The organism is Companilactobacillus bobalius (assembly GCF_009764355.1).
The window spans coordinates 1-57,671 of sequence record NZ_LNUA01000061.1 but is presented as its reverse complement, the minus strand read 5'-3'; the positions used below and the strand labels follow the sequence as shown (position 1 = coordinate 57,671).

The following is a 57,671-nucleotide window of genomic DNA, read 5'->3' as shown; positions in this document are numbered from 1 at the left end:
GTCAGTAGTTGTAATCTCAATGCCTACAGGGTTCTTCATCATTGACAAGCGAGAATAGAAAATACTATAAGCATTAGAAAATGGCACCATTGAAGGAAGTTCTGTTTGATTCTGAACATTTCCCATCAATTTAACTGACTTTATCTGATTCTTTTTAATTGTATCCATTTTAGTAAAACTCGGAAAAAGCATCATACCTAATCTCTTCTTGGGACTAGTCATATTATTGTATCTAAGAGTTTCGCCATCGAATTGCCAGTAACTGAACAATTCAGGTAATTCTGGGTAATAATGAGCAAAAAATATAATACTGAAGAAACAAAGTCCAATGAAAAAACCTACCCATCCATTTTGAGAAAATACATAAGCAACATTGCCGGGTATAAAACCAATAATCAGACTAATCAATAATGGTCTGAGACTAACTTTTTTTCCAAATTGCATCATAATAATCGCCTCTATTATTTTTCAGGATCATTATAGCACCAACATTTGTAGCTATTTACAATTAAGTTCTAATTTATTTTTACGTGCCAAAAGTTCATTTTAAGGACAAAAAAATGGGCAAACCCGCCTACTGATTTGCCCATACTTTATTACTTATATTCGTCTAATTTTTAGTGTATTTCTTATATTTAAGTAGTTTTTATATTTATTGGTTTAACAATTTCTTTTGGAGGAGCTTTTAATCTTGGAGTAGAATGGTTACTTTTTTAATAACCATGGTTCTATGGTTTGTAGTGAAAACGAGTTATGCAAGCCAGATTCCTGTGCTTTGCCTGACTTCACAAACTGGCTGCTGCGCAGTCATTTCGCAAAGTCCTGCAAATTGCTCAGAATCTAACCAGGCTTGCTTCGCTCTCTGTTTTAAATGAGCTGCGCAGGGGCAACCCATTGCGGTTTGCTACAGAATTGAAATCATCCGCAAGTTCAGCGGCTAATTCCAATTCTTAGGCAAATCCTCGTGGGCTGACCGCCCCTGCTCCGCTCTCTACATATATTTCTCTAGTTCTAAACGGAACTTCTCTTCTGGTTGATATCCAACCATACGTCCTACTACGTTACCATCTTTCTTGATGATAAATGTAGGAATTCCTTGGATTCCAAAGTTATTTGGTGTATCTGGATTATGATCTACATTCATTGATGTAAACTTGATCTTATCGCCTAACTCATCTGTTGATGATAACTTCTCAAGAATTGGGTTCATCATTTTACATGGAGGACACCAGTCTGCATTAAAATCTGTAATAACTAGACCTTTGCTTGTCTCGTCATTGAATGTCTTATCTGATAATTCTGTAATATTAGCCATCATTCAATCTCCTTCTCATATCTATGTAAAATAATATACCCCCTAGGGTAATTTTTGGCAACTATTTTGTTTTATCAATGATTAAGGAAAAAATAAAGTAATTATTTGCTACCCGGTACCCGCATAGGTATAATTATGACATGAAATCAATTTGGGAGGTTAATTATGACACAAACGCCCGAAGAAGTTGCTAGTAAAAAAATTACTAGTCGTCTTAAACGTTCTCGTGGTCAACTTGATGCTGTGCTTAGAATGATGGATGAAGGTAAGGCTTGTAATGAGGTCCTTATGCAATTATCCGCTGTTAAGTCTAGTGTCGATAAGGCCATGAAATTAGTTATCGCACAAAATATTCGTCGCAACTCTAATTGTACTGACGAAAAACAATTGGCCGAATTACAAAAATCTTTGGATCTTATGTTGAAGACAAAATAATAGGATGCTACCCTTTCTTCTTTTGATTGGGTACATCCTATTTTTTCTTCTATTTTATTTAATGTTGTAGTTCTTTCATTCCGTAATGTGTTTTCCTTCTATTTTAGAATAACCAATGTACTTGGCAATATAGTGGAAACGAGCTGCGCAAGCCAATTTCTTCCGGTTTGCTACAGTACTGGAATTGCCCGCATAGTTCGCGGGCGATTTCAGTACTTAGGCAAATCCTCGGAAATTCCCGGGCTTGCTTCGCTCTCTGCTTTATAGCATTAATCCGACTGAATAGTGTATTGCCATGGTAATTATTCCTACAATAACATTTCTAATAATGGCGGTTTTAACTAATCCGTCTCCTAACTTGGCACTTAAATATCCGGTTAGAGCAACTGATAATGTTACGGCTAATATTGTTCCTGGCCATTTTATTGCTGCTGGTAACAATGTCATTGCTACTAATGGGAAAATACCACCTGACGCAGCTGACACTAATGATGAGAAGGCTGCATCCCATGGGCTCATGTAATGTCCTAATTGTAGGTCATACTTAACTCTTACTACTGTTCCTAAAGCATCTTTTTCCATCAATTCTTTGGCAATGCTGTTAGCAGTATCTTTTTTAACGCCACGTTCTACATAGTAATTAGCTACTACGTCTAGTTCGTCTTGATAATTAGTTTTGATCAATTCACGTTCTTTTTCAATTGCAGCTCTTTCAGTATCCTTTTGAGAGCTAACTGAGGCGTATTCCCCAGAAGCCATTGAAAAAGCACATGCTAAAAGATCTGACAAACCGGCAATAAAAATTGTAAAGGTATTGGTTGTAGCAACAGCAACGGAAAATAGTACTCCGACAACGGTTAAAATCCCATCATTAGATCCTAATACACCAGCACGAAGGGTATTCGAACGTTCCGCCATTGTTTTCTTTTGCTTCTTTGGTTTTGAAACTGACATAGTTTTCATTCTTCTTCCTCCTTACTAATGTGCAAATAGTGATCCAATTGCATAAGTTACAAACATTGTTAACAATCCTGAAACAACATTTCTAATAACAGCCTTGCTACGTTTAGCTCCACCAAGAGTTGCAGCAGCGTATCCTGTAATCATTAAAGCGATAATAACGGCAATCACAGTCGCAAATAATTTAATATTTTGAGGAAACATCGTAATTGATACCAAAGGTAAAATTGATCCTGTTGGGAACGAAATCATCGAAGCCAATGCCGCCGCGATGGCACTTGTTTGTTCCTTGGGATTGAAGCCATATCTTTCACGAACTGCCACATCTAAAGGATCATCGCTCAACATTTCCGTTGTGGCTTGAGTAGCTAATTCTTTTGAAATACCAGTAGCTTGATATTTGTCGCGGATATAGCCAAATTCTTCATCATAATGACCATCTAATTGAGCAGATTCCTTTTCAATCGCACGTTTTTCAGTATCACGTTGCGTACTTACAGAAACCCACTCACCCATTGCCATTGAAATGGTTCCGGCTAACATACCGGCAATTCCAGATAGAAAAATAGCATGATTATTACTTTGTGCACTAGCAACACCGATAACGATTCCGGCAACAGAAATAATTCCATCATTAGCGCCCATTACACTGGCACGCATTACGTTGATCTTCTCGGCTAAGCTCTGTTTCTTCTTTGTCTTAGGCATGGTGCTCACTCCTTAATTTTTCATTACATTGGAATGGTTCTCATCTATTAACGAATACATAATAACGCTTATTTTCTGAAAAGTAAACTATTCACGTCATTAAAATGGTTTCACAATTAAACTCAAATTATTGCCATTCTTCAAACTTTAGTAATATAATTACCTTGTAATGATTCTCAAGTAGAAAGGAAGATTGCTCATGGCTAGTAATGCCGTAATGGAAGAAACGTTACAAATCCTAAAGGATCACAAGCTTCGGGTTACTCCCCAACGTCACATTATCTTGGCCTACTTAGTTAGTCATCATAATCATCCTACTGTTGAAATAATTCGTGATGCCTTAGGTAAAGAACTACCTAATATGGGGGCATCTACGATTTATAATACCCTCAATACCTTTGTTGACCACCATTTAGTCGTGGAGCTTCAAAATGGTGACGGAAGTACTCACTATGATTACTTCGGAACACCCCATTACCACGCTATTTGTACTAATTGTGGACGTATTGTAGACGTTACGTATCCAGGTTTCAGTGATACCGAAAAAGGGCTCGAAGAAAAGACCGCTGAAATTTCTGGATACATGATTTCTGGTAATCACATGGAAGTTTATGGTCTCTGCCCTGAATGTCAAATCAAACTAGGAATAAAAAATAATGAATAAAAAATTATATTTTCTTTGTTCCGGAAACTCCTGTCGGAGTCAAATAGCTGAAGGTTATGCTAAGAAATATTTACCAACATGGGACGTTAGAAGTGCTGGTATCCGCATTGGTGGTCTCAATCCATTAGCTGTTAAAGTTATGGCTGAGGATGGTGTTGATATTTCACAACAAACATCCAAATTAATCGACAATGACTTTATGAATCAAGCCGATCTTGTCGTGACTCTTTGTGGTGAAGCACGCGATAAATGTATTATTCCCCAGTCAACTCGTTGGCTACATTGGCCTATCAATGATCCCGCTGAAAGTACTGGTGATGAAACGGAAGTTATGGAAGATTTTCGTGACGCTCGTGATGACATTAAAAGTAGAATAATTAAATTGGCTAAAAATATTCAAAAATATTCTGAATAAGTAAACGTGGCCTGTCAATTCAATCACGAATTGGCAGGCTTTTTTGGTGCACAATGTTGGGATTTTAGTTTTTTCTGTGCTATAAGGAGTTATAATTATTTTTTGGTAACAGAGTAAATGATAAATATTATCATTTACATTTAAAGACACTTAATTTATGATTGAATAGTAATATTTATCATTAAGGAGTTTTAATATGCATTTAAAAAAATACCGTCTACTAGGTTTCTCTCTTCTAATTTTTCTATTTGTTTTAACTGGCTGTTCAAATAAATCAGCCACTAAGTCTAATGATTCTAAAATTAAAATCGTTACTACTACTGATTTTTACGCTGAAGTCGCTAAAGCCGTTGTAGGTAACAAGGGTTCTGTTACTTCTATTATTAATAATCCCGCTATTGATCCCCATGACTACGAACCAACCACTAATGTGGCCAAGCAAGTTAGCAATGCAGATATCACCGTTGCTAACGGTTTAGGTTATGACTCTTGGATGAACAAATTGAATCAAGATGACAATAGTACTTACATCAAAATTGGTGAAAATGTCATGAATAAAAAGGTCGGTGACAATCCTCATATTTGGTACGAGCCACAGACTATGCCTAAGTATGCTAAATATTTAGCCAAAGAATTAGCTAAAAAATATCCCGACGACAAAACTTATTTCGAAAACAATGCTCAAAAATATATCAGTTCTCTTCAACCTATTCAAAATGAATTAACTAAGTTACGTCAAAAATCACAAAATTCCAAAAACAAAAATGTTTATGTCAGTGAACCAGTTTTCGATTACTCACTGAAATCGACCGGCTTTAAGGTTGCTAACAAATCCTTCGAAAAAGCTATTGAGAATGGTACAGATCCAACTCCAGCCAACATTAAACAGATGAACCAAGGTATCAAGAATAAGAAAATTGCTTTCTTCGTCCTTAACACACAGACTGACAGCAAGATCATCAATAATTTTGTCAAAAAGGCTCAAGCCAATAACATCCCGATTCTAAAGGTTACAGAGACTCTCCCTAAGGGTAAAACTTATAAACAATGGATGTTATCACAATATAAGGACCTCAACAAAATTTTACAAAGTGAGAAATAACATATGATTAAAGCAGAAAATTTATCAAAAAGATTTGGCAATCAATTAGTCTTTGAGAACCTTAATTTTCAAATTAATGATGGTGACTTCATCAGTCTTGTCGGTCCCAATGGTTCAGGTAAAACCACTTTAGTTAAAATAATTATTGGCTTAGAAAAATCGTCTAGCGGAACCATCAAGACTTCCGGACAAACGATTGGTTACGTTCCACAGTTCCGAAATATCGATTCTGATTATCCGCTCAGTATTGAACAATTCATTCGTTTGAATCTAAAAGTAACGTTAAATCCTGAAAAGCGTCGTCAAAATAATAATTTGATCAATACAATTCTTCAAAGAACTGGGCTAACGGAAATCAAGGATCGACCATTAGGTTTGGTCTCTGGTGGTGAAAAACAAAAAGCTTATCTGGCTCAAGCACTACTGAATGACCCTAAAACTTTAATTTTGGATGAATCAACGGCCAGTTTAGATGTAGAAGTCAAAACCCAACTAATGGATTTAGTTCAAGAATTGAATCAAAAATATCATCTAACTGTCATTTTCATCACTCATGATTATGATTTAACCAAAAAATACACCAAACGAGCTCTTCTCTTTAAAAATAAGACCATTGAGCCCATCGATGTACAAAAAGTTTCTAAAGATATGTTCGAGATGGAGGGGTAATTTTATGTTTGGATATGAATTTATGCGTGAGGCCTTTATTGCCAGTACTTTCATTGCAATAACAGCTGGATTAGTGGGAGTTTTCGTAGTTTCAAGAAATATGTCATTTCTTTCTCACACACTATCAGAAATTGGATTTGCTGGAGCTTCATTTGGTATCTTAATTGGAATTTCTCCTTTAGCTGGAATGATTCTCTTCACCCTAATTAGTTCAATTGCTGTCGGTAGTTTAAGTACTGAATCATCACGACGTGAAGCTTCAATCAGTGCCATTTCTTCATTATTCATAGGTCTAGGAATTCTGTTCTTATCGTTATCCTCTGAATCAAGTAGTTATGCCACAAATATTTTATTCGGAAGTATCGTCGGTATCAGTGCTAAAGAAGTTCATCAACTAATGATTTTGGCTATCTTTGTCATCTTGATTTTCATCATTTTTTACAAACCTCTATCCTTTGATTCCTTCGACCACATTGGTGCCCAAGCAGCTGGGCTTAAAACCAGACTACTCTCAATTACTTTCTTAGTTACTCTCGCTTTGAGTGTCAGTATCGGTGCTCAAATTGTTGGTTCATTACTAGTTTTCGTACTATTAACATTACCAGCCGCTACCGCTAAATATATCGTTCACTCCGTTCCAAAGATGATCATCGTTTCAGTGGGACTTTCGTTGATCGGAGTTTGGTTAGGATTATACTTAGCCTTTATAACAAATTGGCCCGTAACCTTCTTTATTTCAACTTTTGAAGTAATTGCTTACTTCCTAGGGTTAAGTTATAAAAACTGGCGCTTAAATCACTAAAAAATCAAACTATCAATCAAAAAAGAACGGCCTCCATTAAGCATTCAAGACATATCCTGTACTTGAATCACTTAATAGAGACCGTTCTTATTTATTATTTAGATTTTATGATATTACTTAGCAAAATAGGATTTAATCCGGAGCAACAAGAGAATTGGCTCTACGCTTCTTTCTTCTCCAACTTCTTAGTACAGTCAGCACACAATCCATAAACTTCTATCGCATGCCCTTCAACTGTATACCCTGGTAATTGATCGGTGAAAAACTCAATTGGACAGGCTTTTAACTCTGTCACTCGACCGCAGTTTTTACAGACAAAGTGATGATGATGACGATGTTCAAAATCACATTGATACTTTACCAGTGTTTTATTTTTTTCCTGATATTCAACTAACCCAATATCTGCAAACTCTTTTAGATTACGATAAATTGTATTATTGCTCATTCCGGGATAAAGATTGCGCATGTAGTTGACAATATCGTTGATGGCAACGTAGTGAATTGTAAAATTTTTGAGATAACTAATTAAATCTGTTCTCTGTTTAGTTACCTTGTAATTATTTTTTTTGAGAATCTCAATTGCTTTTTCCATTTAAGTCATCCTTTTTAACTGATCAATTGGTAGTGTAACATAAACCGATTCAAAAAAATGATATATTCTCTTACCCACAGTTTTCTCGGAAACAAATATCATACGCAATGGAATTTTTAGCTTTCTTTAATAAAAGATGTTTATAATGAACTAAATAATTATTGGGAGATTTATTGATGAAAAACACAATTTTAATCGTTGAGGATGAACGCAGTCTTTCAAGTTACGTTAGTAAGGAATTACAGTTTGAGGATTTTAAAACAGTTATCGCCAATGATGGTGCTGAAGCTATGGACTTATATGAAAAACATCAAAATGATTTGTTACTGATTCTATTAGATTGGATGTTGCCTAAACTCGACGGTATGGAAGTTCTACGTCGGATCAGAAAACACGATCAAGTTCCCGTTATCGTTATGACAGCTCGTGATTACATTGGTGACAAGGTTGCCGGATTAGATAATGGTGCTGACGATTACATTACCAAACCGTTTGAAATCGAAGAATTATTGGCAAGGGTTCGTGTTATTCAAAGACGCGCTGAACATTTATCAGAACCTGACCAAACCTATCAAATTGCTGATTTAATTTTGAATACTAAATCACATCAAGTAACAAGAAATAACGAAATCGTTCAATTAACTAGACGAGAATACGATCTTTTGCTATTCTTCCTTCAACATATTGGCAAAGTTTTCACTCGTGACGAATTATTAGACAATGTTTGGGGCGAAGATTTCTTAGGTCAACAAAATGTCGTTGATGTCTACGTCGGTTACTTACGAAGTAAAATTGATGGCAAAAAAAATAAGCCTCTTATTCAAACTATCAGAGGCGTTGGTTACTCACTCGAGGACGTGACAGAATGAATGACAAGCAACTTACTTATCAAGAATTAATTAACAATGGTATCAAAAAATTAGTCATCATCATTACTTTATCAATCAGTGCCTTAATTTTAATTATTGTTGGTGTGCAGCAATCTTTGCTGACAGTCCACGAAGCTCAAGGACAAATGATGAGTTTGAATCGAGCTAATATTGACGATATCCCCAGTTTTATCCACTGGAACAACCAGAACAATCGTCATTCCAAGCAAAATACTGTTATTAGAGTTAAAACTAATCAATCCTCCATTACGGCAACATCTGGTCGTGAAGGACAGATTATCATGACTTCTTCAGCTTCCAAAAAATTTATTGCTCAAAAGAAATTCAGTATTTTTGGTAAAAACGTTGTTTACGTTGACGGTTTTGGATTTTTTTTATTCTTTTCACAAAAGGATTCCAACACAACTTATCAAATATGGGTCAGTTTGAACCGTCTGATCAATAGTATGATTCTACTAATCATCATTATCAGTATCGTTGTCTTCATTACGTTGGGTTTTGGAACGTGGTGGGCTCAGCAATTAGCTGCCAAATTAAGTGCCCCTACTATTCAATTAGTTAATGAAACTAGAAGTACCATTAAAGATTCCGAAGTCGATCAACCAACTCTAACTGTTCCCAAGAGTCCTCAAGAGATCAATGAATTGGGTAATGCTTTCAACGAATTGCTGACTGCTCAGAATCAAAGATTACAACGTGAAAAAGATTTCGTTTCTAACGCTTCACATGAACTGCGTACACCGATAGCGGCAGTTCGAGGCAATATTAATCTAATCAAGCGTCATGGTGACAAACATCCCGAAGTCATTCCTGAATCACTTGATTTTATCGACGAAGAATCTTTGAGAATGCAGAATTTAATTGAAAATCTCCTACATTTGTCTCGAGCCGACCGAGCTAAAGTCATTTTGCAGGATGAAAATCTATCAGAGATCACTGAACAAATCGGTCAGCACTATGAACCATCTATTCCCCATGAAATGAAATTAGACATTGATCCCGACTTACATATTTCAGGTAATTGTGACACCTTGAAACAGATTATTGTGGCTCTTTTGGATAATGCTAATAAATATTCTGATGACAATACCCCTATTAGTTTAAGTTTGAAAAATATCGCTGATAAGGTTGAATTATCAGTTGCTGACTTAGGCATGGGTATTCCCGATGATCAGAAAAAACTTATTTTCCAAAGATTCTACCGAGTTGATACTTCTCACTCTACCGAAATTAAGGGTAGCGGTCTGGGACTATCTATCGTGGCTCAACTGGTTAAATTGAATAACGGTACTATCGAGGTTTTGGATAATCAACCTCGTGGTAGTATTTTTAAAATTACTTTTGATAAAATCTAATCCTTCCTTAGGATTGGATTTTTTTATTGGTTTGAATTTTACAATAACTGATAAACAAAGCTGGATTTAGTCCGAAGCAACAAGAAAATTGGCTCAGCCCATGGCGTTCCAGACAAATTTTCTTTTTGCGGAGGACGGCAGTTCTTTTATTGATTTAAATCTTCTCGGTCTGGCTATGTTTCTCAAGTATGCTGCTTAAACGGGTTCCACAGACCAATTTCTTCCGGTTTGCTACAGTCCTGAAATTGCTCGCACAATTCGCGGGCGATTCCAGGACTTAGGCAAATCCTCGGAAATTCCCGGGTCTGTGGAACCCTCTCCTCTTTCTAAGATTTTCTTATAAAAACCTTATCGAACCTAAGTAGTTACTTCGCCATCTTCCTTGTAAACTATGTTTATTCAATCGAACAATTAAACAAGTGAAAGGACTTGGTATTACTTATGTCAGAACTTACAGAAAGATTAAAACAACAATTGATTGCTGGCTCTTCTCGTCCTTTGATGCAAGATGCCGGTCAACACTGGTACACGGGTAGTCAACTTAACTTAGAAGAAAATGTTTGGAAAAACTATTGGCAAAACAAGGGTATTGGTCATAACGATATCGTCTTAGTCGCCTTATCTAATTCAGTTTCTTACTCTATCGTTATTCAAAGTCTCTGGGATATTGGTGCTATTGTACAACCTATTAATCCCGTTTCTACTGAAATTCAAATCAGTGAACTGGAAGATCAATATCATTATTCAGCAATTATTCTAAATGAAAACATTAAAGAACTTTCCATCTTAAAAGATACTTTTACTAATCAACCTCGTTTAACTACTTTACATGAATCTGAGGTTCAAATCTTTATCCGTAACAAACACATTGCTCATCTTAATGAAACTCCTGATGATGATCAATTGGCGGTTATCATGCATACTTCTGGTACAACGGGAAAACCTAAACGGGTCGGTTTAACACATTATCAACTCTTAGCTGGTGCCTTCCACGTTATTGATAGTGAGTTACTCACCAGTCACGATAGTACTTTTATCTTGATGCCAATGTTTCACATCAATGCCTTGGTAATCTCTAATTTAGCTACCTGCTTATCTCATGGACAATTACTATTCCGTCCAAAATTCAGTGCCCATTTATTCTGGAAGGAAGTCAGTAGTGAAAAGATAACTTGGGTCTCACTCACACCGGCTATTATCGCCATTTTGTTACAACGTGACGAACAACCCACTGACAACAATTTAAGATTTCTCAGAACTGCTTCGGCACCTTTATTACCAAGTACTCACGAAGAATTCAATCGTCGTTTCAACGTTCCTTTAATTGAAAGTTACGGTATGACGGAAGCAGCTAGTCAAATTGCTCAGAATCCGTTGAACAAACCTCTTCAAAATAGTGTCGGTTTGCCAGTTGGTACTGAATTAAAGATTCTTGGCGCCAATTATGAAGAGATGGCTGTCGGTCAAGTAGGTGAAATTGCCATTAAAGGTGAAAGTATTATTACACACTATCTCGATCCACAACCGGAGGCTTTCCATGATGGTTGGCTTTTAACTGGAGATTTAGGTTCCCTAGATGAAAATGGTTATCTTCAAATTTCTGGACGTAGTAAAGAAATGATCATCCGTGGTGGCGAAAACGTTAATCCACTTGCTGTTGAAGATTGTCTTAACGTTTTGAAATTTGTCCGTGAAATGGCTGTAATTGGTGTTCCTGACAAAATTTATGGTGAAACCGTTACTGCTGTTATTGTTCCAAATGAAATCAGTCAAGATCATCGACACCAACTCGCATTGTTGAATGAATTAGCAAATGAGCAGTTATTACCTGTTGAACGTCCTACAAAGTATATCTTTAGTAGTCAATTACCAAAGAATGCTACTGGAAAAATTCAACGTACACTTCTAGCTCAAGAAGTGACTCAATAATTAAAGGAGGCTTAGTCGATGCAAGATTCTTTGACTATAGCACGCAAAAAAAGGAAATTTGTTCTTCCTGTAACCAAACTATTGCCATTTCTCTTGCCGATTATTCTGATTCTCTTTTGGCAGGTCAGTTCTACCCTTGGTTGGCTATCGAGTTCCGTTTTACCATCACCTCTAGCGGTGTTTCAAGACGGAATCAAGTTAACCCAAAGTGGCGAACTGCCTAAAAACTTAAGTATCAGTCTTTATCGTGCTACCGTCGGTCTTTTGATTGGTGGTGGTGTTGGTTTTATCCTCGGATTTATCAACGGAATGTCAAAGACTTGTCGTTTACTATTCGACTCCTCTATTCAGATGTTTCGTAATATTCCTCATTTGGCACTTATCCCATTAATTATTTTATGGCTTGGTATCAATGAATCAGCCAAGATCTCTCTAGTGGCTATCGGAACAATGTTCCCAGTCTATATCAATACATTCCACGGTATCAGTTCCGTCGACCCTGATTTGATTGAAATGGGAAAATCTTATGAACTTTCCAAAGGCCAAATGTTCTTCAAAATTATTTTTCCAGCTGCCTTACCACAAATTCTCGTTGGTATCCGTTATGCCTTAGGTGTGATGTGGACCACATTAATCGTCGCTGAAACTATTTCAGCCAGTTCTGGTATTGGTTATATGGCTAATAATGCTGAAGACTTTATGGATATGGAAACTGTTATTTTATGTATCGTCGTCTACGCTGTCTTAGGTAAAATTTCTGACTTAGTTGCAAAGAGTTTTGAAAGTTTACTGCTTGAATGGCAAAAGACCGGAAGGAGCAACGTTTAATGATTAAAAATTCAATGATTGAAATTAAAAATGTTAATAAAATGTATCAAGACCTAACTGCCTTGAAAAATGTGAATCTCAATATTAATCAAGGCGAATTCATTGCCTTAGTTGGTATGAGTGGTGGCGGTAAAAGTACCCTCTTGAGATTGATTGCCGGATTGGAAAAACCAACTAGCGGATCGATCACTGTTGGTGAAGACAACTCTCGTTCCGTTATGAGAATGATGTTCCAAGAAGATCGTTTACTTCCCTGGATGAATGTTTTAGACAATTTATCATTTGGTTCTAAAGATAAAAATACTAAAGCACATGCCAAAGAACTATTAAATCTTGTTGAACTAGGCGACTATGCCGACCACTTTCCCAATCAATTGTCAGGTGGTCAAAAACAACGAATCGCTCTAGCTAGAGCTTTAATGACTAATCCTAAAGTCTTATTGTTGGATGAACCGCTTGGTGCCTTAGATGCTTTGACTAGAAGAAAAATGCAAGATTTGATCCTTGATGTTTGTCAAAAGCAACATCTCACCACTATCCTTGTAACCCATGATGTCGATGAAGCTGCTCGTATGGCAGACCGTATCGTCGTTATGAAAGAATCCACTAATTATTATGAGGAAACTTGTCCTAAAAATCGCAATGCCGGTCAAATTGGTATCGTGGCCGATCGAGTCCTCAATGAGATTCTGGGTGAAAAGGAAATTCAAAAACAGACTGCCTAAAAAAATCGACTCTCAAAGTCGATTTTTTTATTGGAATAGCAAATAAATATCTCTTTTTTCGGCAACATGCTAAACTTACGAAAAATATATGGAGGAAAAATCATGAATAAAATTGATCGATATTTACAATTTGATGATCCCACTGTTTCAGAATTCGATCTCAAAGTTAATGAACAGTTCGATATTGTCGACGGTCTCGAACAATTAGACATTAAAACGATGATCGAAATGCCTCCGGAATTAGAAATCGACTGGAGTTCGGCTGTTCCAGTTTACTTGAGCCTCTTTGTTAACCTAGACCGGGATCAAGTACCGTATAAAATATCTAGCAAAATATCTTCATATTTCAAAGTCGATGATGAAATATCCAATGTAGATGCCTTACAAATTTTACAAACAGATGCTGCAACAATTTTATTATCTTATTTACGCCCATTAGTCTCAATGATGACTGCAGCAAGTGGTTTCCCAGCTATGACACTTCCCATGATTGACTTTAATTCTGAAGATTAACGATAATAGACCCAATAACTCGATTTTGAGCTATTAGGTCTATTTTTTTAAACATTTTTCTGTAATCTAATCGATTCCTGTAAGAAACCACTAAAAATTCCTATGATAAATGGCACCAAAATTGTAACTAATAATAATATTCCAAAAATCACGGTCTTCTTATTAAGACTTTCATTAAACTTCTTTCGATTAATGCTATTAGCAAAGAGAATAAAAAATATTAAAGAGAATCCTGACATCCAATCACTCACATCATCCATGGATATTCCCGTTCCATAAATAATTGCCAGAGCAATAGCTACGAATACGAGTCCCGTAATGACAATCGTTTCCAGCTTGGTCAATCTAATCTTTCCATCATCTTTAAGTTTATCCATTAGAGCAGCATCTCCTTTGATTAACTCATCCAAAGAGACACCAAATATTTCACTAATGGCAATTACGTTAGCAAAGCTAGGCAACGTCGTTCCATTTTCCCACTTTGAAATCGATTGTCTGGTTAAATGAAGTTTCTCTGCCAATTCGTTCTGTGACATATGATGTAATTTTCGCTGTTTTTGTAACTGATCACCAATCTTCATTTTGGTGCCCCCTTTATTTAGTTACAATTCTAGATGTAATTATCTAATTGGACGAGAACCTAGAGGTTGCTTTTACTTTGTCACTTAAATATACAAAAAGAATCGACCTAAAGTCGACTCCTTTATAAAAAATATATCGTTATGCATTCGTTATTAACTACCGTAAGAAATACCTTGATCTATTCCTTTAATAATTTCAGGAATAGCATTCATAATCTGGGGTATCAGGAATAAAGCCAATAGCAATATTCCAAAAATAACTGCTCTTTTATTGAGTGATTTGTTGAATAATTTCCATTTAATATTAGTTAAAAAACCAATACCAGTAACTAATTCAAATAACGAAATCCAATCCATCATCTCATGTGAAGTAACTCCATAAAAATAACAAACTCCTAAGACTATAAATGCCAACACAAATCCGACCGTAATAATTGTTTCTACTTTAGTTAATCCTATTTTTTCATGCTCAAATTTTTTGATCAATGCCGGATCCTCTTTGATAAGCTCGTCCAAAGAAATATCAAACAAATTACTTATAGCGATCACATTGGTGAAACTAGGTAAAGAAGTTCCATTTTCCCATTTAGAAATTGCTTGACGAGAAATATTTAATTTAGCTGCTAAATCCTCTTGTGACATATTATGTTGCTTACGTTGATCCTGTAATTGTTTGCCTATTTTCATTAAGTCCACCTCATTTAATATTTAAAAGCTTATCTTAAGTGGATCTCATTGAACAGAAACCCCCGGTTGCAATTACAATAAAGTTTATTTTTGACGTTATAGTATAGTTATAAGAACATTAAAATAACAGCAATCAAATTATTAAGCACATGTAGTGAAATATCGTACCTAATATCATCTAATAACACATACGATATAGAAAAAATAACTCCCATTACAAGATAAGGAACCATCTGTGAATTAAATGGTGTTCCGTGAATCCATACAAAAAGTGCTGTCGAAGCAATAACATACAATATCATTTGCCACTTAGTTTTAATTTGATTAAAGAATAATTTTTGCAGGGCTCCACGAAAAATCAATTCCTCAATTACCGGTCCTAAAATCACAACAGAAATTGTCATACTCCATTTATCTTTTCCAAACATACTATTAATCTCTGTCTGATTATCAGAAGTCGGAACGACGCTTGAACTCCAGCCTACTAGTCCAATAAGTAATATCATTAAGATTATATAAATGATAATTTTCTGTTTTCTATTAAAAGAAGGTAGAAATTTAATTTCTGGATGAAAATCACCTGCAAAGTAATTCCAGAGGTGCCTTATCAGTAATATGGATAAGACAAATCCTAAAATAAATAATACTAACCTAAGCCATAATTCCTTTACAGTTTTAACAGATGGAATTGCCATTAGAACTGACGATACCTGATATAAAAAGTAAAACCAAATCATTAATAGTATCTTTTTCCCAGTTGAATAGTTTCGTTCTTTAATGTTCATAAACAACACCTCGTTTTTTGATAATCAAATCTTATCGATAATGTGCTGTTTACAATAGAAGCCTATGGTTGCATCAATCAATGTAAATCTAAAAATTCATCGATTGGGCGTTTTAATATCGTTATGCTCTTATCAAAACTATAGATTTAATTAAATCCATATCTTAACCATTGTATCCGACAATGAAGCCAGCAATAAAATCATTTATTATAGGAATCAAATACAACCCTAACCAAATAATTCCCCAAAAGATAAGTTTCTTACTTATTCCCTTATTAAATTTTTTCCAATTAATGTTATACATTAAAAAACCGAAAGCAATAATTTCAGGAACACTAAATAAGGTATCAATTCGATCATCTGATATACGAAAGGCCCTAAGAATTCCCATTATAATTATGGCAATCGTGAAACTGATGATTACAATCGTCCAAGTTTTACTAATTTTAGGCTCATTGGTTTCAAATTGATCCATCAACTCGCTATCACCTTTAATCAACTCATCTAATGAAATATCAAATAGATCACTTATAGCCACAACATTACTGAAACTTGGCAAAGATTTTCCATTCTCCCATTTAGAGATCGATTGTCTCGATATATGCAACTCATCCGCCAATTCATCTTGTGACATACCATTTAATTTACGTTGGTTTTGAAGTTGTTCACCTATTCTCATACAATACTCCCCCTTATATCTTTAACATCATAACAAAAAAGCCGACTATTTAGTCGACTTCCTTAATTCAATATTATTTTTACTTATAATCACCTGAATCGCTAACAGTTACTTTATTATCGATCAGTCCTGCATCATAGAAGGTATCTGCAATCTTTTGTTCTTCCTTAGCATAACTGGCATTCATAGTGTAAATACCATAAGTCCGACGTTCCACCATTCTTTTAACTACTGTTTTAGAAACTTTCAAGGACTTACTCATCATCGTTATGAGCTCGTTATGGTTATTATTAGCCCATTGCATATCTTCTTCAAGGTATTTAATTAAGTACTTAGATACCTCTTTATTTTCTTTAGCATAACTTTGTGTTGATAGAACAAAATCACGATTATTAGTAATTCCAGAGCCATCAACTATCACTTTAGCATTCTGATTAGTTTCAGCTTGTGAAGTGTAAGGATCCCAAGTGGCCCAAGCATCTACCTTACCTTTAGAAAAGGCTACACTGGCACTTGATTGGTCCATATTGACCCAAGTAACGTCGCTAGCACTCATTCCAGCCTTCTTCAAAGCTGCCAATAACATGTACTGTGAACTAGTTCCTTTGGTATAAGCAACCTTCTTACCTTTAAGGTCTTTTACTGAAGAAATACTTGAAGATTTCTTAACCAAGATTCCTGAACCTTTGGCTTTAGAAGATCCAGCCGCTACATAGGTCAACTTAGTTCCTGTTGATAGGGCAGAAACGGGAGGTGTATCACCAGTTCTAGCGTAATCGACACTCCCTGCTTTCAAAGCTTGCATTAGAGAATTACCGTCTTGGAACTCTTTGAAGACCACTTTATAGCCTTTAGCCTTCATCTTCTTAACAAACTCACCACGTTGTTTGGCAATATCGAAAGGATCACCTTTTTGATAACCAATTGTCACCGTTTGTAAGCCTGAACTGGAACTACTTGTATCAGTCTGTTTAAAACCATACAAAGCAACTACAGCCCAGAAAAGTAGAACGACACTGATTAAAATCTTTTTTAGAGTCCGTTTTCTTTTGCTCATGCACGCTTACCTACTAACGCTGACATTACTTGTTCACGTAACTTCAAGCGAATTACTTTGCCAGTAGCATTACGAGGATAATCCTTTACAAAGAAGATCCGAGTTGGTTGTTCGTAGTTAGCCAAACTAGCTTTAGCATGTGCCATAATCTTTCGACGTTCCAATTCTTCATCTTGGTCTCCACGAGTGATAACAACTGCCGTAACAGCTTCACCATATAGAGTATCAGGAGTTCCAATAACTGAAACTTCTCTGACAAAATTTAATTGACTCAGGATATTCTCAACCTGGGCAGGCGCAACTTTTTCCCCACCATGATTGATAATATCTTTCTTACGACCTTTAACAAAAAGATAACCGTCATTATCCAGATAACCTAAATCACCAGTTAAGAACCAACCATCCTTAAATGAATCTGGATGTGGATCTAAGTAATCGCTGATAACATGATCACCTTTAACCACGATTTCACCTAATTGATTACTTTCAGATACCACTTTTCCATCAATCATAATAGCGACATCAGTCTTAAATGCCTTACCGGCTGAACCAACCTTAGGTGCATCGAAAGGATTAATTGTACATTGACTGGCAGTCTCCGTCATACCGTATCCCTCAAGGATTCTCGTATGGAATTTAGTTTGAAATTCAGTTAGTTTATCAAGTGGTAAAGCAAATGATGAGCATCTCACAAAGCGTAATTTAATATTTTGATCATAGGCAGCTAGCGCATTTTTATTTATCAATAAGATATTTACAATTGTCGGAACCACTGAAACCCACGTAACGCCGTTATCACGGATTTGATTCCAAAATTTAGAAGCGCTAAACTTCTCAGTTATAACAATCTTGCCACCGGACAATCTGGTTGAAAGAATCGAAATAGCTTGAGCATTAATATGAAACATTGGCATTACTATCATTGTCGTATCTTGAGCATTCATATTATGACTTTCAATATCATGTTCAGCGGCATTCTTCAAAATACGATGTGTTAACCCTACTCGTTTAGGCTTTCCCGTAGTACCGGAAGTATTAAGAATCAAGGCCAAATCATCTTCTTTTGGTAATGCCGGCTCGTGTCCCATCAATTGACGGTCACGAATGACGTGCAGAATTGAATAAGTTTGTAAATGTAACACCGTTACAATTGCCATTCTTTCATCTAAAACGGCATTAACTAAATTTTCACCTACGATTGAGGCCACATAATCGTGATCACTCAGTTCTTGTTGTAGTTCTCTTTCAGGTGTTGTGGCAGAAACAGGATGCATAATTGCTCCCACTTCCCAAAGAGCTTGCGTTAAGACTGGGTAAGCGGCTGTATTGGGTAAACATACCAAGACAACATCACCTAAACCAATGTGCAGATCAATCAATGTCTTTTTCAAGTCATTAACATCCTCCGCAAATTCAAGTCCTGTAAACCACTTATTTGTAGTTTCATCTTTAATGATTTTTTCATTTTTATTATTCTTTAACTGTTTGTTTAATAGATTCGTTATTTCTGACATATTTTTTAACTCCTTTTGTTAGATGCCATTGTGGACGTCCAATTAAGATTCCAAATGGAGGAACTTTGTAGCAGAACCATGAGATAAGAAAGGCTCCACCTAATACAAATGCGTATCCTAATGGTAATAGTAACAACATGACGATTGATGGAAGCTTAATCATGCTGAGAATTCCATATAACAATGTAATCGGAATTGTCTGAACTAGATAAATTCCAAAGGACACTTTAGCCATATTACTTACCATACGATCAATTATCTTTGGCAAGCCGTTGTTTCTAGCATGAGCATATTGCCGCCCAATCCAGAAAACAAAAGCAATCATGAATGTATCGTAAATGAAGATAAATGGTTGATGAATCGATTCAGTTGCACTCATACTTAGCTTTAAAATGTTCTGGTTACCAAAGAATAAGAACACCGTTCCGATTGCCATAACCAAAGTCGACCAGCCGATTACACGATGATTCTTTTCAATGAATTTATCTACCTGATCATAGTGAATTGCCACGAAGGCTCCAGCTATAAAGTAGAATTGGTAAACCAAAACGTTCATTCCGTAGGCTCTAAATAGGTACCACCAACTGTCACGATCGACACCAGGCAACCAATACTTAATTCCTATCACTAGTAACAATTGAATAATGGCACTCACCGCTAAAATAGCCGTGTGATGTTTGGGTAATTTCTTAAACATATAAACTATCAATGGAAAAATTAGATACAACTGGAACGTCACCAAGATGTAGTACATGTAATACTTGTTACCATGAATGATGGCATCAATTAAATTTTTATAATAATCCGGCCAATTTATCGCTACACCAGCTGTAACGGTGGCAAACCACATTAAGATTGCATTCCACCCAATGTACGGTATACCTACGCTGATATAACGTTTCTTCCAAAAGTGCAGCCAATGATTATCTCGATTGTAATAATTTAAAACCAAAACGAGTCCGGTCATGAACATAAAACCCATTCTGGTAAAGTGAAGCATCAAGTGAGTCGCTTCAATAAATAATTGACTACCTGAACCATTACCAACATTATTCTTAAAAGCGGTTGTTGTATGGTTAAGTAGAACTCCGCCGATAAAGAGAACTCGCATTAAATCGACTTCATATAAGTATTTCTTTTTTTTCTTCGTTGCCAAGAGTTCACCTCTATTGCGATTATTTACTTGCTGTTAAAAAGCATAGTTAAGTTATAGCATCGCAACAGTAGTATGGTCTTGATGATTCATTAAGGTTAAAATAAGAAATTCTTAGATGCGTGCCGTCCTCCACAAAAAGCCGATTGGTCTGGACTAATGAGTTGTTCTATTATTTGTTACCAAAAATAAAAAAAGAGTGTTCATATCAACCAATATTTACATTGGAAATGATATGAACACTCTTTTATTTTTATTAAAAATCACTTTTATGTGAAAGAAATACCCTATAACCACCAGTGTCATAAGATCTATCCGTCGAAGACTTTTCAAATGGAGTTCCATCGTCTAAATAAACTACTTGGCTTACATTCAAAATAGGATCTGTTTTATCTATCTTCAGATACTTAATATCTTCACTATTAGGCTTTTTTGCCATAATGGTCCTATCTGCCGCACCGATTGTTAATTTCAGATCTTTTTGAATATATCCATAGATTGATTTATGTAAAACATCATCGTTAACTCCCGGAATGACATTTACTGGCATCTTGGTGAACTCTAATGCATATGGTTCTCCATCTACTATTCGCAATCTTTTTATATCATAAATCGCATCAGTAGCTGAAATCTTCAGATCCTTCTGTTCATCATCACTGGGATATCTCAAATTAAATTCAATTATTTTACTAACCACTTTGTGATCTTTTCCTAAAAGACTAGAAGTACCAACGTACTGATCCACACCAATATCCATGTTAGCGATGCTGTCGGCATTATTCTTCACATAAGTTGCTGAGCCCTGTTGACTATAGACATACCCTTTAGTTTTTAATATCGCCAAAGACTTTTGCAGTGTCATTCGACTCGTTGAATATTCCGTTGCCATCGTTTTTTGATCAGGAAGTGGACTACCAGATTTATAAGCACCGGATCTAATTTTTTCTATGATATCGTTAGCTATTTCCTCATATTTTGACATGGTTCTCTACCTCAATCTTATCTTTAACCTTATAATACCCGTGTTTAACTGGTTTGAAAACGTGATAATTCAATTTAATAATTTGGGTTTACAAGTTAACTGTAAGCGTGTACAATTCGTGTTGTAAAAGGAGGACAATTTTTATGAATGAATTAAGAAAAGACTTTTTATGGGGCAACTCAACATCTAGTATGCAAACAGAGGGTGCCTATAACGAAGGTGGTAAGGGTAAATCAGTTTACGATATTCGAAAAGCCACTGATGACGCTTCAGATTGGAAAGTAGCTATCGATGAATATCATCGTTATCCAGAAGATATCAAATTGATGAAAGACATAGGTATGAACTGCTACAGATTTCAAATTTCTTGGAGTCGTGTAAATCCTGATGGTGATGGCGACTTTAACGAAGAAGGTATCAAATTTTACGACGATTTAATCAATGAATTATTGGCCAATGACATTCAACCAATGATTTGTTTATACCATTTTGATATGCCACTACACTTGGCTGAAAAATATAATGGTTTTGTCAGTCAACACGTAGTCGACGCTTTTATCCGTTATGGAAAAGAAATGCTTAAACGCTTTGGTAACAAAGTTAAATACTGGATCACTTTTAACGAACAAAATCTTTACAGTGTTCCTGAAGCTTTCAAAATTAGTGGTTACAAAGGTGACAATTCAATTAGAGATCTATATCAAATTCAACAACATGTATTCCTTTGCCACGCTGCCGTTGCTAATGAAGTTCATGAAAATTATCCAAATACACAAATTGGTGGCATGCTAGCCTATCAAGAAGTTTATCCTGCAACAGCATTACCTACAGATGTTGCCGCTACACGAAAATTCCTCGAATTTGCAGATAACAACCTAATTCGTCTGTTTACTGAAGGAAAGTACTCCGACGAAGTTGTTCACTATATGAAATTAAATCAACTTGACGATATTTTAGATCCTAAAGAAATGGAAATCATTTCTCATACTAAGAGTGACTTTATCAGTTTCAGCTATTATTCAACTTCAACTATCGACAGTACTTTGATTCCAATAAATACCTGCCCTAACTTCTACAGTATCGAAGGTCATAAACCTAATCCTTATCTCTTGACTAACGAATGGGATTGGCAAATTGATCCATTAGGTTTCAGAACTGTTTTAACTACTATTTCTAATGAAACCCACCTTCCACTCTTCCCAATTGAAAACGGAATTGGTGTTAGTGAAAAATGGGACGGCAAGAATCCTATCAACGATGATTATCGTATTAAATATCACAGAGACCATATTCAAGCTATGAAAGATGCCGTAAGCATTGATGGTGTTGATGTTATGGGTTATCTCGGTTGGGGATTGATTGATATTCCTAGTTCACAAGGAAATATGGAAAAACGTTACGGAATAGTTTATGTAAATCGTGGCAATCATGATCTTAGAGATATGAAACGTGTCCCTAAAAAGAGTTTCAATTGGTTTAAAGAAGTTATCAAATCAAATGGAAATATTCTATAGAATGGAGTGATCAAGATGGATGCTAGTAAAAGCAAAGGTCAAAAATTCTTTGATAAATTTGCCGCTGTATCCGCACGTATTGGATCTGAAGTTCACTTAAGATCATTACGTGATGCTTTCGCCGTTATCATGCCCCTATTCATCCTAGCTGGTGTCGGAGTTCTGATTAATAACGTAGTTTTCCCTAAATTAGCAAGTGGCACTACTTTAACCAATCTACAAGTTTGGGGAAATTTAATTTCTAACGGTACTTTAAACATTGCCGGTCTAATGTTGGCTCCCGCAATCGGATTCTGTTTAGCACGTAACAAAAGCTATAGTAACCCTATCGCAGCTGCAATTATTTCATTAGCCAGTTTAATTATGACAATGCCTATTTCATTAAGCGTAATCCCTACAGGTGCTAAAAAGGCTGTTGACGTGTCTGGCATGCTTTCATTTAGTAATTTAGGAACAACCGGTATGTTTAGTGGTATTATCGTTGGTTTATTAGCTACTGAAGTTTTTATTAAACTATCAAATATTAAACATTTACAAATCAATTTAGGTGATAATATTCCACCTGCTGTATCTGCATCATTCAACTCTTTAATTCCCGCAATTTTAACAGCTAGTCTCTTTGCATTAATTGCTGCACTCCTAGCCGTTTTTGGAAATACTGATCTTGTTACATTGATTACTAATGTAATCCAAGAGCCTCTTAGAAAAGTTAATACCAGTCTATTCGGAATGTTATTTATTTACTCAATTGGTAACTTTCTATTCACACTTGGTATTCACCAAACAGTTATCAATGGTACCTTGCTTGATCCCGTTCTATTAATAAATATGAACAAAAACACAGCCGCTTTTGCTGCTGGACATCAAGCACCATACATCTTAACTAATACTTTCCGTGATACTTTCGGAATGATGGGTGGAACTGGATCAACAATTTGTTTATTGATTGCCATTTTCTTATTCTCCAAACAAAAATCAGGTAGAGAATTAGGCAAACTAGCCATTGCTCCCGGACTATTCAACATTAACGAACCAGTTATCTTTGGATATCCAATCGTCTTCAACATTCCTATGATGATTCCATTCGTATTAACTCCAGTTATTGGTATCCTAATTGCTTACTTCTTTACTGCAATTGGATTTATGAATCGAGTTGTCGTAATGGTTCCTTGGACTACTCCACCATTGTTATCAGCCTATCTAGCAACTGCTGGCGATTGGCGAGCCGTCTTAGTTCAAATACTTACAATTATAATTGGCGTGTTCTTCTACTTACCATTTATGAAGATAAGTGAACGTGTTCAAGCAAAACAAGCTGAACAAGCATTAGATTAAAAAAATCGTATTAGTAGAATCCATCTACTGATACGATTTTTTTGCGTAATAACCTATTAAATATTTTCCAAATTTATAGTTTGAGTAAAATACTTTTTGTTCTCCTTATTAAACTTATGAGCCACCTCTATTACTGTTCTCTTCTGATCATCAAGCAAGTTTCTTTCTACTATTGAAGACGTATCGTAATCTAATGCCGACGTACCTTCATCTAACAATGCAATCGGCGTTCCTTTAATATAATACCTGGCCAAAGCCACTCTTTGTTGTTGCCCTATCGATAGATTCAAGCCATCGTCTTGAACAACTACATCATCGTTATTAAGAAAATCTACTTTTGCCATATTCAGAGATTCTTTGAATAGTTTCTCCTCAATATTTTGTTTCCAGAGAGTCACATTATTCTTAATACTCTCAGCGAAAAGATATGGTTTCTGATCAATATATGTAACATTTTTATTTAATGATTTATAATCAATATCTTTCAAATCTAATCCATCAATTAAAACTTGCCCCTCATAGTTCTTAATCTGTCCACTAATTATCTTTAAGAGAGTGCTTTTACCGACCCCACTATTCCCAGTAATCAGCACTTTTTCACCTTTATTTATTGATAAATTAAGATTTTTTAAAATATCCTTTCCACCAATCGAATAAGATAAATTTTTAATCTGAATATTCTTTTCAAAGTTAGGTAATTCTGACTGAGAATTCGTAATTTCCTTTTGGCGAGTTAAATTAACTTTTAATTTTTCTATGATAGGATTGATTGCCTTAATTTGCGTATATTCACTGCCAATTTGAGATAACGAATTAAATAAAGTCGCTGCCAAATTACCAGTAGAGCTAATAGCTCCCATGGGAATTATTTGCCCAATTGCTAGAATCCCCGTTAATAAATCTATCCCTATCTGACAGAAAATACTTATACTACCAATGGAATTCTCAACGCGCTTAGAAGTCTTTATATAATCAACCTTATTTTTCGAATATTGTCGAGAATATTTATTAACCAATTTAGGCAAAACTGATAAACGATTATAACTATAAAGTACGTCAAAGCCATTCAAAATATTAGAAATTTTACTATTTAATTTTTCATTGGAACTGGACAATTCTTCAGTAACCTTCCCCATTGGCTTGGAAAGTAAATTAGGCAAAGTCATGAGAATTCCTGCTAATACTACAGTTGCCGCCAATAAATAGTAACTATAAAGAGCCAACGCAATCGCCGATGATATGATCGCAAAGATGTTGGATAAAACCAAATAAAGATTGTTCAAGTAATTTTTTTCGATCATCCCAACATCATTTGTATATTGAGAAATATATTGCCCCGTATTCATTTTATGAAAATGTGAATAAGTATCCTCTGACATATCGGTAGCAATCTTCACACGCAAATCTGCACAGATCTTTTGAACAAATTTTTCTTGAAAGAATGCCTGATAGTAATCACTCAATAATAATAGAATCCATACTGCAAGATTGATTAAACACCAGAAAAACAATTTCTTGATATTTCTATCAAAAATGGCATTCGTTGAATATGTTAATAAAACTGCTGTGAATGCTGATAACACTGCATTAATAATGATCCAAATTATATTTAACCAATGATTTTTAGTATTCAAATATTTCCCCATATAATCTCCCCACTTTCAGCACGTTGTTTTCGTGTTTCCTTGGGCATTATATTATTACTATTGGTCATGTAAATCAATATTAATGTTAAAAAATATTATATCATTTTATTTTTTTTAAATGTAATTGGAAAATACACACACAATTTCTTCTTAATTTTATTTTTAGATAAATAAAAAAGTAAACGGGATAAAAAATTCCATTCACTCTTTTATTTATTTTCTATTTCAATTCAAATGAATCATATTGATCAGTATCGCTATTCGGTCCAACAAACACATTGAATTCTCCAGGTTCAAGCGTCAACTTATTATTAGTCCCATAGAATTTAAGCATATCTGAGGTTATATCAAATGAAACATTTTTTTGTTCCTTTGCTTTTAAACTAACTCTCTTGAAACTCTTCAATTCCTTAATTGGTTAAACTACCGAAGCAAATTTATCTTGTAAATAGAGCTGAACTATTTCAGTAGTATCAACATTGCTTTTATTTTGTAAATCTATAGTAGCCACAATTTTATCTGACTCACCATTCATTTCTTTGGATGATAGTCTTAAGTTATCGTAACAAACTTCGCTATAAGAAAGACCATAACCAAATGGATACAATGGATCATTAGGAATATCCAAATATTTAGACATAAATCTACTACTGTGAGTAGATGTTCTTACTGATCTACCTGTACTGAATTGACTATAATAAACTGGCAATTGCCCCACTGCATAAGGGAAACTCATTGATAATCTCCCTGAAGGGTTGGCCTTACCAAAAATAATATCGGAAATGGCATTACCACCCTCTGTTCCTGGGAACCACGCCTGAATAATTGCCTCTAACTTAGGTTCAATATCGGTTAAAATCATAGGACGACCACTAATATTTACTAAAATGATTGGTTTATTCAATTCAAATAATTTATTCAACAAATGCAATTGATTATCAGGTAATGTCAAATTCCCCCTGCTACCAGCTTCACCACTTTCAATAGTATGCTCTCCACCAGCAAATACAATAATGTCAGCCTTTTGGGCAGCTTCTAGTGCTTTATCGTTATTTTCTTTTTCAACTGCATCTGATGAAACTATTTTTTTGATTTGTTCTTCATTCAAACCAATGCCTTTAAACATTGCCTTATCACGTAAAATATCAGTTCCTTTGGCAGTCAACAATTTATCTGAGTTCAAATATGTTTTAAATCCATCCTCAATTGTCACTGTTTCTTTTCTATCACCGTGTACTGCCCATAGTCCAAGTAATTCATGTTCATTTTCGTATGGACCAATGAGCGCAATCTTTTTATTATCCTTAGGATTTAATGGCAAGATGTTATTCTTATTTTTAAGTAGCACCATTGCTTCAGTGGAAACTTTTCGAGCCAATTGTCTCTTCTCTGGAGTTAAAACAGATTTCTTTTCAAGTTCTTCAGATGAACCACGATATGGATCCTCAAATAATCCTAATTCATTCTTGAGTTTTAGTACTCTCCAAACGGCATCGTCAATTTTCTTTTCATCTAATTCTCCTTCACTAACTAATGGCTTCAATTCGTTAGCGTAACAGGGAGACTTCATATCAATATCAACAGTTGCATTCATTGCCAATTTTGAAGCTTGTTTATTATCTTGTGCAAAACCATGTGCTACTAATTCAGAAATAGCCGCATAATCACTGATAATAATTCCATCAAAATTCCATTCTTTACGGAGTATATCTTTTAAAATCCATTTATTTCCTGTTACTGGAACACCATTTAGAGTATTAAATGATGACATGACCATCTTGGCACCCGCATCGACAGCAGCCTTATATGATGGTAAATAATATTGTCTCAATCTATTTTCAGACATATCTGTGGCATTATATTCTCTACCTGATTCAACGGCACCATATGCTGCAAAGTGTTTTATACAAGAGGCTATCCCATACTTAGGTAAATCCTCTTGAAATCCCTTTACCATAGATTCTGCAAATCTAGAATTCAAGTATGGATCTTCTCCAGTAGACTCTAGAACTCTCCCCCATCTGGCATCACGTGCCAAATCTATCATTGGAGCAAATGTTACCTGATTACCACTCGCATAAGCTTCCTCAGCTGTATTACGATATGCCTTTTGAATCAAATCCGGATCCCATGTAGCGCCTAACCCTAATGGAATTGGATAAACAGTCTTTAATCCATAAATAATATCTGACATAAATATCAAAGGAATTGGATGTTTCTTATTTTTCAAATTATCATCTTGAATTCTATGTGTTTCCTTGGCACCAACGACGTTCATAACCGACCCACATAAATCAACCATTTCCTTTGTGATACCTAACTTCTTCTGTGGACCAAGCGAAACATCTTTAGCACTAAAAAATTCACCTGATAATTGAATTAATTGCCCAATCTTTTCATCTAAGCTTAAACTATTTAGTAATTCTCGTAATTTTCTTTCTTCCATGAATCACAAATCCTTTACTAATTATTTACTTTCTTGTTCCAATTTATATGCTTTATTATCTAGATGTTTGAACCATGGATACCATAACAATGGTGAAAGAACTAATTGTAAAAGAACTTGTAAGATGATAATTGAAACATGTCCTTCAACTGCAGCATGGAAACCTAATGGCAATCCAAAGACGGCCTGTGCACCAATAAATCTAGAAACAATTCCTACTTTTGTTAACAGATATGAAATAACTAAAGCAATTGTATTATTTGTAATGAATGGTACGGCTAAATCAAAGTTTAATACTAATGGTGTTCCAAATATAACTGGCTCTGTAATACCGAATAATGCTGGAACTATCGATAGACGTCCCAATTCTTTATATTGTTTACTCTTAGAAGCGAACATCATCAATAGAACCAAACCTAGTGCTAAACCACTCCAAGTAATAACATTAAAGAATGCTAAGCCAATAATATTTGGAGGTGTTTGGCCTTTGGCAACCGCACTCAAATTCTCCATATCCATTGAAAGCCAAATAGGTGTAACTAATGGCAAGATAACATTTGTACCATGGATTCCAAAGAACCATAAGATTTGCATCAACAAACTGACTAAAATCATTGCCCAGATAGAGCCACCCACGTTACGTAATGGTTGCTGAATAAGTGAGAAGATCATCTGATGGACGCTACCCCAACTTGTTAAAGCAAATAGATAACTAATGACACCAAAGACGGCACCAATTACGACTGCGGGAATTAGAGCACTAAAAGCATCTGAAACCATTGGTGGAACACTAGATGGCATTTTAATTGTCCATCCATGTTGTTTAATATAAACGTAAAATCTTCCTACAATTAAACCAACAATCATTGCTGAGAACACACCTTGTGCTGATAACCATGTTGTCGGAATGGCGGCAATATCGCCACCTTTATGAGTTATTTGACCTAATGGAGTCAAAATTAAAAATGACATTATTGAAATAATTCCGGCCATTGAACCATCATCATTTTTTAAGAAATGTGGTACTAAAAACTTAGCCATTAAAAAGGCAATATATAAGGCTAAAGATCCAATTGTAAATGTGTTAATTGCTGTCAAAACATTTGTTAACGGAGCAATTTTTAATTTACCGGTGAAAATAGATAATAATACCGCTATAGAACCTAAAATTACTGGACCAAGGGTTGCCATCATTGCACCCATTATGGTCTGTAAATATTTATTAGTACTAAACTTATCAAGCGCCGGAGTTATCTTATTGAAAAACGCTTGTATTTTATCTTTCATTATTTTGTCCCCCTAAATAATATTTCTTTATTACATTCCTTATATTAAGCGCTTTCATATACTGAATCTTGCTCTATATTTACCAAAAACATGTAATATATCTACTTTTTTTGATATAAGTTTCGATATTCTCTAGGAGACACTTGGTACGTTTTTTTAAATAGATTATAAAAATTTCTGTAATTAACGAACCCGACATCTAAAGAAATTTCTAACAAATTTTGATCTGAGTTTATCAACCTTTTAAAGGCATCATCTAATCTAATAGCATTGACATAATCAGTGAAATTAATTCCCAAATATTTTTTGAAATAACGTGAAAAATATTCTTTAGAATAATTAAATTTTGCTGATACATCATCTAAACTGATCTCTTGTTTATAATTTTCGTTTATGTATGTAACAACTTTAGATAAATGACTCAAATTTTTATCATTCTTTTTAATAGTTGCATCGTCTACCTCAATTATTGAAGTGACAACCAGTCGTGCTAATAAATTATAAACATTGGCCATTTTTTTCAAATTATTTTCTATATTATTCGATGACTCATAATTAACCTCCTCTACGAGATTATTTAAATATTTAAATATTGATTTGTTCTTTAAAGGACTTTTAAGAGTATTAACGTCAAAAAGCCATAATCGATTATATTCACCCGTCGAAACCGTCTTCATAAAATCCAACGGAAATTGAATAACTAAAACCAAATTCTTTTCTGGACTTTGCGTAGCATGTATTTGATTAGGATTAATCACTATGACGTCATTACTTTTCAATAAATATTCTGAGCTTCCCTCCCATACTCTTAAACTACCTTCGATGCAAAATAATAACTCGGTATTTTGATGCCAATGTTTGGGAATATATCTATCCAAATTTTGAGCAGAAAAAGAAAATATATTAACGGGTAAATTATTTTTATTAGTTATAATTTCATGATTTATAGACATTGCTTTATCCTTTCCCTTAATTTTTCACTTAATCAATATAACGATTAATAAAAGTAATGTATACATACTCTAATAAATTGCAGTAAATAAAAAAACTCATGAGCTTACAATACCCATGAGTCTTTAACAACCTAATATATTAAGCTTTAGCACTAGCCTCAGCTTGTTCTTGTTTATAAAGGATTGCATCTTGTTTGTGTACAAATGGATAGTAAACAAAGAATGATGCGGTAATGATGATAGCTTGCCAAATCATAACTTTCCAACCACCAATCAAGAATCCTGAAATTACTGGTGGTGTAGTCCATGGTACTTGTACACCATTCAGGTATGGTAAGATACCAATCTTAATTAAGAAGTATGTTGAAAGCATTGAAAATGTTGGCATGAACATGAATGGCAACAACATGATTGGATTCAAAACGACTGGTAAACCAAAGAGGATTGGCTCATTGATATTGAATATGGCTGGAACAAATGCCAATTTACCAATACTCTTTAATTGTACTGACTTAGCGAAGAACAAAAGATAGACAGCTAATCCAAACGTCATTCCGGCCCCCGTAACGGTACCAAATTGATCCATTAATGATTGTGTAAAGATATGTCCACCTAAAGCTTGGGTTACAACACCGTGAGCTTTAAAAATTTGAGCATTTTGGAGTGCATTAGCTTGTAGTAGTGGTCCCATAATTCCTCCAACAATGATGGAACCATGAACACCAAAGAACCACAAGAATGGTACCAAAATACCAACTAAGAAGACACCTCCGGCTGTATCAGTTATTCCTTGTAAAGGTGTTTGAATTGTTGTATAGATCCATTGTGTTACAGTTTCATGTACTACTAAATCAAAGAAGATATAAACGAGCAAGAAGCCTGTCACGATTACAAAAGCTGGAATCAAAGCGATGAATGATTCAGCAACTGCGGGTGGTACGGCATCAGGTAATTTAATTGTTATATGATGTTTTAAAAACCAAGAGTAGATCCAACCTGTCAACAATCCAACTAGGATTGCAGCAATCATCCCTTGACCACCTAGCCAAGTTCTATCAATAAATCCACCTAACATTGTAGGTGCTTGTTTTGCAGCAATAACTGTTTTAGTACCATTCATAACTGCTGTAGTTGGACGCATAATCAATAGAAAACTGACTAGAGCTGTCATTCCAGCTGGAAGTGGTTCGAACCCAGCATCCTTTGCCCAATTATAGGCAATACCAACAACAGCAAAGATTGCCATAACACCAAATGAAGCATTATAAGCCTGTGTCCAATATGGCGTTAAACCAACCTTGTTCATCCAATTAGCAACCGCTGGAACTGGAAATGAACTAAGTAGCAAGAAAACAGAACCCACCATGATGAATGGTAAGGAAACTAACATACCATTTTTGATTGCGGTTATGACACGGGTATTAACAAATTTCATCATACCTGGCATAATCCTTTTATTGAACCAATCATTCATATTCTCACCCCCATCAGATAAAAATATTTAATATTTAAAATTATTTTGGTTCGACACAAATCCTATCATCTTTATTTATTATTGATAGTTATTATGACAAGGGGGAAACATACAAATTGGACAAAAAAACTCATAAACCATGAATTGTGGTTTATGAGTTTTCCGTTTTTATTAAGCTTTAATACCTGCAGCTTCATCTTTTTCTTGCTTGTAAAGAATCATATCCTGCTTGTGTACGAATGGATAGTAAACGAAGAATGATAAAGCAATAATAATTGCTTGCCAAACCATAACTTTCCAACCACCAACTAAGAATCCTGAAACAATTGGTGGAGTAGTCCATGGTACCTGCACACCATTTAGATATGGAAGAATACCAATCTTAATTAAGAAGTATGTTGAAAGCATTGAAAATGTTGGCATGAACATAAATGGTACAACCATAATAGGGTTCAAAACAACTGGCATACCAAAGAGAATTGGCTCATTAATATTAAAGATAGCTGGAATAAATGCTAATTTACCAATACCTTTAAGTTGCGCTGATTTGGAGAAGAATAAGATATAAATAGCAAGTCCAAATGTCATTCCGGCACCTGTAACGGTACCAAATTGATCAAGTAATGATTGTGTAAAGATATGGCCACCTAAGGCTTGTGTTACAACTCCATGTGCTTTGAAAATAGTTGCATTTTGTAAAGCATTAGCTTGTAGTAATGGACTCATAATACCACTAACAATAGTTGAACCATGAACACCAAAGAACCATAAGAATGGAATTAAAATACCAACTAAGAAGACACCACCGGCAGAATCAGTCAAACCTTGTAGAGGTGTTTGAATTGTTGTATAAATCCATTGTGTAACAGTTTGATGTGCTACTAAATCAAAGAAGATATAGATAATCAAGAAACCACACACAATTACAAACGCAGGAATCAATGCAATAAATGATTCTGCAACTGCAGGTGGAACTTGTTCAGGCAATTTGATAGTAATGTGATGTTTTAGGAACCATGAATATACCCAACCAGTAATCAAACCAACTAGAATTGCGGCAATCATACCTTGACCACCTAGCCAAGTTCTATCAATGAATCCACCAAGCATTGTTGGTGCTTGATTGGCTGAGATAACAGTCTTTGTTCCGTTTAAAACAGCAGTTGTGGGACGCATAATTAAGAAGAAACTGACCAAAGCAGTCATTCCGGCTGGAAGTGGTTCAAAACCAGCATCCTTAGCCCAATTATATGCAATACCAACAACAGCAAAAATTGCCATAACTCCGAATGAAGCATTATATGCTTGGTTCCAATATGGAGTTAACCCCGTAGCATCCATCCAGTGAGCAACTGCTGGAACTGGAAATGAAGCCAATAGTAAGAAAACAGAACCAATCATAATAAATGGCAATGATACTAACATACCATTTTTAATGGCAGTTATAGCTCGAGTATTGACAAACTTCATCATACCCGGCATAACTTTTTCGTTAAACCATGTTTTCATAAATTTCACCCCTCAGTGTTTTTGCAAACACTTAAATTTTGAATCCTCAAAATGAATGAAATCATTTTATGTTGGAACACAGTCTAAAATACGATTTCCATAGAACAACACACCATTCAATTTGAATAATACAGTAACCAAAATCATTGTTATCAATATCCCCTCATTATCTTCATAATTTTTAGGCGTGAATCAATTGATAAACTGCACCGATCATCCCAGCATCATTCTTTAACTTTGCTGCTTTGACAAGTGGTAAATCTATATCCTTAATACTATTATGTGTAGCTTTAACTTCTTTAATCGTCTTATTTAGATTATCGATGAATTCAGTATTGGCACTAATTCCACCACCAACAATTACTACTGCTGGATCAAAAGAAACTTCCAAATTGATAATTCCCTTTGCCAGACTATGATAGTAACTCTTCAAAACGTTCTGAGCTAAAACTTCCCCATCATCAGCACGTTTAAAGATTAGGCGGGCATCTTCAACTGGTTGACTACTGAACTGATTATATCGTCTGATCAAGCCAATGACAGTTGCACCACGGAAATTTAGACTGCCCATCTCAACATCAATATCATCATCTTCAACAATCATCCAACCGAATTCACCAGAACGAGCATGAGCACCACGATAGATTTGATCATTAATAATCATCGCACCACCGACTCCAGTTCCTAGAACTAAGCCAATATAGTCGTGGACTCCTTGAGCTGAACCAATCCACTTTTCAGCGATTGCTGCAGCATTAGCGTCATTTTCGATTTTAGCAGGCAAGCCTGTTTTTTCCTCTAATAATTGAGCCAAATTGATACCTGTAAAACATTTCACAGCACCAGAAGTTGTTAGGAAGCCATCTACTTGAACGACACCAGGCATACTGACACCGATTCCTAAAACGTCCTTATCAAGTGATTGAATTTCTTTAACAGCGGTCACCAAGTCATTTAATAACCCAGCTTGATCATCGACGTTAGTTTTAAAATGTCCTTTATTGGATACAACTCCATTTTCATCAACTAAACCATACTTGACTGAAGTTCCTCCAATATCTAAACCTACATAATTTTTCATCTTAATCTATCTCCGCACCATTGGTTTTGATGACATCCTGGAACCAATAGAATGAGTCTTTCTTATAACGATTCAAACTACCTGTTCCATCATCATTCTCATCAACGTAGATCATACCATAGCGTTTAGACATTTGACCGGTACTTGCGGCTACCAAATCAATACAGCCCCAAGGGGTATAGCCAATCAAATTAACACCATCTTTCAAAACAGCTTGTTTCATTGCACGGATATGATCAGTCATATAGTCAATTCGATAATCATCGTGAACTTTGTTGTCACTAGCCTTTTTATCGATAGCGCCAAGTCCGTTTTCAACGATAAATAATGGTAAGTGATATCGATCATTAAACCAGTTTAGAGCATATCTCAAGCCAACTGGATCGACTTGCCAACCCCATTCACTAGCTTTGACATAAGGATTTTTAACGCGATCATGACTTTCATTGTATTCAAGCTTGCCAGTATCCTTAACTGCAAAGGACATGTAATAACTGAAACCAATGTAATCAACTTTACCTTGGCTTAACACTTGCAAATCATCGTCGTTCATATCCAAATCAAAATTACGTTCTTGGAAATGATTCAACAACCATTGTGGATAGAATCCATTTACGTGAACATCAGCGAACCAGAACCTTGTTTGCATCGCGCGTTGAGCAAATAGGATATCTTCTGGTTTAGATGTAAGTGGATAAATTGGAGTCATTGCAATCATGCAACCAATTTGAAAATCAGGATTGATCTCGTGACCAATTTTGACAGCTTTGGCACTAGCAACTAACTCGTAATGAGCTGCTTGATACATCAATTTTTCATTATTTTCTTCTGGTTTAGGAACAATTCCTGAATCAGTGAACAAAGCGTGAGTTGATTCATAATCAGTTTGATTATTGATCTCATTGAAAGTCATCCAATATTTAACTTTATTCTTATAACGTTTGAAGACAACTGTAGCAAATTTAACAAAGAAGTCGATTACCTTACGACTGCGCCAACCACCATATTTTTTAACCAAATGATATGGCATTTCAAAATGGGACAACGTAATTACAGGTTCAATGTTGTATTTGTGTAGTTCATCAAACATATCGTCATAAAACTTTAATCCGGCTTCATTAGGTTGTTCATCGTCACCATTGGGAAAAATTCTTGTCCAGGCAATTGATGTTCTAAAACACTTGAAGCCCATTTCAGCAAATAATTTTATATCTTCAGGATAACGATGATAGAAATCAATTGCATTGTGATTAGGATAAAATTCATTAGGATCAATTCCATCAGTAATTTTTCTAGGCACACCGTTGGCTCCAATAGTCATCACATCAGCTGTACTGATACCTTTACCACCTTGATCAAACCCACCTTCTAATTGGTGAGCAGCTACAGCGCCACCCCACAAAAATCCATCTGGAAATGTTTTTCCTTTTAATGTCATAAATTTGTCCTCCTCAAATGCGTTACATCATCGTTATATATTTATAATTAAGCTTCTACAGTACCGTTGATGTCTTCATCTTCGGCACCTTTTTCAATTTTTTCATCTTTGTCTTCATCATCGTCAGGAACAGCCATCTTGTTAGCTGCCAATACGAATGGGAAGTACATAGCTACGGAAATTGCTAAACAAACAAATCCAATTACTAACCCTAACAAATTACCACCAGTTCCTAAGAACGGCATTAAAGGTCCAGGGGTCGTCCACGTCATACCTATGGCCGGCGATGGTATCCAATTAAAGACAACAGTTACAAAGTAACCAACCAAGATATTAACAACAGGTGTTAATACAAATGGAATAGCCATGATTGGGTTTAAAACGATTGGTAGACCAAACATCAAAGGTTCATTGATATTGAATAGTCCTGGAACAAAAGCCAATTTAGCAATAGCACGGTAATCTTTTCTTCTTGATACTAAGAAAATTGCAATGATAAGACCTAAAGTCATACCAGAACCACCCATGTTAGCAAATACATCGTTTAGAATTCCCCATGTAACACGATGTGGAACACCTACAACACCATGAAGGTTGATATATGTTTGATTACTCATATCAGCTTCAGTAAAGATCATTGATCTCAAAGCATTCAAAGTATTTGGACCATGAATACCTACAAGCCATAGTAAGTTTTGAACAATGGCAATAATGATAACACCGTACAAGTTAACTCCGATATGTGTTAATGGTGTTTGAATTGATTTGTAGATAACATCATTAATACCACCGGGTGCAACTAATTGAATAAGATAATTCAAAATTGAAGCAACCATAATAACAAAAACAATTGGAATCAAGCCGTTGAATGAACGAGCAACAGCAGGTGGAACCATTTCAGGCATCTTAATTTGTAGTTTCTTGATCTTTGTTAGTCTTGGTAAGAATTCACCAACTAAACCACCACAGAGCATAGCAACGAACAAACCTTGAGCACCAAGGTATGTTGTTGGTAGATATGTAACTCCACCCTTCATGATTGAAGGTGTGTACATAATCATAAATACTGCGATACCAGTCATACCAACTAGCATATCATCGGCTTTGAAATACTTAGCCAAGTTTCTAGCAACTAGATAGGCAATGAAGATTGAAAGAATATTCATTGTTCCGTTAGTTACAGAAGTAAGAAGCTTTTGTGCTTCTTCCAAATGTGGGAAAAATTTCGGTAAGAATAAAATTTGTGCAATGAAACCTTGTTTTGAAAAAATAAGATTATTAATCAAAATAACCAGTGAAGCAGCCATTGTGATTGGAAATGTGTACATGAAAGCATCACGGATAGCAGCGATGTGACGTTGTTCGTTTAACTTAGTAGCAAACGGAACAATGTGTTTTTCCATGAACGCATTGAAACTGTTCATCATAATATTGAATCCCCCTTTATTTGATTACAAATACTAGTATAGAAAAACGCTTACAAGATGTGAATACTTTGTAAGCGTTTTGAATTGCTGTACCTAGGCTTTGAATGATATTCCAATCGTGGTACAGCATGTTCCTTATTATATTTTTCGACTAATATCTTGATTATGCAGTTCCATCAATAAACCATCAACGATATAAACACACGGTACCTGACTTGTTAAATCATAGTATTTATGAATTCTAGTTTCTGGAATATTATAGCTAAGCGCATAGCGACCAATTCTAGCGATGGGACTCTCAATATTTCCCGTCACGCTGACCAAAATTGTATCCGGACTATTAACAAAATTATTTAAAGTTTCCAAAATCTCACTAGTTCGTCCCGAAACTGACAGGGTAACAATAACATTATTGGAAGTATTGTGTAATTGTTGAATCAAAGGATAAAACGGATCTTTAACCGCATATGAATTGAATCCTAATGACGCCGCTTGTCTGGAGGCATATTCAGCAATTGCACCAGATCCCCCCATTCCAAAGAAGACAATATTATCAGCATCTAACATCAAATGAGCTACCAACTTAATTGTCTTTTCAATATCATTGGGAAAAGCATTTCGATCAATAATATTCAAAACATCACTCTTTGAACGCATTAAATCCTGATTCTCACTTTTAAATGAAACCTTGAACTCAGGAAAACTACTATAGCCAATCTTATGAATAAAGCGCATAACGGAAGAATTTGATACATGTGCTCCCTGAGACAAGTCACGTACTCTCATTAAAGGAACTTGTTCATCGTGATCAACGATATATCGATAAATAGCCATATCGACTTCTGACAATTTATCAATATCTTTAAATCCAAAAAATGCCATATTAAATCCCCTTCATCATCTTGGATAAAACTGCTCGATAAGTATTAGGCATCGTTCTAGCCACTAGGACCATCCCATGATCAACGATTGAATGATAGTATCGACGTTTTGGCTTAATATCAGTTGCAGCTCTATAGAATACTTTTGCCAAATCCTCAGCCGTTGCTTCACTGAAAGTAATCTTTGAAAAGAGTTCCTCTGTTTTATCAAGCATATTCTCATAGGGTGAATTCTCAACTAAATTCTTCTTAGCATTTTCAAAGGCAATCTTGCTCCATTCAGACTTAGTCAAACCCGGTTGGACGATAACTGAACGAATTCCAAATTGTTTGACCTCTTGATCTAAGACATCACTCCACATATTCAAACTAGCTTTAGTTGTGTAATACCAACCACCAAGAGGACTGTAAATATTAGAACCAACTGAAGAAATATTGACGATACGGCCTGAACCTTGTTGTCTCATCTGTGGCAAAACATATTTTGTTATTTGAGCAGCTCCAAAGACATTGACATCAAATTGCTTTTTAGCATTCTCAATTGGCACCTCTTCAATCGGACCAAATTCACCATAACCAGCGTTATTTACTAAGACGTCAATTTGGCCTTGTTCACTAATAGTACGATCGACTAAGGCACGCACTGAAATAGCATCAGTCACATCCAAACTCTGTGTGTGAATACCTTGTTCCTTTAAATCAGTTAATCTCTCAATTCGACGTGCGCCACCATAGACTTCAAAACCTTGTTCCTTAAAGTACAAAGCCGCCGCTTTTCCCATCCCTGAAGAAATACCTGTGATTATCGCTACTTTTTTCATAATTTCCCCTCCTATACTATTACGTCAATTCTATTATAGAAAGCGGTTTAATTATTCAAAAATATAAAATTAATTAGTTAATAACAAAAAAGTCTTATCAACTCCTCAACAGAATTGATAAGACTCTTCTTTAATCCTCTACGTTCACTTCAATCGATATAGGGATTTCTATTTTTGAATTAGCAGCAACGTGATAAATCTCATTGTGGTTAATAAAAGTAATGGCGTCTCCTAAAACAGATACTTGGAAGGTATCCTTGTACACATCAATCTTCAACAGACTGCCATGCCAATTAATTTCAAAATGCAAACTATTCCATTTGCTTGGAAGATGCGGTTCGATTCTCAATTGACCATCAAGAACTCTGATACCACCGAATCCTTCAACAATCATGTTCCAAATACCACCAATTGAGGCCATATGTAACCCTTGAGCTGATTTACCGACGCCTGTCCCTAAATCGACCTCACATGCTCTCTCAAAATAATCATAAGCTTTATCAGCCAAATTTAAATCACTGGCCAAAATACTATGAGTTGAGAAAGATAGTGATGAATCGTGTGTAGTCTTGGGTTCATAGTAATTCCAATTGGCAAGTTTAATATCGTCGCTAAATAAATCTTCAAATAAGAAGACTAACAATAAGACATCAGCCTGCTTAGTAACCTGTAAGTCATTGATTTGTTGCAAATTGTAATCCTTGAAGATCTTTGCATGACCTCCATCGGATTGGTACTGAGTTGTTTCAATTATTTTCTTTTGTAAATATGTATCGTCTTCTGGAATAACATCGAATTCATTAGGCTTTGGTAGAAAAATTAAATCTACCTTAGATATCCAATCCTGATAAGCGTCATCGAGTTTTAATCTCAAATTCAATTCGTTATATATTTCTGGATTAGAGTTCCTCAATAGACCGACCACAGCAATGGCTTTTTGAATACACCAGAAAGCCGTGTAGTTAGTAAACGCACTGTTATCAATATGCTCCTTGTACTCATCAGGTCCAATCACATTATCGATCACAAACTTCTTACGTGCGGGGTCCCATTCTAGACGACTAGCCCAGAACTTAGCAGCATCTAAAATAATTTCATAGCCCATTTCCTCAGCAAATCGCTCATCTTTAGTAATTGATAAGTATTGCATTACGGCAATAACTACATCACTGGTAATGTGCTGTTCCAAAGAACCAGAAAGAATCCGCATTGGTTTCCCAGTTACGATATCAACTGAACCCCAAGGTGGTGTCATTTCACCATCCGTCGACCAAGCAGACTCCCAAGGAAATTGAGCTCCCCAGTAACCGTTGGCTTTAGCTTTCTTTCTAGCACCATCTAGTCCTAAATAACGATATTTCAAAAGATTACGAGCCATCTCCGGCATTGTAAAGGTAAAGTATGGCAACATATAGATCTCTGTATCCCAGAAAGTATGTCCTTTATATCCTTCACCAGTTAAACCTTTAGCCCCAATATTCATCCTTGAATCCTTTGGAGTATTAGCTGCTAACTGGTAACGAGCAAAGTTAATCGCTACTTGTGGTTTGACATCATCTGAATCAATACTGATCAAACTACGTTGCCAAACGTTGATATTCCAAGCATTAGTTGATTTATTCAATAATTCATCATAATTGAGTAAACTGGAACGTTTAATCGCATCCATTGATATGTCTGAGATAGTGTCATGACCCACATCATTATCAATAGTCGTATAAACATTGGCATATTTAACAAAAGTAAATTTCTCACCTTTAGTTAAATCAACATTGTATTCGTCAAAAATTTGGCGGCGATCCATTCTAATATTGGGTTTAACTTTTAACAATACTTCATCTATGTAGGCCTTTTGTGTCACATTAAAAGCAAAACCAATATTCGTCTGTTGCGTCTTTTCCTGCATTTGCAGAATTTTACCATCAAATAAACGTTTATCGCCTTCAACTAAATGTTGAGTTCCACTATTGGAATATTGACCATCAATCCCCGAATTGAGCTTAATACTTAAGTCACTTTGATCAGAGGTGATTTCCAATTTGGAGACAAATAAATGAACATCACTCATTGAAACAAAACGTGAAAACTTAAAACTGATTCTATTACCGTCAATTAGCCAATCAAATGACCGAACTAACTCACCATTCTTTAAATTGAGATGTTTATGATAGTTTTCTATCAATCCCGTGCTTAAAGAAAACGCTCGTTGATTGATTACGATTTCCATATTTAATAGATCAGGTAAATTAGGAAGTTCTGTGACTTCATCGTTGAACGCATCAAACGTTCCGGCCACGAACATATCACGTCTTTCGTTCAAGTTTCTTTCTTCAGCAGTTGCTCTTATACCTAGATAACCGTTGCCTTGAAACATTATTGCTTCGGTTTTATCAGCCTTGAAGAGGTCGAAGTCGTTGGTACCAATATACCAACTGTCATTATTTTTGGTGGTTACACAATATTCCATAAGTCATCATCCGTTCATTAAAGATATTTTGCCCTCAATATCAGTAATGTCGTTCACATAAATCGAATCCTCTGCCTTTATTGTACTTATTTTTTTGTAGATGTGAACTATTTCACTTGTGATTTATCATTCAAACTTTTGGCAACTAAAAAAGCTCACTCGTTATTCAAGATATTCCTACGAGTGAGCCATAATTCAATATTCATTTATTTTGTTTTTGACCATATTTAATATAATTATTAAACAATATAGATTTATTTATATAGAAGTATCTGCTAATACAACTAATTTTTGAAAGTAAATTTTTTATTTAATCTGCAAATTTTTTAGAATTAATCCTTGTAATTCTTTTAAATCAATCTCGTAAAAATCGGATAATACAAATAAGAGTTCACCATCGATGATCTTATTTTTGTCCGTTTCAATTGCACTCAAAACCGAAGTTGATGTCGTGCAACCATACACTGTTTTTGTAGAATCAACCACTTGTTGGAGCGTCAAATCTTTCAAAAGTCTTTTTTTACGCAAATACTTTCCAATCGTTATCATGTGTCAAATACAACCTATACCTTTCATATATGATATTTTAACTTAAAATATGGTTTTTTCAAAAAAAGTTATTGAAAAAAAAGAATTTCTAGTTTACCATGTTCTTGTCCTTGATTAAGGAAAACTTAAAAAAAGGGAATTTATTATGTATAGTAATCAATATTTAAAAGCATATTTTACGTTAAAGAACATCAAACAAAGTGATATTGCCAAACTTCTCGACAAATCAACATCTACTATTCGTAGAAAGAATGATGACTTAGGGTTCACTCAAAAAGAGATATTATTAATTCATAATAAATACAACATCCCCATTCAAGCATTCTTCTATGATGCCGATAACGATAATACGGATAATTCCACATTTCCAGAAAATTCTTAAAATTATTCATTTGAAATATGCCATCACTAGATAGTTTATTTCAAATTACAAAAAAAGTGCAAATTTTGATTTGCACTTTTTTGTTATCTTCATTTCTGATTGATATCTTGTTGCAATTGATTTAACTCTCCATTATTAGAAAGTTTCTGATATTGTTGATATGCTTGATACCAATTTCCATTATTAATCGCAGTTCTCAATCCAGAATACTCATCATTAGAAAAAATTTCCTGCGCAGCCTTTTGGGATTGTTCCTTTGTCAAAGCAGACGAATCCTCAATAAGTGTAGCTGTCTTTTTCTGACTATCCGCAGCTGACATAATTTCAGACATCTTTTTCTTACCCAAAACCGAAGCAGCTCGATTGATTTTCTCGTCATTCTTGGCATCACCGGTTTTACGAGCCTTAACTCTTTTGACCAGCTCGGACTTCACAGCTTTATCGCTAGGAGTATCATTACCTGTCGCACTGCGCAACATATTGTTTAATGGGAAAAAGAAAACAACACATAAAACTATTAAGACTAGTAGTGAAATGATGATTGTTAAAATTAATGGTTTCTTAGTTTTCTTTTGATGACGCATTTGTTGACGCATAAGATCACCCTTCTTCACGGATATATTACCACCATTTTCATTCAGAATTCATTTTTTTAATACCGTGTTTTCATATTCTGACACGTCAATGATAGCGTTTCAACTTATTTTACTAACTAATTTTTCATGAAAATAATAAAAATTTTCTTTAAAGGAGTTTCAGAAACTAATTTTTCTGAAACTCTTTTTTATTTCTAAGATAATTGGTTCAAACCATTGCCGTTATAACGTCAATTAATTAGTCTATTCTATCTTCTCCTATATTCTATGAATCTCTTTGGTATCAATAATTAGACCAGTGACCTGAAAATATACGTATCGTCATTTATAAGTTAACTTTTTTCTAATCTTTCTAATTTAATTGTATAGTCTGTTCATACAGATAAAACAAAGTTTATAGCCCGATTATGAATAAATAATAAAGTTTTTTAATATTATTTTAATATTGGGGGTTGTAAATTAGAAAATGATTAACTATAATCGAACTCAATTATTAAAAAAGTTCAACAGAGCACTGGTACAGACGTATCTTTGCATCTTAGGGTTTAAATAAGAAGATTATTAGAATCAGGAGGGGATATCTTGGAAACTACATCAGATTTTCTAAATATTAAAGATGTTAATACTGCTTTTAAGATTAACGGTAAATATTACGATGCTATTTCTCATATTAATCTCACAGTTCATCATGATGAGATTCTCGCCATTGTTGGTGAGTCTGGATGTGGAAAGAGTACTTTAGCCACAACCATTATGGGATTGCATGATCCATCCGAAACAAAAATTTCAGGTGAAATTGATTTTGAAGGCACTAACCTTTTAAAACTTGATGAAGCTGGATACAACAAATTCCGAGGAGCCAAAATCGGAATGATCTTCCAAGATCCACTATCTGCTTTAAATCCTCTAAAAAGGATTGAAGATCAAATTAGTGAGGTCATGACTTACCATACTAAATTGACTGCCGAGCAAAAGCATGATCGAGTTTTGGAACTATTAAAAGAAGTAGGAATTGTTGATCCTAAAAGAACTGCTCATCAATTTCCACATCAACTCTCCGGTGGTATGCGTCAACGTGTTATTATCGCGATTGCCATTGCTTGCAAACCCGATTTAATCATCGCTGACGAACCAACAACTGCTCTTGATGTAACAATTCAAGCTCAAATCTTGGATGTTCTAAGAAAGATTCAATCCGAAAATCACGCCGGTATCATCTTAATCACTCATGATTTAGGAGTTGTTGCTGAAACAGCGGATCGTGTAGCAGTTATGTACGCCGGACAAATTGTTGAAGAAGGTAGCGTCGAACAAATCTTCAATACTCCAAAGCATCCTTATACACGTTCACTATTAAGATCAATGCCTCAACGTGACAATCAAAACGATGACTTATATGTCATCCAAGGTAATGTTCCCTCATTACAAAAGATGTCTAAGATTGGTGATCGATTTGCACCACGTATTCCTTGGGTCAAACCTGAAGAACACGAAGAAAATCCAACAATGCATGAAATAGAACCTGGACATGAAGTTCGTTGTACTTGTTACAAGAACTTCTCGTTTCCAGATCAGGTTGGGAGTGTGAAAGCATGAGTTTAGTTGAAATCAAAAATTTAAAAGTTCACTACCCTATCCGTTCTGGATTTTGGAATCGAATTACTGATTCTGTAAAGGCTGTCGATGGTATCAGTTTCAATATTGAAGCTGGTGAGACTTACGGATTAGTTGGTGAATCTGGTTCAGGTAAATCAACCACTGGTAAATCAGTCGTTGGCCTAGAAAAAATCACAAGCGGTTCAATCATGTATCAAGGTAAAGATATTACCAAAAAGATCAACCGTAAAGAACTTGATTACAACCATGATGTTCAAATGATTTTCCAAGATTCCCTTTCTAGTTTGAATCCTAGAAAAAGAATTGAAGATATTATCGCAGAACCATTAAGAAATTTCGAGCATTTAAGTAAAGATGAAGAGAAATTAAGAGTTTTACAACTACTAGATATCGTTGGTTTGGATCCTGATGCTTTATACAAGTATCCTCATCAATTCTCTGGTGGTCAAAGACAACGTATCGGAGTCGCTCGTGCCGTTGCCACTAACCCTAAATTGATCATCGCTGATGAACCGGTTTCCGCTTTGGACCTTTCCGTTCAAGCTCAAGTTCTAAATTTCATGAAGAAAATTCAACGTGAATTTGGAATTTCTTACCTATTCATCTCCCATGATTTGGGTGTTGTCAGACATATGTGTAACAACATCGCTATCATGAACCGTGGCCGGCTAGTTGAAATTGGAACTCGTGATGATATTTATAATCATCCCGTTCATATCTACACTAAGCGTTTACTAGCCGCCATTCCTGAAACAAGTGTTAACAACAGACAACAACATCGTGCTAATCGTTTAGCCGTTGAAGAAGTCTATCGTGAACAACAAGACAAGTATTACGACAAAGATGGTAAAGCTTTCCCACTAGTTCCAATTAGTCCAACTCATTCAGTTGCTCTACCAAAAGAAGTTGCCAACAAGATCATCAAACAAGAAGGAGAGGTGAAGGCATAATGTGGAAAACAGTTCTCCGTCGTATCATGATTATGATTCCTGAAGTTATTATTCTTAGTCTTTTAGTTTTCCTATTAGCTAAGGCAATGCCTGGTGATCCTTTCACCGGTTCCATTAATCCTAAATCTGATCCTGCTCAACTTCATCATTTGATGAAAATGAATGGTTTGTACGATCCTTGGTATCAACAATATTGGAATTGGGTTGTCCATCTATTCCACGGTAACTTGGGTAACAGTTATCAATATCAAGAACCAGTTACTCGTTTAATTGGTAGCCGTGCCGTTAATACCATTTGGTTAGCCTTACTTACAACAGTTCTTACTTACTGTTTTGCTCTACCAATGGGTATGTTTGCTGCTAAGCATGAAGGTAAACTTCCTGACAATATCGTCAGAATTTACACATATGTAACTTACAGTATTCCTTTCTTCGTTGTTTTAGTTATTGGTATCTGGATCTTCGGTTACGTTCTAGGCTGGTTCCCAACTACAGGTTCCGTTTCAGCTACCGCTAATCCAGGACTTCCAACCGCTGGATCTCATTTGTACCACATCTTATTACCAAGTATCTTGGGTGCACTATTTGGAACTGTCAACGTTGTTCAATACCTTCGTTCAGAAGTTATCGACGCCAAACGTTCCGATTATGTCAGAACTGCTCGTTCTAAAGGTGTTCCTGAAAAAGATATTTACAAACATCATATTTTTAGAAATTCATTATTACCTATCGCCGCATTTGCCGGTTATTCAATTACTGGATTGTTAAATGGTTCTATCTTTACTGAAACAGTCTTCTCTTATCCAGGTATGGGACTACTATTTATCAATTCAATCAATTATCGTGATTACACCGTTATCACTGCTTTAGTTTTAATTTACGGAATTTTGAATCTATTGGGTACGCTACTTTCAGATATCATCCTAAGTATCGTTGATCCTAGAATCAGAATCGAATAAGGGGGCCGTTAATTTATGGAAGAGAATCTAAATAAACATTCAAATATTTCAGCGGCTGACTTAGACCGTTTAACTAAAGAAGCTAGCGAAGAAGCTACTCCATCATCTGCCAAGATTGTTTGGAACGAGTTCAAGGCTGACCGACCTGCTTTCATCGCCTTGTTTATCGTTGTTGGCTTTATACTTTTCGTTATGATTGCATCACTATTCATTAATACTCCAAAAATGATGGAGACCAACATCATGAACTACAATATCAGTCCAGGAACCAATGGTTATACTCTCGGTGCTGATGCTGGTGGTCGTTCAATCGCTCAACAGCTTATCGTTGGTTCACGTAATTCAATCGGTATTGCTATCGGACTTACAATTATTTCTTCAACCTTTGGTATTTGCTGGGGATTAATTTCAGGTTACTTCAGTGGCTACATTGATTGGGGTATGCAACGTGTGTACGACTTCATGATGATGTTACCAATGACAATGATGATCATTGTTTTAGTTACTATCATTAAAAACTACAATGCTGTTTCATTGACACTTATCTTCTCTATCTTCTATTGGGAAGGTACTTCACGTTTGATTCGTTCACGTACTCTTTCAGAATCTGAAAAAGATTACGTTGCTGCTTCTAAGACTTCTGGTACTAGCAGTCTCAAGATTATTTTCCGAGAGATCATGCCTAACATTTCATCATTGATCATCGTTGATACAACTTTATCATTTGCTGAAAACATTGGTGTTGAAACAGGTCTTTCCTACTTGGGATTTGGTCTTCCAATTCAAACTCCATCACTTGGTACTTTGATTGCTAATGCTAATGATCCTAATAACATCACCGAATATTGGTGGACATGGTTACCAGCTGCCTTGTTGATTATCGTCCTTTGTTTATCAATTAGTTACATTGGTCAAGTTGTTAGACGTTCAGCCGATGCATCTCAACGTCAAGGAGCTGCAGAACAATAATTATTTCGTAATTTTACAAAAAATTAAGGGAGATGGTGCCTTTTCCTAATCACGGGTTTTATAAGTCTTCTGGATACAAATTTTCTTAGCCAATTCTGTAATTGGTGAATATAGGGTTTTTTAACTTAAGGGGGAAACACAATGGTTAAAACTAAAAATAAGGTTATTCTCTCAGCTGTGACACTTTTGGCTGCCGTCACATTAGCTGGTTGTTCTAACGGAAATAGCAGCAGTTCTTCATCTGGTACAACTGCTCAAATTAAATTAAAGTCATCATTTAAGAACAGTGCTGCTACAGATAAAAATGCAACTAAGAATGGTACTTTGAAGTTGGCCGAAGTCGCTGACTCACCATTCCAAGGAATCTCAGATCCAGTCCTTGCTTCAAACGCCGCTGACTCACATGTCTTCTCTCCTGGTGGTTTGAACAACTTGTTCAACGTCGATAAGAACTACAAGATTATCGATGGTGGTCTTGCTAATCAAAAGCTTGATCGTAAAGCTAAGACAGCTACAATTACAATCCGTAGTAATGGTAAATGGTCAAATGGTGACCCTGTAACTGCTAAGGATGTTGAGTACGCATATGAAGTTCTTGGTAATAAAGAATCAACAACAAGTCAATATTCATCTGACTTTGAAAATATTGAAGGTATGGCTGCATATCATAAGGGAACAGCAAGTACTATCTCTGGTATCGAAATGCCAGATGGTGAAAAAGGTAAGAAAGTTGTTATTCACTTCAAGCATATGTCACCAAGTATGAAATTCTCTGGTAACTCATTCATTTGGGGCGCCGCTGAACCTTACGAATACATCAAAAATGTTCCTATTGCTAAACTTGCATCTTCAGAACAAATCCGTAAGAACCCTATCTTCACTGGTCCTTACAAGCTAGATAAGATTGTTACTGGTGAATCAACAAGTTGGGTACCAAACAAGTTCTACTATGGTAAGAAAGCCCAAATCGGACACATTACTATCAACGTTGTTTCATCAAACAACATTGTTAAGGCCATTCAATCTAAGAAGTATGACTCCGTAGTTCCTTCAGCTTCTGGTGAAGTTGGTGGTACTTCATACAAGAAATTGAAGAACCTTAAAGGTTATACAAAAGTTGGTCAACCTGCCCTATCATACAGTTACTTTGCCTTTAACTTAGGCCATTTCGATACTAAGACTGGTAAGAACGTTGCCGATTCTAATAAGAAGATGGCTAACAAGAGTCTACGTCAAGCTATGATGTACGCTCTAAACGTCGATGATGTTGCTAAGAAGTTTGGTAATGGTGTTGCATGGCGTGGTAACACTTTGATTCCACCTGTATTCACTAAGTACTACGATAAGTCAGCTAAAGGTTATTCATTGAATCTTAAGAAAGCCAACAAGTTACTTGATGACGCTGGATACAAGAAGCGTAACGGTAGCAAGTGGCGTTCAGATCCAAAGGGTAAGAAACTTACTATCTACTTCGGTGGTATGAGTGGTAACTCTATTACAGAAGCTACATACCAAGATTATCTACAACAATGGCACAAAGTTGGTTTGAACGTTAAATTATACGGTGGCAAACCAATGGAAATGAATAGCTTCTATGACTTGCTACAAAAACCAAGTCAAAACAAGATTGACCTTTGGACAGCTGCATGGTCATTATCATCTGAACCATCACAATCACAACTTTATGGTGAAACTGCTCCATTCAACATGGGTCACTTCGTAACCAAGAAGAATACTGAATTGATCAACAAGATGAACGATTCATCTGCTTGGAATGACAAGACACGTACTAAGACATTCAAACAATGGCAAGAATACATGAACGATCAAGCTGGTGTTGTACCAGAAGAATTCAACTACGTATGGCAACCAGTTAATAATCGTGTTAAAGGCTTCGACTTCAGTCCTGCCAATAACGAATTATTCAGTGATCTAACATTGACTTCTTCTAAATTGAAGTAGTCAATGCAACTCCATTAATTAACTCTTCTCCCACATTACACACATAATCAGTTAATTAATCGAAGAATCCCGACAAAAAAAGCTTCTCAAGACTAGAAATAGTTTTGAGAAGCTTTTTGATTTGCCTAAAGAATTGGTGCATCACGTTTAATTCCGTCACTAACACCTACATTTTGTTTCGATAAGTATGCTGGATCGTCGATTATTCTTAAAATAAGTTCAGCTACACTCTTACGTGAAATACTATTACCCTGAACCGGCTTATTAGGCTGTGTAACCTGATAACGTACCTCATTAACATTATTCAACCAAGCCAATCTTAAAATCGTGTAATCCAGTCCTGATTGCTCATACAGATGTGCAACCTGCGTTCCAATTTGACTAGTTGTCTTACTATGAGTTCCTAAACCACAGATAGAAATCACTCTCATAACACCATTAGCCTGCATGGCCCTAATAATATTCTGTGTCGGAACAATTGATTTCGTAGCTCCCGTTAAGTCAAAAACAATATCTTGATCCTCCACTGCAGCTTCCACAGCTGAGTTGTCCCTGACATCCCCTTCAATAGCGATTGATCGATTAACTATTAAATCATCAGCCCGAGTTTTATTACGCAAGAGCATCGTTAATTTAACTTCTGAGAAGGCTTTGTCACTCAATAGCTGTTCTTCAACTAGACGTGCGACTTTACCATTAGCTCCTAAAATCAAAATATTCATAGGACTACCTCCTAATCAAGTTGTTCAATAAACTCTTTCAATTGGGTATCGTTATTATTGTATCTAAAACCATCTGTTACCTTACTTGTAGCAGCCAATTCTTGAACGTAAGGCATCGATTCATTAACACTTGAACCAGCAGTCGTTGTAAAAGGAACAATAGTCTTATTTGAAAAATCGTATTTATCAAAAAGACTATAAAAAATCATTGGCACACGACCATTCCAAGTTGGATATCCTAAATAGATTGTATCGTATTTATTCAAATCTGGAAGCGTCGCTTTTATCTCTGGATGAATCTGTTGTTCAAATTCATTTTGAGCCACCGGTACATAATTACTATAACCCTCCGGATAAGGAGTTTTTGGTTCCAAATTGACAATGTCAGCGCCAGTCAACGCTTGAATCTTTTGAGCCACCCTCTTAGTGTTACCTGAGAGTGAAAAATAAATGATTAATTTTGCCATAATTACACCTCTTATTTAGTATCCTATACCCTCAAGTCAGGTTGAGGTCAAGAGATAAGAGAGCGAAGCAGGGGCGTTTAGCCCACGAGAATTTGCCTAAGTACTGAAATCGAACGCGTACTTGGCGGGCAATTTCAGTACTGTAGCAAACCGGAATGGGTTGCCCTTGTGGAGCTCGTTTCCACTATTAAACATAGAACAATGGTTATTTAAAGCAAAAAAGTGAAGCCAGAAAAAAATCCAGCTTCACTTAAAGTCAAACAGTCATTACTTAACAGCAACAGCCCTACGACTAATCTCTACATTCTTATGTGATTCCAACTTACCATTGTTAACTAATCTAACTGCGTAATCGACAACACTATCATAAGAAACATCCTCACTAGTTGGTGCCTCACCCTTATCAACTAGATCATAATTAATATCTTTTCCAGCATCTAAACGAGTTGCTCGAAGGATCGTATAATTCAATTCAGAATCCTCAATCAAACTAACAGCTGTACGATATGGCTGTAAAAGAGCATCTTGTGCTAAATTACCTGAGGCACCATCAGTAACGGGCATCTCATTGTAAAGACCCATTGATGTAATGAAGATCAGACGCTTAATCTTTTTCATCTTCATCCCATCAATAATTCTTTGAACCGACAAGCCCAGATTGCTATCCGTTGCCATTAGAACAATATCATTGCCATCTAAAGCTTCATTCAAAACCTTATCGTCTAAGACATCCCCATGAACCTCACGTTCACGTTTTTCATCGATTGATAAGATACTAGTATTACGAGCCAACAATGTTAAATAATCATCCGTTTTATCTAAAAGTTGTCTTGTAACCTTTTGACCAATTATTCCAGTTGCACCAACTACCAATACGTTTGTCATACCAAATTACCCCCGACTTCCAAATTTTGTTCCAGCTCTATCCTAACTCTTTTAAAGAAATCTAGCTAAATTCCTAATCACTCATTTTCAATTTCTTACATTGGCCGGCCTATTTTCACTCATATTTCAGTGTTTTCAAAAGTTATGCTATGCTTAATGTACACTTTTATTTAAAAGAGGAGAGATTTGAGAATGGAAATTGAACAAGACCCTGCGTATCAGCAGATGATAAATGGAGAACTTTACTTAGAATCAAAACCTTTGGTTAACTTGCGTAACGATGTACGAACAAAATTAATGGAATATAATTTGATTGCTGACAACGATCAAAGAAATACCAAAATTAAAAGTTTAATGAAATCAGTTGGTAATAGATTTTTCGTTGAACCAACAATTTACTTTAGTTATGGTGTCAATATCACTATCGGTGATCACTTCTATGCTAATCACGATGTCATGCTTTGTGATGAAGGCAGAATTACTATTGGTAATGATGTTAAATTCGGTCCCAAAGTCGGTTTATATACACCAAAACATCCCATGGACCCAGCCGTTCGTCGTACTGAAGCCGAAAGAACTGCCCCAATTACAATCGGAAACGATGTTTGGGTCGGAGGCAGCGCAAGTATTCTTCCAGGAGTAACTCTAGGAAACAATGTCATCGTTGGTGCAGGATCAGTTGTTACAAAATCCTTCCCTGATAACGTTATTGTTGTCGGAAATCCCGCTCGTATCTTAAGAAAAAATGAACCTAAAGATTAATTAACCAGCAAAAAAGGAATCTCAAGTTATTCACTGAGATTCCTTTTTTTAGTACACAATAGCACTCATACTTGGTACTGCTGCATCTTTTGAATAAACCACTTGCGAATTGGTTTTATTCAAAATAGATTGAACTAGCATTTTATTATGCTCTACAGAATAAGATGTTCCATCATTGAATGAAATCAGTGATTTAATATCTCGATTCATTAAAGCAAAATTAATTGTATCTAAATCATTGATCACACGCTCCTGATTATCCGCCCTATGCAAATCATGTTTGATTTTTTCTATCAATGCGACAGTTTCAAAATTCTTATACTCATTAACTTTTTCCAACATTTCTCTATGTGATAAATTAAGCATTGAACTGTGAATCACACCATCGATATATTTGCTATTCCCATAATTATTTAAGTAAACATCTAACACTTCTGGTAAGCCTGTTAAAAGAAAAGTCGTGCCCTCACGTTGATACATTGATCCCAATTTACGATCTAAATATTGGTAATAGATCAATTGATCTTTCTGCTGCTCTTCTGATTTTGTTCGATGACCATGATAAATCGCATTCTTCCCACCGTAGGAGCCAGAATTAAGATTAGCATTAACATCAAAGTCTGGATAATAGTCCGCAAAATTACTATGAACTCCCTCAAGTTCAACTTCTTTAAGATTATCCATATTAAAAACATTGATTCGATCACGACTGAGGTTGATCAAATACTCTGGATCAGCACCACTCTCTTCGGGCAAGAGCAGATCCTGAACTAGGAACGTTGTCCCAACATGTGCCTTAGGTAAAACTTGATGTTCCATGCGTGAAATTTCCATAGCCTCATTATTAGCAAAAATAATCAAAGCCTTTTTGGAGGTACTAAATAATTGGCGATCCAGTAATAAATTTTCTAATCGTTCAATTGCTTGGTCCCACTGACGTCTTGGATAATTCAATTCCAAATCTTTTTTAACGTCTTTCAATAAGTTTTTATAATTAAGAATGTTTTCTTCAATTTGAGGAGTTTCTGGATGAATTGGTAAGATAATGCTGATTTTTGGTTCCACATTTGAAGCTAAAAGTCTCATTAGGTTATCATTATTTATTCTCATAGTTCATCTCCTTGAATAATTCTTATGAACATCATTAGTATATATTTATATTATCATGAAGATATACAAATAGTCTAATAATAACTTCAGGAGCATTTTAGATTTCTGGTTGATTACGTGGATCTAAAATCAGCGATTCAGCTAAAAGTAATTCACTAAATATATCATCGACATCATCCTGATTTAATAATTTCTGTTCAGACACATCACACAGGTATTTCTGTTCTACATTAAATGCATGCAATAAAACTTGGTGCTCTTGTTGGTGCAAATTCTTTTCAAAAATGCCTACAGAACCATTTACGCTATTCCATTGTTTCAAATAATCCTTTACGGTATTATCCCGTAATTGATCTTTCAAATCATAAATAACACTATTTTTAACTTCTGTATTCAATTCGTCGAAATCATCAATACTGGCGATCCCACGACCAACCATTTCTTGCCACACTCGTCTAACTTTAGTAGTTGCATCTTCTTTTTTATCACCTTTAAGAATAAATTTAAAAATAAAGGTTGGTACCAGCATACTCATGATGATAATGGCCGACTCTACTAGAATAATTAAGTTAAAAGTTGCTGAATTATCCTTAATACTCAATCCGATAACTGAAAAAGCCATGGCCAAAGTAACTGACCCATGTACTCCCCCAAGTGAAAAAACAACCGCATCATAATAACTTAACTTACTTATATATTTACCATACAAGAAACGAACTAATAATGAAGACACATAAATAATAATCGCTATCCATAACCAATCCCACGATGTTCGTAAATTAGTTTTCTGCTGAACGACGATTCGTTCCAATGTAATTCCCAACACTACAAAGACAAAACTATTCAAAACTTCATTTAAAAAGTTTATCAACTGAACTCCTAAATGGACCTGTCGAGGTGATGTAAAGCGGCTACGTCTTATTTCACTGTTGAATACTAATCCAGCACTGACAACTGCAATAATACCGGAGACACCTATTCTTTCAGACAATAGGTAAATAATAAAAGGTGTCAGGATAAAAATAAGTGTTTGTGATGAAATAACGTTCATTTTGGTTCTAACTAACCATTGACGAAAGAGCATTGTAACAAACGCAAAGATTACTCCAAAAAACATTCCACCAATACCCGAAATTAAAAAGGCTTTAGTATTAGCCGCAAAAGAGAATGTACCAGTATGAAACCAAATCATTCCGGCCTGCAATAGGACAATCCCAGTAGCATCATTAAATAGAGATTCCATTTTTAACATAGAATTAACCTTTTTAGGCAAAGTTACACCTGCGGAGACTGATTCTAATGCCGTTGCATCAGTGGGTGTACTAATGGCTGCCAAAATCAAAGCTAACGGTAATCCTATTTTCATAATTAAGTTAACCGAAATCATTCCAACCGCCGCAATAATAACCGCCAAAACTACAGCCGTACTTATAATATTCCGATACTTTTGCCAGACAATAAAATTCATTGTTCGTTGACCTTCAAAAAATAATAAAGGTGCAATAATTAATAACATAAATATTTCATTATCAAAGCCCAATATCATGTGATTGGTTAACGGAATAATTCCAAAAATGATTCCCATTATTAAATTAATATACGTCGATGAAACCTTAGGAACTAACTTAGAAATAATATTAGCAAATGCCACCGCCACTAAAATGGCAAATGTTGATTCGTAAAGTGCCATACCCTCATCCCCTTTTTTCAATAACAATATTACAATACGTCTTCCAGAAATGTAGAATATTAGTTGAAAAATAATTTTTCAAATTATGATTACGATACAATCATGTTTTTTAAGCAAAAAGCCCAATTCAAATTGAATTGAGCTTTTTCTTTATCCTTGAGTAGAGTTATGGAAATGTGATGGTGCTGTATCAGACATGTTATTCAAAGTTTCCATATCTTCAGCACTGATTTCAAAGTCTAACTTAGCATTATCTTCAATATGAGCCTTGTGAACTGCCTTTGGTAAAGGCAATACTCCATTTTGGATAACAAATTGAATAGCTAATTGTGGAACACTGACATTGTATTTTTCAGCAATTTTGAGAACATCTTGGTTGTGAATCAAGCCACCAGTTGCTAATGGTGAATATGCTTCAACCAAAATATCGTGTGCTTGAGCAAATTTAGTGATCTTAGGTTCTGTGAAACCAACATAATATTGGATTTGATCAACCATAGGCTTAACCTTGGCTGTTTGTAAGACATTTTCCAAATCATGCACATTAAAGTTAGAAACACCAATTGCTTTAACGCGACCTGAAGCATAGATTTTCTCCATTGCACGCCATACGTCTTGATTCTCCTTGTCGTAATTAGCGCCAATTTGACCCCATGGCCATGGAGCATGAATCAAATAAAGATCCAAGTAATCTAAATCAAGATTCTTCATTGTAGTTTCAAAGTCATTTAAAGCATCATCATAATTTTTGGTCTCAGCTGGTAATTTAGAAGTTACGAACAAGTCCTCACGTTTAACACCTGAATCTTTAATACCTTGTCCAACTTCTTTTTCATTTTGATAAACCAAAGCTGTATCAATATGTCTGTAACCAGTATCAATAGCATCATGAACGGCCTGTCGAGCATCCTCTGCAGGGATCTGCCATGTACCAAAAGCAACTTTAGGAATTTTCACACCATTATAAATCTCAAATGTATCCGTTAATTTCGTCATAAAAAATGCTCCTTCCATTTAAACAAGCTCATGATACTCCTTAGAGTTAACTCTAGGTCAATTATTTAATCCAATTCTTTCCAAGGAATAATTGGTGACATTTCTTGAGGACGATCGTTCAAATCCTTTTGTAACCAAGTTACATCTAACCAGCGATTGAATTTAAAACCGACCTTATGAAAAGTTCCAACCTCTTTATATCCTCTCTTTTCATGAAATTTGATACTATTAGCATTTTCCTCAGTAATGCAGGCCATTAAATTAACGACCCCTTGTCTTTTCAAAATGTCCTCAAGCTTCTGGTAAAGAGCCGTACCCAGACCATGTCCCTTAAAGTTTTTATCAATATAAATACTAGTTTCCACGGTCCATGCATAGGCAGCTCTGGGTCCGTATAGATGGGCATAAGCATATCCTAGTACCTTATTGTCATCGTCCTCAGCGACTAAATAAGGGAAATTTTGAGAAATATCACGAATACGCTGTTTAAAGTTTCCAACAGATGGAATAACATCTTCAAAAGTTATCGTTGTATCAGTAATATAGGGTGCATAAATATTTAATAACGCTTGGGCGTCATCCTCTGTAACACGTCTGATTCTTGTCATTCAATCTGCCTCTTCTTAATAGATTTAATAGTTTAATATTATAGTACTTTTTGGCACAAAAAAACTTGCTGATTTACATCTACACAATCAACAAGTTTTATTTCAATCCCAAATACTGGATTGTTTCTTTTGTTTAAAGATGTGGGTTCTGATCCAAGGAATGACCCAGTAATCTAATCCAATTTTACCAGCGTTAAAACCAGCAATAATAATGAAGTATTCTAGAAAAATATATTCAGGGTTAACTGAAATAGCTTCAGCTAACATGTATGAAAAGTTCATCATTAGTCCAAAGAATACAGCTGCGGTTGTTAAACAACCAAAAATTAGACCTAAACCAACGAGGAACTCACCCCAAGAAACCATCATGCTCATACCCTTATAATGAGGTAATATGGCACTTAACATATTATTGAACCAAGGGTAAAGAACTTTACCCGTAGGTCCTTTAACAGGATTCTTAACGGCATTGCCGAGCAAACCCTTAACAGCTCCGGCGGCACCACCAGTGATTTTTTCCCATCCAGCCATTGTCCATAGAACACCTAAGTACACTCTAATAATAGCCAAAATGATTGAAGCAATTTTATTAGTACGTAAAAACTTTACCATAGTAATGTTTTCCCCCTTTTTACTAATAATTCCTTACTCCTATATTATAAGTCTAATTTGGCTTAATGAAGATTTTTTAGACTATACTTGTAGACTAATTATTAACAAAACGAGAGCACAAAAAAAGGAACCAACCATTTGGTTGATTCCTTACCATTAGCGTGGCAGCTACCTATCCTCGCGGGTAGTTTCCCACCAACTACTTTCGGCGTGGAG

At 35.4% G+C, this 57,671-nt stretch carries 57 protein-coding genes (1 of these 57 running past the window's edge); 21 read left to right on the top strand and 36 right to left on the bottom strand.

All coding sequences use genetic code 11. The features are described 5' to 3' along the window. Window positions 1–447, bottom strand: partial view of a magnesium transporter gene (locus ATN92_RS14605; RefSeq protein ID WP_056953159.1) — the 5' portion only. The gene continues 111 nt to the left of window position 1, outside the view; 447 of the gene's 558 nt are visible here — the first part of the coding sequence; it begins with the start codon at window positions 445–447; its stop codon lies beyond the left edge, outside the window. A 544-nt stretch (window positions 448–991) separates the two neighbouring features. Continuing rightward, complete coding sequence (locus tag ATN92_RS14600) at window positions 992–1,315, bottom strand: thioredoxin family protein (protein ID WP_082604548.1); 324 nt, start codon at window positions 1,313–1,315, stop codon at window positions 992–994. 165 nt (window positions 1,316–1,480) lie between these two features. Between ATN92_RS14600 and ATN92_RS14595 the strand changes: the two genes are divergently transcribed. Then, a complete protein-coding gene (locus ATN92_RS14595; protein ID WP_056953154.1) occupies window positions 1,481–1,750 on the top strand; it encodes a metal-sensing transcriptional repressor in 270 nt (89 codons plus the stop codon). A gap of 261 nt (window positions 1,751–2,011) precedes the next feature. Here the strand turns inward: ATN92_RS14595 and ATN92_RS14590 are convergent, their stop codons facing one another. Together ATN92_RS14590 and ATN92_RS14585 are read right to left on the bottom strand one after the other, a co-directional pair. Further along, window positions 2,012–2,713 carry a VIT1/CCC1 transporter family protein gene (locus ATN92_RS14590; protein WP_056953153.1) on the bottom strand — a complete coding sequence of 234 codons (702 nt, stop codon included), beginning with the start codon at window positions 2,711–2,713 and terminating at the stop codon, window positions 2,012–2,014. Between the two features lie 15 nt (window positions 2,714–2,728). Further along, window positions 2,729–3,418: a VIT1/CCC1 transporter family protein gene (locus ATN92_RS14585; RefSeq protein WP_056953152.1), complete on the bottom strand. Its 690-nt coding sequence runs from the start codon at window positions 3,416–3,418 to the stop codon at window positions 2,729–2,731. Window positions 3,419–3,617: 199 nt separating this feature from the next. Between ATN92_RS14585 and ATN92_RS14580 the strand changes: the two genes are divergently transcribed. The 5 genes from ATN92_RS14580 (at window position 3,618) to ATN92_RS14560 (ending at window position 7,070) form a co-directional block, all read left to right on the top strand. Then, a complete protein-coding gene (locus ATN92_RS14580) occupies window positions 3,618–4,082 on the top strand; it encodes a Fur family transcriptional regulator (protein WP_056953150.1) in 465 nt (154 codons plus the stop codon). Beyond that, on the top strand, window positions 4,075–4,497 hold the full coding sequence (arsC, locus tag ATN92_RS14575) for an arsenate reductase (thioredoxin) (RefSeq protein WP_056953147.1): 423 nt from the start codon (window positions 4,075–4,077) through the stop codon (window positions 4,495–4,497). The genes ATN92_RS14580 and arsC overlap by 8 nt, the downstream gene beginning before the upstream one ends. Before the next feature lie 196 nt (window positions 4,498–4,693). Beyond that, on the top strand, window positions 4,694–5,599 hold the full coding sequence (locus tag ATN92_RS14570) for a metal ABC transporter solute-binding protein (RefSeq protein ID WP_056953145.1): 906 nt from the start codon (window positions 4,694–4,696) through the stop codon (window positions 5,597–5,599). A 3-nt stretch (window positions 5,600–5,602) separates the two neighbouring features. Beyond that, window positions 5,603–6,268 (top strand): metal ABC transporter ATP-binding protein, encoded by a 666-nt coding sequence (locus tag ATN92_RS14565; RefSeq protein ID WP_056953142.1) that lies wholly within the window; start codon window positions 5,603–5,605, stop codon window positions 6,266–6,268. A 4-nt stretch (window positions 6,269–6,272) separates the two neighbouring features. Further along, window positions 6,273–7,070 carry a metal ABC transporter permease gene (locus ATN92_RS14560; protein ID WP_056953140.1) on the top strand — a complete coding sequence of 266 codons (798 nt, stop codon included), beginning with the start codon at window positions 6,273–6,275 and terminating at the stop codon, window positions 7,068–7,070. 160 nt (window positions 7,071–7,230) lie between these two features. Here ATN92_RS14560 and ATN92_RS14555 read toward each other — a convergent pair whose 3' ends face one another. Beyond that, on the bottom strand, window positions 7,231–7,662 hold the full coding sequence (locus ATN92_RS14555; protein WP_056953137.1) for a Fur family transcriptional regulator: 432 nt from the start codon (window positions 7,660–7,662) through the stop codon (window positions 7,231–7,233). 176 nt (window positions 7,663–7,838) lie between these two features. Between ATN92_RS14555 and ATN92_RS14550 the strand changes: the two genes are divergently transcribed. The 6 genes from ATN92_RS14550 (at window position 7,839) to ATN92_RS14525 (ending at window position 13,902) form a co-directional block, all read left to right on the top strand. Then, the gene (locus ATN92_RS14550; protein WP_056953135.1) at window positions 7,839–8,531 is read left to right on the top strand and encodes a response regulator transcription factor; all 693 of its coding nucleotides are present in this window, start codon (window positions 7,839–7,841) and stop codon (window positions 8,529–8,531) included. Continuing rightward, window positions 8,528–9,907, top strand: coding sequence for a sensor histidine kinase (locus ATN92_RS14545; protein WP_056953133.1), 1,380 nt, complete (start codon window positions 8,528–8,530; stop codon window positions 9,905–9,907). Before ATN92_RS14550 ends, ATN92_RS14545 begins: the two co-directional genes overlap by 4 nt. 441 nt (window positions 9,908–10,348) lie before the next feature. Continuing rightward, window positions 10,349–11,836, top strand: coding sequence for an AMP-binding protein (locus tag ATN92_RS14540; RefSeq protein ID WP_056953132.1), 1,488 nt, complete (start codon window positions 10,349–10,351; stop codon window positions 11,834–11,836). Window positions 11,837–11,854: 18 nt separating this feature from the next. Beyond that, window positions 11,855–12,664 (top strand): ABC transporter permease subunit, encoded by an 810-nt coding sequence (locus ATN92_RS14535; RefSeq protein ID WP_056953122.1) that lies wholly within the window; start codon window positions 11,855–11,857, stop codon window positions 12,662–12,664. Further along, entirely contained in the window at window positions 12,634–13,389 is a 756-nt protein-coding gene (locus ATN92_RS14530) for an ABC transporter ATP-binding protein (RefSeq protein ID WP_411762975.1), read from the top strand. Before ATN92_RS14535 ends, ATN92_RS14530 begins: the two co-directional genes overlap by 31 nt. A gap of 102 nt (window positions 13,390–13,491) precedes the next feature. Next, window positions 13,492–13,902, top strand: coding sequence for a protein-export chaperone SecB (locus ATN92_RS14525; RefSeq protein WP_056953117.1), 411 nt, complete (start codon window positions 13,492–13,494; stop codon window positions 13,900–13,902). A gap of 47 nt (window positions 13,903–13,949) precedes the next feature. On the opposite strand, the gene ATN92_RS14520 is transcribed toward ATN92_RS14525, so the two are convergent. From ATN92_RS14520 to ATN92_RS14485, 8 genes are all read right to left on the bottom strand, one after another. Further along, window positions 13,950–14,483: a helix-turn-helix domain-containing protein gene (locus tag ATN92_RS14520; RefSeq protein ID WP_056953114.1), complete on the bottom strand. Its 534-nt coding sequence runs from the start codon at window positions 14,481–14,483 to the stop codon at window positions 13,950–13,952. Window positions 14,484–14,636: 153 nt separating this feature from the next. Beyond that, window positions 14,637–15,170, bottom strand: a complete 534-nt coding sequence (locus tag ATN92_RS14515; RefSeq protein ID WP_056953112.1) for a helix-turn-helix domain-containing protein — start codon at window positions 15,168–15,170, stop codon at window positions 14,637–14,639. Window positions 15,171–15,277: 107 nt separating this feature from the next. After that, window positions 15,278–15,955 carry a CPBP family intramembrane glutamic endopeptidase gene (locus ATN92_RS14510; protein ID WP_056953110.1) on the bottom strand — a complete coding sequence of 226 codons (678 nt, stop codon included), beginning with the start codon at window positions 15,953–15,955 and terminating at the stop codon, window positions 15,278–15,280. 163 nt (window positions 15,956–16,118) lie between these two features. Further along, on the bottom strand, window positions 16,119–16,634 hold the full coding sequence (locus ATN92_RS14505; protein ID WP_056953109.1) for a helix-turn-helix domain-containing protein: 516 nt from the start codon (window positions 16,632–16,634) through the stop codon (window positions 16,119–16,121). A gap of 79 nt (window positions 16,635–16,713) precedes the next feature. After that, entirely contained in the window at window positions 16,714–17,691 is a 978-nt protein-coding gene (locus ATN92_RS14500) for an aliphatic sulfonate ABC transporter substrate-binding protein (protein ID WP_056953107.1), read from the bottom strand. Continuing rightward, window positions 17,688–19,205, bottom strand: a complete 1,518-nt coding sequence (locus tag ATN92_RS14495) for an AMP-binding protein (protein WP_056953105.1) — start codon at window positions 19,203–19,205, stop codon at window positions 17,688–17,690. Before ATN92_RS14495 ends, ATN92_RS14500 begins: the two co-directional genes overlap by 4 nt. Further along, window positions 19,162–20,361, bottom strand: coding sequence for an acyltransferase (locus ATN92_RS14490; protein ID WP_056953104.1), 1,200 nt, complete (start codon window positions 20,359–20,361; stop codon window positions 19,162–19,164). The genes ATN92_RS14495 and ATN92_RS14490 overlap by 44 nt, the downstream gene beginning before the upstream one ends. A gap of 253 nt (window positions 20,362–20,614) precedes the next feature. Further along, window positions 20,615–21,340 (bottom strand): GntR family transcriptional regulator, encoded by a 726-nt coding sequence (locus ATN92_RS14485; protein ID WP_056953102.1) that lies wholly within the window; start codon window positions 21,338–21,340, stop codon window positions 20,615–20,617. 143 nt (window positions 21,341–21,483) lie between these two features. Here ATN92_RS14485 and ATN92_RS14480 point away from each other — a divergent pair, with 143 nt between their 5' ends. Beyond that, complete coding sequence (locus ATN92_RS14480) at window positions 21,484–22,854, top strand: glycoside hydrolase family 1 protein (RefSeq protein ID WP_082604546.1); 1,371 nt, start codon at window positions 21,484–21,486, stop codon at window positions 22,852–22,854. 15 nt (window positions 22,855–22,869) lie between these two features. Further along, window positions 22,870–24,189, top strand: coding sequence for a PTS sugar transporter subunit IIC (locus tag ATN92_RS14475; protein WP_056953100.1), 1,320 nt, complete (start codon window positions 22,870–22,872; stop codon window positions 24,187–24,189). Window positions 24,190–24,245: 56 nt separating this feature from the next. On the opposite strand, the gene ATN92_RS14470 is transcribed toward ATN92_RS14475, so the two are convergent. The 14 genes from ATN92_RS14470 to ATN92_RS14410 form a co-directional block, all read right to left on the bottom strand. Continuing rightward, window positions 24,246–25,835 (bottom strand): ATP-binding cassette domain-containing protein, encoded by a 1,590-nt coding sequence (locus ATN92_RS14470; RefSeq protein ID WP_056953098.1) that lies wholly within the window; start codon window positions 25,833–25,835, stop codon window positions 24,246–24,248. Window positions 25,836–26,055: 220 nt separating this feature from the next. Next, window positions 26,056–26,241 (bottom strand): fibronectin type III-like domain-contianing protein, encoded by a 186-nt coding sequence (locus ATN92_RS18925; RefSeq protein WP_234032614.1) that lies wholly within the window; start codon window positions 26,239–26,241, stop codon window positions 26,056–26,058. Window positions 26,242–26,253: 12 nt separating this feature from the next. Then, the gene (locus tag ATN92_RS14465) at window positions 26,254–28,281 is read right to left on the bottom strand and encodes a glycoside hydrolase family 3 N-terminal domain-containing protein (protein ID WP_234032613.1); all 2,028 of its coding nucleotides are present in this window, start codon (window positions 28,279–28,281) and stop codon (window positions 26,254–26,256) included. A 21-nt stretch (window positions 28,282–28,302) separates the two neighbouring features. Beyond that, entirely contained in the window at window positions 28,303–29,568 is a 1,266-nt protein-coding gene (locus tag ATN92_RS14460) for a PTS sugar transporter subunit IIC (RefSeq protein ID WP_056953096.1), read from the bottom strand. 101 nt (window positions 29,569–29,669) lie between these two features. After that, on the bottom strand, window positions 29,670–30,521 hold the full coding sequence (locus ATN92_RS14455; protein WP_056953094.1) for a helix-turn-helix domain-containing protein: 852 nt from the start codon (window positions 30,519–30,521) through the stop codon (window positions 29,670–29,672). Between the two features lie 139 nt (window positions 30,522–30,660). Further along, the gene (locus tag ATN92_RS14450) at window positions 30,661–31,995 is read right to left on the bottom strand and encodes a PTS sugar transporter subunit IIC (protein WP_056953092.1); all 1,335 of its coding nucleotides are present in this window, start codon (window positions 31,993–31,995) and stop codon (window positions 30,661–30,663) included. A gap of 171 nt (window positions 31,996–32,166) precedes the next feature. Beyond that, window positions 32,167–33,504 carry a PTS sugar transporter subunit IIC gene (locus ATN92_RS14445; protein ID WP_056953088.1) on the bottom strand — a complete coding sequence of 446 codons (1,338 nt, stop codon included), beginning with the start codon at window positions 33,502–33,504 and terminating at the stop codon, window positions 32,167–32,169. A gap of 181 nt (window positions 33,505–33,685) precedes the next feature. Next, window positions 33,686–34,585: an ROK family protein gene (locus ATN92_RS14440; RefSeq protein WP_056953078.1), complete on the bottom strand. Its 900-nt coding sequence runs from the start codon at window positions 34,583–34,585 to the stop codon at window positions 33,686–33,688. A gap of 1 nt (window position 34,586) precedes the next feature. Continuing rightward, window positions 34,587–36,023 (bottom strand): 6-phospho-beta-glucosidase, encoded by a 1,437-nt coding sequence (locus tag ATN92_RS14435; RefSeq protein ID WP_056953069.1) that lies wholly within the window; start codon window positions 36,021–36,023, stop codon window positions 34,587–34,589. Window positions 36,024–36,070: 47 nt separating this feature from the next. After that, window positions 36,071–37,447, bottom strand: coding sequence for a PTS sugar transporter subunit IIC (locus ATN92_RS14430; protein ID WP_056954016.1), 1,377 nt, complete (start codon window positions 37,445–37,447; stop codon window positions 36,071–36,073). Between the two features lie 141 nt (window positions 37,448–37,588). Further along, window positions 37,589–38,332 (bottom strand): MurR/RpiR family transcriptional regulator, encoded by a 744-nt coding sequence (locus tag ATN92_RS14425; protein ID WP_054643512.1) that lies wholly within the window; start codon window positions 38,330–38,332, stop codon window positions 37,589–37,591. Window position 38,333: 1 nt separating this feature from the next. Then, window positions 38,334–39,152: an SDR family NAD(P)-dependent oxidoreductase gene (locus ATN92_RS14420; protein WP_056953062.1), complete on the bottom strand. Its 819-nt coding sequence runs from the start codon at window positions 39,150–39,152 to the stop codon at window positions 38,334–38,336. Between the two features lie 130 nt (window positions 39,153–39,282). Further along, entirely contained in the window at window positions 39,283–41,619 is a 2,337-nt protein-coding gene (locus ATN92_RS14415; RefSeq protein WP_056953050.1) for a glycoside hydrolase family 65 protein, read from the bottom strand. Between the two features lie 306 nt (window positions 41,620–41,925). Next, complete coding sequence (locus ATN92_RS14410) at window positions 41,926–42,168, bottom strand: helix-turn-helix domain-containing protein (protein ID WP_056953042.1); 243 nt, start codon at window positions 42,166–42,168, stop codon at window positions 41,926–41,928. A 145-nt stretch (window positions 42,169–42,313) separates the two neighbouring features. Between ATN92_RS14410 and ATN92_RS14405 the strand changes: the two genes are divergently transcribed. Then, a complete protein-coding gene (locus ATN92_RS14405) occupies window positions 42,314–42,550 on the top strand; it encodes a helix-turn-helix domain-containing protein (RefSeq protein ID WP_056953033.1) in 237 nt (78 codons plus the stop codon). An 89-nt stretch (window positions 42,551–42,639) separates the two neighbouring features. Here ATN92_RS14405 and ATN92_RS14400 read toward each other — a convergent pair whose 3' ends face one another. After that, a complete protein-coding gene (locus tag ATN92_RS14400) occupies window positions 42,640–43,146 on the bottom strand; it encodes a hypothetical protein (RefSeq protein ID WP_056953031.1) in 507 nt (168 codons plus the stop codon). A 579-nt stretch (window positions 43,147–43,725) separates the two neighbouring features. Between ATN92_RS14400 and ATN92_RS14395 the strand changes: the two genes are divergently transcribed. The 5 genes from ATN92_RS14395 (at window position 43,726) to ATN92_RS14375 (ending at window position 49,603) form a co-directional block, all read left to right on the top strand. After that, window positions 43,726–44,742 (top strand): ABC transporter ATP-binding protein, encoded by a 1,017-nt coding sequence (locus ATN92_RS14395; protein WP_034543831.1) that lies wholly within the window; start codon window positions 43,726–43,728, stop codon window positions 44,740–44,742. Next, window positions 44,739–45,713, top strand: coding sequence for an ABC transporter ATP-binding protein (locus ATN92_RS14390; protein ID WP_056953029.1), 975 nt, complete (start codon window positions 44,739–44,741; stop codon window positions 45,711–45,713). Before ATN92_RS14395 ends, ATN92_RS14390 begins: the two co-directional genes overlap by 4 nt. Next, a complete protein-coding gene (locus tag ATN92_RS14385) occupies window positions 45,713–46,672 on the top strand; it encodes an ABC transporter permease (RefSeq protein WP_056953027.1) in 960 nt (319 codons plus the stop codon). The genes ATN92_RS14390 and ATN92_RS14385 overlap by 1 nt, the downstream gene beginning before the upstream one ends. A gap of 15 nt (window positions 46,673–46,687) precedes the next feature. Next, window positions 46,688–47,641 carry an ABC transporter permease gene (locus ATN92_RS14380; protein WP_056953025.1) on the top strand — a complete coding sequence of 318 codons (954 nt, stop codon included), beginning with the start codon at window positions 46,688–46,690 and terminating at the stop codon, window positions 47,639–47,641. Between the two features lie 141 nt (window positions 47,642–47,782). Then, a complete protein-coding gene (locus tag ATN92_RS14375; protein ID WP_056953023.1) occupies window positions 47,783–49,603 on the top strand; it encodes an oligopeptide ABC transporter substrate-binding protein in 1,821 nt (606 codons plus the stop codon). A 125-nt stretch (window positions 49,604–49,728) separates the two neighbouring features. Here ATN92_RS14375 and ATN92_RS14370 read toward each other — a convergent pair whose 3' ends face one another. The 3 genes from ATN92_RS14370 to ATN92_RS14360 all read right to left on the bottom strand — a co-directional run bounded on the left by ATN92_RS14370 (window position 49,729) and on the right by ATN92_RS14360 (window position 51,677). Then, window positions 49,729–50,325: an NAD(P)H-binding protein gene (locus ATN92_RS14370; protein WP_056953021.1), complete on the bottom strand. Its 597-nt coding sequence runs from the start codon at window positions 50,323–50,325 to the stop codon at window positions 49,729–49,731. Window positions 50,326–50,336: 11 nt separating this feature from the next. Further along, window positions 50,337–50,792, bottom strand: a complete 456-nt coding sequence (locus ATN92_RS14365) for a flavodoxin (RefSeq protein ID WP_056953019.1) — start codon at window positions 50,790–50,792, stop codon at window positions 50,337–50,339. A gap of 267 nt (window positions 50,793–51,059) precedes the next feature. Continuing rightward, a complete protein-coding gene (locus ATN92_RS14360; RefSeq protein ID WP_056953017.1) occupies window positions 51,060–51,677 on the bottom strand; it encodes an NAD(P)H-binding protein in 618 nt (205 codons plus the stop codon). A gap of 192 nt (window positions 51,678–51,869) precedes the next feature. On the opposite strand from ATN92_RS14360, the gene ATN92_RS14355 reads away from it, so the two are divergent. Next, window positions 51,870–52,439 (top strand): sugar O-acetyltransferase, encoded by a 570-nt coding sequence (locus ATN92_RS14355; RefSeq protein ID WP_056953015.1) that lies wholly within the window; start codon window positions 51,870–51,872, stop codon window positions 52,437–52,439. A gap of 48 nt (window positions 52,440–52,487) precedes the next feature. Here ATN92_RS14355 and ATN92_RS14350 read toward each other — a convergent pair whose 3' ends face one another. From ATN92_RS14350 to ATN92_RS14330, 5 genes are all read right to left on the bottom strand, one after another. Next, entirely contained in the window at window positions 52,488–53,549 is a 1,062-nt protein-coding gene (locus ATN92_RS14350; RefSeq protein ID WP_056953013.1) for a baeRF8 domain-containing protein, read from the bottom strand. A gap of 97 nt (window positions 53,550–53,646) precedes the next feature. Continuing rightward, window positions 53,647–55,239: a cation:proton antiporter gene (locus ATN92_RS14345; RefSeq protein WP_056953011.1), complete on the bottom strand. Its 1,593-nt coding sequence runs from the start codon at window positions 55,237–55,239 to the stop codon at window positions 53,647–53,649. Window positions 55,240–55,389: 150 nt separating this feature from the next. Beyond that, the gene (locus ATN92_RS14340) at window positions 55,390–56,235 is read right to left on the bottom strand and encodes an aldo/keto reductase family protein (protein ID WP_056953009.1); all 846 of its coding nucleotides are present in this window, start codon (window positions 56,233–56,235) and stop codon (window positions 55,390–55,392) included. A 65-nt stretch (window positions 56,236–56,300) separates the two neighbouring features. Then, window positions 56,301–56,843 (bottom strand): GNAT family N-acetyltransferase, encoded by a 543-nt coding sequence (locus ATN92_RS14335; protein WP_056953008.1) that lies wholly within the window; start codon window positions 56,841–56,843, stop codon window positions 56,301–56,303. Between the two features lie 102 nt (window positions 56,844–56,945). Next, complete coding sequence (locus tag ATN92_RS14330) at window positions 56,946–57,455, bottom strand: DoxX family protein (protein WP_056953006.1); 510 nt, start codon at window positions 57,453–57,455, stop codon at window positions 56,946–56,948. Window positions 57,456–57,671 lie beyond the last annotated feature (216 nt).

Coding starts and splice junctions, on each gene's coding strand:
- ATN92_RS14595 (WP_056953154.1), top strand. CDS start 1,481: ATGACACAAACGCCCGAAGAAGTTGCTAGTAAAAAAATTACTAGTCGT.
- ATN92_RS14600 (WP_082604548.1), bottom strand. CDS start 1,315: ATGGCTAATATTACAGAATTATCAGATAAGACATTCAATGACGAGACA.
- ATN92_RS14450 (WP_056953092.1), bottom strand. CDS start 31,995: ATGAATGATTGGTTCAATAAAAGGATTATGCCAGGTATGATGAAATTT.
- ATN92_RS14350 (WP_056953013.1), bottom strand. CDS start 53,549: ATGAGAATAAATAATGATAACCTAATGAGACTTTTAGCTTCAAATGTG.
- ATN92_RS14440 (WP_056953078.1), bottom strand. CDS start 34,585: ATGAAAAATTATGTAGGTTTAGATATTGGAGGAACTTCAGTCAAGTAT.
- ATN92_RS14415 (WP_056953050.1), bottom strand. CDS start 41,619: ATGGAATATTGTGTAACCACCAAAAATAATGACAGTTGGTATATTGGT.
- arsC (WP_056953147.1), top strand. CDS start 4,075: ATGAATAAAAAATTATATTTTCTTTGTTCCGGAAACTCCTGTCGGAGT.
- ATN92_RS14330 (WP_056953006.1), bottom strand. CDS start 57,455: ATGGTAAAGTTTTTACGTACTAATAAAATTGCTTCAATCATTTTGGCT.
- ATN92_RS14425 (WP_054643512.1), bottom strand. CDS start 38,332: ATGGCATTTTTTGGATTTAAAGATATTGATAAATTGTCAGAAGTCGAT.
- ATN92_RS14345 (WP_056953011.1), bottom strand. CDS start 55,239: ATGGCACTTTACGAATCAACATTTGCCATTTTAGTGGCGGTGGCATTT.
- ATN92_RS14370 (WP_056953021.1), bottom strand. CDS start 50,325: ATGAATATTTTGATTTTAGGAGCTAATGGTAAAGTCGCACGTCTAGTT.
- ATN92_RS14510 (WP_056953110.1), bottom strand. CDS start 15,955: ATGAACATTAAAGAACGAAACTATTCAACTGGGAAAAAGATACTATTA.
- ATN92_RS14400 (WP_056953031.1), bottom strand. CDS start 43,146: ATGCGTCAACAAATGCGTCATCAAAAGAAAACTAAGAAACCATTAATT.
- ATN92_RS14570 (WP_056953145.1), top strand. CDS start 4,694: ATGCATTTAAAAAAATACCGTCTACTAGGTTTCTCTCTTCTAATTTTT.
- ATN92_RS14585 (WP_056953152.1), bottom strand. CDS start 3,418: ATGCCTAAGACAAAGAAGAAACAGAGCTTAGCCGAGAAGATCAACGTA.
- ATN92_RS14360 (WP_056953017.1), bottom strand. CDS start 51,677: ATGACAAACGTATTGGTAGTTGGTGCAACTGGAATAATTGGTCAAAAG.
- ATN92_RS14505 (WP_056953109.1), bottom strand. CDS start 16,634: ATGAGAATAGGTGAACAACTTCAAAACCAACGTAAATTAAATGGTATG.
- ATN92_RS14540 (WP_056953132.1), top strand. CDS start 10,349: ATGTCAGAACTTACAGAAAGATTAAAACAACAATTGATTGCTGGCTCT.
- ATN92_RS14385 (WP_056953027.1), top strand. CDS start 45,713: ATGTGGAAAACAGTTCTCCGTCGTATCATGATTATGATTCCTGAAGTT.
- ATN92_RS14525 (WP_056953117.1), top strand. CDS start 13,492: ATGAATAAAATTGATCGATATTTACAATTTGATGATCCCACTGTTTCA.
- ATN92_RS14365 (WP_056953019.1), bottom strand. CDS start 50,792: ATGGCAAAATTAATCATTTATTTTTCACTCTCAGGTAACACTAAGAGG.
- ATN92_RS14445 (WP_056953088.1), bottom strand. CDS start 33,504: ATGAAAACATGGTTTAACGAAAAAGTTATGCCGGGTATGATGAAGTTT.
- ATN92_RS14500 (WP_056953107.1), bottom strand. CDS start 17,691: ATGAGCAAAAGAAAACGGACTCTAAAAAAGATTTTAATCAGTGTCGTT.
- ATN92_RS14455 (WP_056953094.1), bottom strand. CDS start 30,521: ATGTCTATAAATCATGAAATTATAACTAATAAAAATAATTTACCCGTT.
- ATN92_RS14335 (WP_056953008.1), bottom strand. CDS start 56,843: ATGACAAGAATCAGACGTGTTACAGAGGATGACGCCCAAGCGTTATTA.
- ATN92_RS14535 (WP_056953122.1), top strand. CDS start 11,855: ATGCAAGATTCTTTGACTATAGCACGCAAAAAAAGGAAATTTGTTCTT.
- ATN92_RS14375 (WP_056953023.1), top strand. CDS start 47,783: ATGGTTAAAACTAAAAATAAGGTTATTCTCTCAGCTGTGACACTTTTG.
- ATN92_RS14560 (WP_056953140.1), top strand. CDS start 6,273: ATGTTTGGATATGAATTTATGCGTGAGGCCTTTATTGCCAGTACTTTC.
- ATN92_RS14380 (WP_056953025.1), top strand. CDS start 46,688: ATGGAAGAGAATCTAAATAAACATTCAAATATTTCAGCGGCTGACTTA.
- ATN92_RS14530 (WP_411762975.1), top strand. CDS start 12,634: ATGGCAAAAGACCGGAAGGAGCAACGTTTAATGATTAAAAATTCAATG.
- ATN92_RS14495 (WP_056953105.1), bottom strand. CDS start 19,205: ATGTCAGAAATAACGAATCTATTAAACAAACAGTTAAAGAATAATAAA.
- ATN92_RS14590 (WP_056953153.1), bottom strand. CDS start 2,713: ATGAAAACTATGTCAGTTTCAAAACCAAAGAAGCAAAAGAAAACAATG.
- ATN92_RS14405 (WP_056953033.1), top strand. CDS start 42,314: ATGTATAGTAATCAATATTTAAAAGCATATTTTACGTTAAAGAACATC.
- ATN92_RS14480 (WP_082604546.1), top strand. CDS start 21,484: ATGAATGAATTAAGAAAAGACTTTTTATGGGGCAACTCAACATCTAGT.
- ATN92_RS14580 (WP_056953150.1), top strand. CDS start 3,618: ATGGCTAGTAATGCCGTAATGGAAGAAACGTTACAAATCCTAAAGGAT.
- ATN92_RS14475 (WP_056953100.1), top strand. CDS start 22,870: ATGGATGCTAGTAAAAGCAAAGGTCAAAAATTCTTTGATAAATTTGCC.
- ATN92_RS14465 (WP_234032613.1), bottom strand. CDS start 28,281: ATGGAAGAAAGAAAATTACGAGAATTACTAAATAGTTTAAGCTTAGAT.
- ATN92_RS14420 (WP_056953062.1), bottom strand. CDS start 39,152: ATGAAAAAAGTAGCGATAATCACAGGTATTTCTTCAGGGATGGGAAAA.
- ATN92_RS14515 (WP_056953112.1), bottom strand. CDS start 15,170: ATGAAAATAGGCAAACAATTACAGGATCAACGTAAGCAACATAATATG.
- ATN92_RS14545 (WP_056953133.1), top strand. CDS start 8,528: ATGAATGACAAGCAACTTACTTATCAAGAATTAATTAACAATGGTATC.
- ATN92_RS14435 (WP_056953069.1), bottom strand. CDS start 36,023: ATGACATTAAAAGGAAAAACATTTCCAGATGGATTTTTGTGGGGTGGC.
- ATN92_RS14485 (WP_056953102.1), bottom strand. CDS start 21,340: ATGTCAAAATATGAGGAAATAGCTAACGATATCATAGAAAAAATTAGA.
- ATN92_RS14550 (WP_056953135.1), top strand. CDS start 7,839: ATGAAAAACACAATTTTAATCGTTGAGGATGAACGCAGTCTTTCAAGT.
- ATN92_RS14520 (WP_056953114.1), bottom strand. CDS start 14,483: ATGAAGATTGGTGATCAGTTACAAAAACAGCGAAAATTACATCATATG.
- ATN92_RS14470 (WP_056953098.1), bottom strand. CDS start 25,835: ATGGGGAAATATTTGAATACTAAAAATCATTGGTTAAATATAATTTGG.
- ATN92_RS14340 (WP_056953009.1), bottom strand. CDS start 56,235: ATGACGAAATTAACGGATACATTTGAGATTTATAATGGTGTGAAAATT.
- ATN92_RS14430 (WP_056954016.1), bottom strand. CDS start 37,447: ATGAACAGTTTCAATGCGTTCATGGAAAAACACATTGTTCCGTTTGCT.
- ATN92_RS14410 (WP_056953042.1), bottom strand. CDS start 42,168: ATGATAACGATTGGAAAGTATTTGCGTAAAAAAAGACTTTTGAAAGAT.
- ATN92_RS14555 (WP_056953137.1), bottom strand. CDS start 7,662: ATGGAAAAAGCAATTGAGATTCTCAAAAAAAATAATTACAAGGTAACT.
- ATN92_RS14565 (WP_056953142.1), top strand. CDS start 5,603: ATGATTAAAGCAGAAAATTTATCAAAAAGATTTGGCAATCAATTAGTC.
- ATN92_RS14390 (WP_056953029.1), top strand. CDS start 44,739: ATGAGTTTAGTTGAAATCAAAAATTTAAAAGTTCACTACCCTATCCGT.
- ATN92_RS14460 (WP_056953096.1), bottom strand. CDS start 29,568: ATGAAAGATAAAATACAAGCGTTTTTCAATAAGATAACTCCGGCGCTT.
- ATN92_RS14355 (WP_056953015.1), top strand. CDS start 51,870: ATGGAAATTGAACAAGACCCTGCGTATCAGCAGATGATAAATGGAGAA.